Annotated in this window: 52 protein-coding genes; 26 read left to right on the top strand and 26 right to left on the bottom strand. The window is 61.0% G+C overall.

Translation table 11 applies throughout. The annotated features are described in order from the left end of the window. The coding region (locus BJI47_RS03285) for an IS1380 family transposase (protein ID WP_088942103.1) at positions 1-1,186 on the bottom strand (1,186 nt) is incomplete at its 3' end. 142 nt (positions 1,187-1,328) lie between these two features. Between BJI47_RS03285 and BJI47_RS03280 the strand changes: the two genes are divergently transcribed. Both BJI47_RS03280 and BJI47_RS23615 read left to right on the top strand, forming a co-directional pair. Then, the gene (locus tag BJI47_RS03280) at positions 1,329-1,514 is read left to right on the top strand and encodes a hypothetical protein (RefSeq protein WP_088942386.1); all 186 of its coding nucleotides are present in this window, start codon (positions 1,329-1,331) and stop codon (positions 1,512-1,514) included. Between the two features lie 86 nt (positions 1,515-1,600). Continuing rightward, positions 1,601-2,401: a hypothetical protein gene (locus BJI47_RS23615; RefSeq protein WP_125458646.1), complete on the top strand. Its 801-nt coding sequence runs from the start codon at positions 1,601-1,603 to the stop codon at positions 2,399-2,401. Here BJI47_RS23615 and BJI47_RS03275 read toward each other — a convergent pair. Next, a complete protein-coding gene (locus tag BJI47_RS03275; RefSeq protein ID WP_088942385.1) occupies positions 2,378-3,640 on the bottom strand; it encodes an MFS transporter in 1,263 nt (420 codons plus the stop codon). The genes BJI47_RS23615 and BJI47_RS03275 overlap by 24 nt on opposite strands. Beyond that, positions 3,633-4,973, bottom strand: a complete 1,341-nt coding sequence (locus BJI47_RS03270) for an NAD(P)-binding domain-containing protein (RefSeq protein ID WP_088942384.1) — start codon at positions 4,971-4,973, stop codon at positions 3,633-3,635. The genes BJI47_RS03275 and BJI47_RS03270 overlap by 8 nt, the downstream gene beginning before the upstream one ends. 102 nt (positions 4,974-5,075) lie before the next feature. On the opposite strand from BJI47_RS03270, the gene BJI47_RS03265 reads away from it, so the two are divergent. Next, complete coding sequence (locus BJI47_RS03265; RefSeq protein WP_254900345.1) at positions 5,076-5,927, top strand: metalloregulator ArsR/SmtB family transcription factor; 852 nt, start codon at positions 5,076-5,078, stop codon at positions 5,925-5,927. A 17-nt stretch (positions 5,928-5,944) separates the two neighbouring features. On the opposite strand, the gene BJI47_RS03260 is transcribed toward BJI47_RS03265, so the two are convergent. The 10 genes from BJI47_RS03260 to BJI47_RS03215 all read right to left on the bottom strand — a co-directional run bounded on the left by BJI47_RS03260 (position 5,945) and on the right by BJI47_RS03215 (position 14,531). Further along, on the bottom strand, positions 5,945-7,003 hold the full coding sequence (locus tag BJI47_RS03260) for an ArsO family NAD(P)H-dependent flavin-containing monooxygenase (protein WP_088942391.1): 1,059 nt from the start codon (positions 7,001-7,003) through the stop codon (positions 5,945-5,947). 23 nt (positions 7,004-7,026) lie between these two features. Next, positions 7,027-8,451 (bottom strand): FAD-dependent oxidoreductase, encoded by a 1,425-nt coding sequence (locus tag BJI47_RS03255; protein WP_088942382.1) that lies wholly within the window; start codon positions 8,449-8,451, stop codon positions 7,027-7,029. A gap of 80 nt (positions 8,452-8,531) precedes the next feature. Continuing rightward, on the bottom strand, positions 8,532-8,939 hold the full coding sequence (locus tag BJI47_RS03250; RefSeq protein ID WP_088942381.1) for a low molecular weight phosphatase family protein: 408 nt from the start codon (positions 8,937-8,939) through the stop codon (positions 8,532-8,534). Further along, complete coding sequence (locus BJI47_RS03245) at positions 8,936-9,358, bottom strand: arsenate reductase ArsC (protein ID WP_088942380.1); 423 nt, start codon at positions 9,356-9,358, stop codon at positions 8,936-8,938. Before BJI47_RS03245 ends, BJI47_RS03250 begins: the two co-directional genes overlap by 4 nt. Before the next feature lie 51 nt (positions 9,359-9,409). Beyond that, complete coding sequence (locus BJI47_RS03240; RefSeq protein ID WP_088942379.1) at positions 9,410-10,081, bottom strand: arsenate reductase ArsC; 672 nt, start codon at positions 10,079-10,081, stop codon at positions 9,410-9,412. Further along, complete coding sequence (gene arsB / locus BJI47_RS03235) at positions 10,081-11,181, bottom strand: ACR3 family arsenite efflux transporter (RefSeq protein ID WP_088942378.1); 1,101 nt, start codon at positions 11,179-11,181, stop codon at positions 10,081-10,083. Before arsB ends, BJI47_RS03240 begins: the two co-directional genes overlap by 1 nt. After that, positions 11,178-11,567 (bottom strand): helix-turn-helix transcriptional regulator, encoded by a 390-nt coding sequence (locus BJI47_RS03230; RefSeq protein WP_088942377.1) that lies wholly within the window; start codon positions 11,565-11,567, stop codon positions 11,178-11,180. The genes arsB and BJI47_RS03230 overlap by 4 nt, the downstream gene beginning before the upstream one ends. A gap of 98 nt (positions 11,568-11,665) precedes the next feature. Beyond that, positions 11,666-13,156 carry a Fis family transcriptional regulator gene (locus BJI47_RS03225; protein ID WP_139804843.1) on the bottom strand — a complete coding sequence of 497 codons (1,491 nt, stop codon included), beginning with the start codon at positions 13,154-13,156 and terminating at the stop codon, positions 11,666-11,668. Continuing rightward, positions 13,153-13,500, bottom strand: coding sequence for a helix-turn-helix transcriptional regulator (locus BJI47_RS03220; protein WP_088942375.1), 348 nt, complete (start codon positions 13,498-13,500; stop codon positions 13,153-13,155). The genes BJI47_RS03225 and BJI47_RS03220 overlap by 4 nt, the downstream gene beginning before the upstream one ends. Further along, on the bottom strand, positions 13,497-14,531 hold the full coding sequence (locus BJI47_RS03215; RefSeq protein WP_088942390.1) for a site-specific integrase: 1,035 nt from the start codon (positions 14,529-14,531) through the stop codon (positions 13,497-13,499). The genes BJI47_RS03220 and BJI47_RS03215 overlap by 4 nt, the downstream gene beginning before the upstream one ends. A gap of 493 nt (positions 14,532-15,024) precedes the next feature. On the opposite strand from BJI47_RS03215, the gene BJI47_RS03210 reads away from it, so the two are divergent. From BJI47_RS03210 to BJI47_RS03180, 7 genes are all read left to right on the top strand, one after another. Further along, on the top strand, positions 15,025-16,077 hold the full coding sequence (locus tag BJI47_RS03210; protein WP_176224652.1) for a hypothetical protein: 1,053 nt from the start codon (positions 15,025-15,027) through the stop codon (positions 16,075-16,077). 78 nt (positions 16,078-16,155) lie between these two features. Further along, entirely contained in the window at positions 16,156-17,526 is a 1,371-nt protein-coding gene (locus BJI47_RS03205) for a phage portal protein (RefSeq protein ID WP_088942373.1), read from the top strand. Beyond that, the gene (locus BJI47_RS03200) at positions 17,519-17,938 is read left to right on the top strand and encodes a hypothetical protein (RefSeq protein WP_125458643.1); all 420 of its coding nucleotides are present in this window, start codon (positions 17,519-17,521) and stop codon (positions 17,936-17,938) included. Before BJI47_RS03205 ends, BJI47_RS03200 begins: the two co-directional genes overlap by 8 nt. A gap of 137 nt (positions 17,939-18,075) precedes the next feature. After that, positions 18,076-18,954, top strand: a complete 879-nt coding sequence (locus BJI47_RS03195; protein ID WP_088942371.1) for a phage major capsid protein — start codon at positions 18,076-18,078, stop codon at positions 18,952-18,954. Between the two features lie 176 nt (positions 18,955-19,130). Beyond that, positions 19,131-19,466 carry a hypothetical protein gene (locus tag BJI47_RS03190; protein ID WP_088942370.1) on the top strand — a complete coding sequence of 112 codons (336 nt, stop codon included), beginning with the start codon at positions 19,131-19,133 and terminating at the stop codon, positions 19,464-19,466. Then, entirely contained in the window at positions 19,467-19,847 is a 381-nt protein-coding gene (locus BJI47_RS03185; protein WP_088942369.1) for a hypothetical protein, read from the top strand. A gap of 1 nt (position 19,848) precedes the next feature. Next, the gene (locus BJI47_RS03180) at positions 19,849-20,256 is read left to right on the top strand and encodes a hypothetical protein (protein ID WP_088942368.1); all 408 of its coding nucleotides are present in this window, start codon (positions 19,849-19,851) and stop codon (positions 20,254-20,256) included. A 104-nt stretch (positions 20,257-20,360) separates the two neighbouring features. Here BJI47_RS03180 and BJI47_RS03175 read toward each other — a convergent pair whose 3' ends face one another. Continuing rightward, positions 20,361-21,260 carry a hypothetical protein gene (locus BJI47_RS03175; RefSeq protein ID WP_125458642.1) on the bottom strand — a complete coding sequence of 300 codons (900 nt, stop codon included), beginning with the start codon at positions 21,258-21,260 and terminating at the stop codon, positions 20,361-20,363. 106 nt (positions 21,261-21,366) lie between these two features. Between BJI47_RS03175 and BJI47_RS03170 the strand changes: the two genes are divergently transcribed. Further along, positions 21,367-21,804, top strand: a complete 438-nt coding sequence (locus BJI47_RS03170) for a hypothetical protein (protein ID WP_125458641.1) — start codon at positions 21,367-21,369, stop codon at positions 21,802-21,804. A gap of 162 nt (positions 21,805-21,966) precedes the next feature. On the opposite strand, the gene BJI47_RS03165 is transcribed toward BJI47_RS03170, so the two are convergent. Next, complete coding sequence (locus BJI47_RS03165) at positions 21,967-22,530, bottom strand: hypothetical protein (RefSeq protein ID WP_088942365.1); 564 nt, start codon at positions 22,528-22,530, stop codon at positions 21,967-21,969. Positions 22,531-23,158: 628 nt separating this feature from the next. Here BJI47_RS03165 and miaB point away from each other — a divergent pair. Continuing rightward, on the top strand, positions 23,159-24,682 hold the full coding sequence (gene miaB, locus BJI47_RS03160) for a tRNA (N6-isopentenyl adenosine(37)-C2)-methylthiotransferase MiaB (RefSeq protein WP_088942364.1): 1,524 nt from the start codon (positions 23,159-23,161) through the stop codon (positions 24,680-24,682). Continuing rightward, entirely contained in the window at positions 24,679-25,275 is a 597-nt protein-coding gene (locus tag BJI47_RS03155; protein WP_254900344.1) for a hypothetical protein, read from the top strand. Before miaB ends, BJI47_RS03155 begins: the two co-directional genes overlap by 4 nt. Positions 25,276-25,282: 7 nt before the next feature. Here BJI47_RS03155 and BJI47_RS03150 read toward each other — a convergent pair whose 3' ends face one another. Continuing rightward, entirely contained in the window at positions 25,283-26,728 is a 1,446-nt protein-coding gene (locus BJI47_RS03150) for a DUF349 domain-containing protein (RefSeq protein ID WP_088942362.1), read from the bottom strand. A 223-nt stretch (positions 26,729-26,951) separates the two neighbouring features. On the opposite strand from BJI47_RS03150, the gene BJI47_RS03145 reads away from it, so the two are divergent. The 5 genes from BJI47_RS03145 to BJI47_RS03125 all read left to right on the top strand — a co-directional run bounded on the left by BJI47_RS03145 (position 26,952) and on the right by BJI47_RS03125 (position 32,248). Continuing rightward, a complete protein-coding gene (locus BJI47_RS03145) occupies positions 26,952-27,689 on the top strand; it encodes a class III extradiol dioxygenase subunit B-like domain-containing protein (protein WP_088942361.1) in 738 nt (245 codons plus the stop codon). Then, positions 27,686-28,588, top strand: coding sequence for a tRNA (adenosine(37)-N6)-dimethylallyltransferase MiaA (gene miaA, locus BJI47_RS03140; RefSeq protein WP_088942360.1), 903 nt, complete (start codon positions 27,686-27,688; stop codon positions 28,586-28,588). Before BJI47_RS03145 ends, miaA begins: the two co-directional genes overlap by 4 nt. A 26-nt stretch (positions 28,589-28,614) precedes the next feature. Next, positions 28,615-29,484, top strand: a complete 870-nt coding sequence (dapF, locus tag BJI47_RS03135; RefSeq protein WP_088942359.1) for a diaminopimelate epimerase — start codon at positions 28,615-28,617, stop codon at positions 29,482-29,484. A gap of 267 nt (positions 29,485-29,751) precedes the next feature. Next, positions 29,752-31,170, top strand: coding sequence for a GTPase HflX (gene hflX, locus BJI47_RS03130; RefSeq protein ID WP_254900346.1), 1,419 nt, complete (start codon positions 29,752-29,754; stop codon positions 31,168-31,170). 4 nt (positions 31,171-31,174) lie between these two features. Then, on the top strand, positions 31,175-32,248 hold the full coding sequence (locus tag BJI47_RS03125) for a hypothetical protein (RefSeq protein ID WP_088942357.1): 1,074 nt from the start codon (positions 31,175-31,177) through the stop codon (positions 32,246-32,248). Positions 32,249-32,260: 12 nt separating this feature from the next. On the opposite strand, the gene BJI47_RS03120 is transcribed toward BJI47_RS03125, so the two are convergent. The 4 genes from BJI47_RS03120 to BJI47_RS03105 are packed head-to-tail and all read right to left on the bottom strand — an operon-like array spanning position 32,261 to position 36,394. After that, on the bottom strand, positions 32,261-32,518 hold the full coding sequence (locus BJI47_RS03120) for an HPr family phosphocarrier protein (protein WP_088942356.1): 258 nt from the start codon (positions 32,516-32,518) through the stop codon (positions 32,261-32,263). Positions 32,519-32,554: 36 nt separating this feature from the next. Further along, positions 32,555-34,597 carry a fructose-specific PTS transporter subunit EIIC gene (locus tag BJI47_RS03115; RefSeq protein WP_088942355.1) on the bottom strand — a complete coding sequence of 681 codons (2,043 nt, stop codon included), beginning with the start codon at positions 34,595-34,597 and terminating at the stop codon, positions 32,555-32,557. Positions 34,598-34,607: 10 nt separating this feature from the next. Further along, positions 34,608-35,630, bottom strand: coding sequence for a 1-phosphofructokinase family hexose kinase (locus tag BJI47_RS03110; RefSeq protein ID WP_088942354.1), 1,023 nt, complete (start codon positions 35,628-35,630; stop codon positions 34,608-34,610). Further along, positions 35,627-36,394 (bottom strand): DeoR/GlpR family DNA-binding transcription regulator, encoded by a 768-nt coding sequence (locus BJI47_RS03105; protein ID WP_088942353.1) that lies wholly within the window; start codon positions 36,392-36,394, stop codon positions 35,627-35,629. Before BJI47_RS03105 ends, BJI47_RS03110 begins: the two co-directional genes overlap by 4 nt. A gap of 144 nt (positions 36,395-36,538) precedes the next feature. On the opposite strand from BJI47_RS03105, the gene ptsP reads away from it, so the two are divergent. From ptsP to BJI47_RS03090, 3 genes are all read left to right on the top strand, one after another. Then, positions 36,539-38,269: a phosphoenolpyruvate--protein phosphotransferase gene (gene ptsP / locus BJI47_RS03100; RefSeq protein WP_088942352.1), complete on the top strand. Its 1,731-nt coding sequence runs from the start codon at positions 36,539-36,541 to the stop codon at positions 38,267-38,269. A gap of 29 nt (positions 38,270-38,298) precedes the next feature. Next, on the top strand, positions 38,299-39,564 hold the full coding sequence (locus tag BJI47_RS03095) for a uracil-xanthine permease family protein (protein WP_088942351.1): 1,266 nt from the start codon (positions 38,299-38,301) through the stop codon (positions 39,562-39,564). 136 nt (positions 39,565-39,700) lie between these two features. After that, complete coding sequence (locus tag BJI47_RS03090) at positions 39,701-40,843, top strand: acyl-CoA dehydrogenase family protein (RefSeq protein ID WP_088942389.1); 1,143 nt, start codon at positions 39,701-39,703, stop codon at positions 40,841-40,843. A 79-nt stretch (positions 40,844-40,922) separates the two neighbouring features. Here BJI47_RS03090 and lexA read toward each other — a convergent pair whose 3' ends face one another. After that, positions 40,923-41,621, bottom strand: coding sequence for a transcriptional repressor LexA (lexA, locus tag BJI47_RS03085; protein ID WP_088942388.1), 699 nt, complete (start codon positions 41,619-41,621; stop codon positions 40,923-40,925). A 386-nt stretch (positions 41,622-42,007) separates the two neighbouring features. Between lexA and BJI47_RS03080 the strand changes: the two genes are divergently transcribed. Together BJI47_RS03080 and nrdR are read left to right on the top strand one after the other, a co-directional pair. Next, positions 42,008-42,517 (top strand): hypothetical protein, encoded by a 510-nt coding sequence (locus BJI47_RS03080; protein WP_088942350.1) that lies wholly within the window; start codon positions 42,008-42,010, stop codon positions 42,515-42,517. Positions 42,518-42,656: 139 nt separating this feature from the next. Further along, positions 42,657-43,124, top strand: coding sequence for a transcriptional regulator NrdR (gene nrdR, locus BJI47_RS03075; protein WP_088942349.1), 468 nt, complete (start codon positions 42,657-42,659; stop codon positions 43,122-43,124). Positions 43,125-43,164: 40 nt separating this feature from the next. Here the strand turns inward: nrdR and hrpA are convergent, their stop codons facing one another. Then, the gene (gene hrpA / locus BJI47_RS03070; RefSeq protein ID WP_088942387.1) at positions 43,165-47,070 is read right to left on the bottom strand and encodes an ATP-dependent RNA helicase HrpA; all 3,906 of its coding nucleotides are present in this window, start codon (positions 47,068-47,070) and stop codon (positions 43,165-43,167) included. Between the two features lie 93 nt (positions 47,071-47,163). Here hrpA and BJI47_RS03065 point away from each other — a divergent pair, with 93 nt between their 5' ends. Beyond that, the gene (locus BJI47_RS03065; protein ID WP_088942348.1) at positions 47,164-47,826 is read left to right on the top strand and encodes a Pr6Pr family membrane protein; all 663 of its coding nucleotides are present in this window, start codon (positions 47,164-47,166) and stop codon (positions 47,824-47,826) included. 14 nt (positions 47,827-47,840) lie between these two features. Further along, positions 47,841-49,100 (top strand): aspartate aminotransferase family protein, encoded by a 1,260-nt coding sequence (locus BJI47_RS03060; protein WP_088942347.1) that lies wholly within the window; start codon positions 47,841-47,843, stop codon positions 49,098-49,100. Here the strand turns inward: BJI47_RS03060 and BJI47_RS03055 are convergent. Further along, entirely contained in the window at positions 49,084-49,308 is a 225-nt protein-coding gene (locus BJI47_RS03055; RefSeq protein ID WP_088942346.1) for a hypothetical protein, read from the bottom strand. The genes BJI47_RS03060 and BJI47_RS03055 overlap by 17 nt on opposite strands. Positions 49,309-49,718: 410 nt before the next feature. Between BJI47_RS03055 and BJI47_RS24000 the strand changes: the two genes are divergently transcribed. Beyond that, positions 49,719-49,904, top strand: coding sequence for a hypothetical protein (locus BJI47_RS24000; RefSeq protein ID WP_176224651.1), 186 nt, complete (start codon positions 49,719-49,721; stop codon positions 49,902-49,904). Positions 49,905-49,995: 91 nt separating this feature from the next. On the opposite strand, the gene BJI47_RS23995 is transcribed toward BJI47_RS24000, so the two are convergent. The 3 genes from BJI47_RS23995 to BJI47_RS03040 all read right to left on the bottom strand — a co-directional run. Then, on the bottom strand, positions 49,996-50,169 hold the full coding sequence (locus tag BJI47_RS23995; RefSeq protein WP_176224650.1) for a hypothetical protein: 174 nt from the start codon (positions 50,167-50,169) through the stop codon (positions 49,996-49,998). Beyond that, entirely contained in the window at positions 50,160-50,360 is a 201-nt protein-coding gene (locus BJI47_RS03045) for a hypothetical protein (protein ID WP_125458639.1), read from the bottom strand. Before BJI47_RS03045 ends, BJI47_RS23995 begins: the two co-directional genes overlap by 10 nt. 83 nt (positions 50,361-50,443) lie before the next feature. Beyond that, positions 50,444-51,367: IS3 family transposase (locus BJI47_RS03040; RefSeq protein WP_088942194.1), on the bottom strand; the 924-nt coding region annotated here is incomplete at its 5' end.

Below are 51,367 nucleotides of genomic sequence, written 5' to 3'. Positions count from 1 at the left end.
GGTCGAGGGCGAGTTGCACGATAGCCAGCCAGATGCGGTTTTGATCGAAGCCGTGCAACGGGAAGTTGGTGAGACCGGTGTCCTTCGCGACGCGGATCCGGTCCTCGCAGCGCGCACGGCGACGGTGACGAAGTTCGAGATCCTGGACCTTCCCGCCGACGGTGTTGGTGGCGAACGCAGTCAACCGCAGGCCGTCGGCATCGGTGAACCGTAGTTGAGCACCGGGGTGTGGTCGTTCTTTTCTGATGACCACGCGCATCCCCTCCGGCCAGGCGGTGAGGTCCACGATGCCGGTGGCGTCGATGACCCAGGCACCGTCACGGACTTTCTTCTGTGCGTCGACGGCGACCGACCAGGCGTCCTCGGGAGCGTCGGCGAGTGCGGTGACCATCGCATCGGTGAGCCCGAATCCGATCGAATACGAGACCCGTTGGTTGTGGAGCCAGGTGAGGTATTTGTGGCTCGCGCCGGCACCGTCGGTACGAATGAGCACCTTCTTGCCGGGGCGTGTGCTGCTGGTGGAGGGTAACTGTGCCAACGCTTTCCGAGTGACCTCGATATGATCTGCCGCTGTGTTCGATCCGGCGTTACCGGGCCGCAGCAGCGCCGCGACAGGTTCACCGGTCCCGCTGGTGCCGTGGTCGACGAACGCCATCAGGGGATGAAATCCATAGCCTCGTTTGTACGTCGGTGCAGCAGACTCCTTGTCCGAGTGGGCCGCGACGAGGGTGGCATCGAGGTCGATGACGATCGGATTCTTGGCGGTGATGTCGTGATCGGGAGCGTGCTCGCCGGCGTGTTTCCACGCCGCGGTGCGAGCGGATGCTCGGGCGGTGTCGATCGCGGTGAGCACCGAGGCGGTGTCGGTGGTCAATGCCGTGATCAGGCGGGAGACGGTGGGATCGGAGGGAACTCTTCCGAAGACGGCAGCGTGTTCACGCAGGGTGGCGATGTCGGCGAGGCAATCCCCACCGAGGGCCAGCGACACTGCGAGGTCGAGGACGATCTTGCCGGGGTCGAACTGCGCCAACGGTTTCCGCCACGACACGAGCTGCTTCGACAACGCTGCGGTCAATCCCGTCACTTCCGCCGTGCGCAGCAAAGTCACTGCACCGGCGTGCGACACGACACCGGTTCCGGTGGCATCAACGGACAGGGTGGGGTACGACGACGTAGACTTGCTCACCAGAAGGGTGCTCCTTGTTCCAGCGTGTATTCAACCTTAGACAAGTCGAATTATCGCAGGTGGGAGCACCTTTCTTCGTTTTCGACACAGATCAGATCCTCACCTCTGTGAAAGCACGAGGCTAGCCAGAGGTCTTGAGCTGTTGGAGTCCAAGACCCTGACACCAGCGGAGTACGACAAGATCGTGGCGGGATTGAAGAAGGCTACCGACAGCATTCAGATGCTCAGAGGCAAGCCAACAAGCCATACCGCCAAGGCCGACACGACAGATGAAGATGCCGCCAAGATTTACGAGCAGTATCTGGCCGAGCAGCGCGGTACAGAATGAACATAGATCAATATCTAGATAAGTTTCCTCAACACTTGAGACACATATCGGCAATGCGCCGACAGTGGACGAAGAATGACTGTCTTATGTTCGTACTGGTCTATCTTCAAAGTTCAATCAGATTTGATGACGAAGCACCGAGTCTTGCGCAGTTTCATCTTGATCTAGCCGACTACGCTCAATCGCTATGTACCGACAAGGCAATGCGTGATGCATGGATTGCGCCACGTGAATCAGGCAAGTCCACATGGCTGTTTAAATTAATTCCGCTATGGCTAGCAGCGCATGGTCACAGTAAGTTCATCGCGGCATTCAGTGACTCAGCAACTCAGGCAGAGCAACATCTTGCAACATTCAGTGCTGAGCTACAGAGCAATGAGTTATTAAAGCTAGACTATCGAGAACTATGCAAGCCAATGATGCGCGGTACAGCTAGCCGATTCGTGTCACAGAGTCGTAGCCAAATACAGCAAGCAAATGGATTTAGTTTTGTAGCCAGAGGCATTGACGCTAAGACACTTGGTTTGAAGATCGGTAATCAAAGACCAGACTATTTGTTATTGGATGATGTAGAAGGCGATGCGTCTAGCTACTCGGAGAACGACATTGCCAAGCGTAAACATACGATCTTGTCGTCAGTCATGTTCCTAGCGTCTAGAGCTAATGTTGCACTGGTCGGTACGACTACGACACAGGGGAGTCTGATTGACCAGATTCGTACGGTTGGTGAACTCAGAGCTGAGCATGCTCAGGCGTTGGCTAGTTCGGCGGTACACAATGAGCATGACTCAGGCATTGCGACAATTGTCAAACATAAGTCCAATACAACAATGAATGTCAATGCTACCGGTAATGCGACGTATCTAATGAAGACGAATAGCCGATGATTCCGTCTGTTGTGGGGTCTGGTCGATCAGTTTCGGAACGCTGTAGGCCGCCAGGGCGGCGGAAGCCAACGCTGATGCCCCGAGCACGATGTAGGCGCCGGAGTAACTGCCGGTCCATCCTGCGACCAGGGATCCGGCCCACGGTGCTATTGCCATCGTGATCACGATGGGTGCGGACATGATGCCGTTGAGGTGCCCGTATTCGGCGGGTCCCCATCGGTCGGTGATGGCGGTGGCCTGGATGAGAGTGAAGACTCCGCGGGCGAGTCCGGCGCCGACCGCGATGGCGACCAATGCGATCAGGGAGGTGACGACGCCGAGTGCGAGGGTGGTCAGCGCCGTGGCTGCGATGATACCGACTGTTCGTCCGCGGACCCCGGTGAAGCGTTGCAGCGGTAGGTATCCGACTCGCCCGAGGACCTGGCCGAGTCCGCCGAGTCCGAGTGCGGTAGCGGCGACGGCGGGATCTGCGCCGTGCTCGATCAGCAGTGGAACCAGGTTGAACACTCCAGCGAACGCGACGAACGCCGCCAGGCTCAGCGACGCGGTGAGCATGACGAACGGCCGACTTCGAACGACATCGGCCTTGTCCATCGCGGCAGGCGCGTCGGGATGCACCGCAGTGACCTTCGGCCAGCGGCCGCGCAAACCGAACAGGTGGCCCGGCACCGTGACAACGAGCAGAATGCCGGTGAGGGCCACATATGTTCGACGCCAATCACTCTGGTCCGACAACAGTGCGGTCAGCGGTGCGAAGACGGTACTTGCCAGCCCGGCGGCGAGGGTCAAGATCATCAGCGCCCGGACGCGGTCCGTTCCCCACCACCGGGTCAGTGCGGCGAAGGCGGGTGGGTAGAGCACGGCGCCCATCGCCACCCCAGCGGCGGTCCAGCCGAGGTAGAACACGACCAGGCTCTGCGATGTGGCAACGACCACCAGGGCCGGGGCCGCGATCACGGATCCGGCGGTCATCACCCAGCGCGGTCCGTGACGGTCCAGGATCCGTCCGACCGGGATCCCGACCAGCGCTGCGACGAGCTGGCTCAGCGAGAACGCGGCCACGATCACCGACGTGGACCAGCCGGTGTCCGCCGTGATCGCCGGGGAGAGAACAGGGAAGGCGTAGTAGAGGATTCCCCAGCTGGTGATCTCGGTGAGACACAGGACGGTCAGAACCCGGCGTCGCCCAGGATGCGGTGCTTCCTGTTCCGACGCCGGGTCGGTGACCGGTTCAGTCACGAGAGGGTGCGCTGAGGCTGATCAGCTCCGGTGCTGCCGGTGCACCGCAGCATCCGCCGCTGCCGGCTGCGCCGGCGTTGGGGTCGTCGAACAGTCCTGCTCCGCCGCAGACTCCGGTGTCGGGAAGGGTCAGTTCGACTTTCCGTGCGCCGTCGTGATCGCCGGCGAGTTCGGCGGCGATGCTGCGTACTTGCTCGTAGCCGGTCATCGCGAGGAATGTCGGTGCGCGGCCGTAGCTCTTCATCCCCACGAGGTAGAAACCTGGTTCCGGTTGGGTGAGTTCGACTACGCCGTGCGGTGACACCGATCCACAGGAGTGCATGTTCGGATCGACCAGTTCGGCCACGAACCTCGGTGCCTGCAGGGTGGGGTCGAGATCGAGGCGAACCTCGGACAGCCAGGATAGGTCCGGCCGGAACCCGGTCAGTGCCACTACCCGGTCGACACCCTCGATCCGAGCGCCACCATCTCCGACCAACGTGAGTCGGTCGTCTTGCGGTGCAATCGTTTCGGTGCGGAATCCGGACACCACGGTCAGGTAGCCGTCGTCGACGGCCTTCTTCGCTCGTAGGCCCAGTGCGCCGCGGGCGGCGAGTTCGTCGGATTCGCCGCCGCCGAACACCTCGTCGGTGACACCGCGTCGCACCGCCCACGTCAGCGTCGTGCCCGGCTCTTGGGCTGCGAGGTCGGCGAAGGTGATGATCGCGGTCAGCGCCGAATGTCCACTGCCGGCGATGACGATGTGCTTGCCCGCGTACTCGGCCCGGATCTGCTCGTCGGCGAGATCAGGAACGCGGTACGAGATTCGTTGGGCGGCAGTGCGTTCGCCGACGGCCGGGAGGCCTTCACTGCCCAGCGGGTTCGGCGATCCCCAGGTGCCGGATGCGTCGACGACGGCGCGGGCCAGGATGCGTTCCTCGCTGCCGTCGCTGTGGCGGATGTGAACGGAGAGGGGCTCGGTGTCGCGGCCTGCGTCGACGACACGGTCGCGTCCACGTCGCGCGACGCCGACCACCTCGGAATCGACCCGGACGACGTCGCCCAGGACTGCCGCCAATGGTCCGAGGTAGGCCTCGACCCACTCTCGGCCCGTTGCATAGGTCTCGCCGTCGGGCGCGGTCCACCCGGTCGGCTCGAGCAAGCGGGCGGCGGCGGGGTCGACGACCTCGGACCACGGGGAGAACAGGCGGACATGATTCCACTCTGCGACGGCAGCACCTGCGCTGTGTCCGCGTTCGAGAACGAGGACCGCAGAACCGGTTTCGGTCAGATGTGCGGCAGCGGCGAGGCCGATGGGTCCGGCACCTATCACCACGACGGGGTACTCGGTCATCTTCTTACTCCCTTTCATCGATGATCATCAATGCTTATGAGGTGACTGTATCGATACTCGTCGATGCTGACAACCATCGACAGGCATCGATATACTTCGGTGATGACCGTTATCGCCCCGCTCGTCGATGCGCCGATCGATCTCGCCCCGCTCGGGGCGGGTGATGCGGCGACGTATGCCCAGTGGTTCGCCTGCCTGGCTGAGCCGATGCGGGTGCGGATCCTGCATCTGGTCGCCGGATCCGGTGCAGGGATCGCCGTCGGCAAGCTCGCCGACGCGCTCGAGATCGGGCAACCCACGGTCTCGCATCACGTCCGTAAGCTCGCCGACGTCGGCTTCGTGACCCTCGGTAAGAGAGGCACAACGACGATCGTGTCGGTGAACCCGACGTGCTGCACCGGTCTGCCGCATGCCGCCGACGCGGTGATGGGGGTGCTCACCCCTCGTCCATGCTGCCCGGCGGACCTCCCGGCCGATGTCACCGTACGCGCGATGACGGACGCCGACTGGGATGCGGTGCGGCGGATCTATTCCGAGGGAATCGCCACCGGCAACGCGACGTTCGAGACCGAGGTCCCCTCGCAGGACCAACTGGCCGAGAAATGGTTGCTGGGTCATCGCTGGGTCGCCGTCGTCGACGGCCACGTCGCCGGATGGGCGGCGTTGACGGCGGTGTCGGCCCGGGACTGCTACCGCGGGGTGGCCGAGAATTCGGTGTACGTCGGCGAGGAATTTCGAGGCCGTGGGGTGGGAAAGTCGTTGATGCACAGACAGGTCACCGAGGCTGATGCTGACGGCTTGTGGATGTTGCAGACCTCGATCTTCCCCGAGAACCGCGCCAGCATCGCCCTGCATCACGCGTCCGGGTATCGAACGGTTGGTATCCGTGAGCGGATCGCCCAGCTCGATGGGGTGTGGCGCGACACCGTCCTCCTCGAACGCCGCGCCGACTGATGTCCCGACCAGTACATTCACGACAGCGCTGTCACCAGCTCAGAGATCACGGCACGTGCGGTGCGGCCCACCCCGATCAGCGTGGCCGATGCCGCGCCGGTCCAGTCGCCGTAACCGAGAAACACCATCGTCGGCTGATCCTGAACATGATTGTGATGCAACGATATCGGCGAGGTGTCCGTCGACGGAAGATGCAAAGGACGCAGGTGCCGCAGGGCGGGCCGGAAGCCGGTGCACCAGACGATCGCGTCGAGCCTGTCCGTCTGTTCCCCATCGGTCACACCATCCGGCACGACCGCAGTGAACATTCGTCGGCTGTGCAGCACACCCCGATCACGTGCTTCTTTCACGGGCGGGACCATGACGATGTCGCCCAACCCGGCGACCCCGCCGGAATCGTCACCGCCGCTCGCCAGCACACGGGCTCGGTCGCTGGCGACATCGAACAGGACGCGGCCGTCGACATCGTCGGGCAGGAACCTAGGCTCGCGGGTGGTGAACCACAGCGTCTCGGTGACGGTCGAGATCTCCGCGAGGATCTGCGCCGCCGAATTGCCGCCCCCGACCACAGCAACACGCACACCCTCGAATCGCTCGGGGGTGCGGTAGTCGGCGGCATGCAACTGAACGCCGGTGAAGTCCCGCATCCCCGGGTAACTCGGCCAGAACGGGCGGGGCCACGTACCGGTGGCATTGATGATCGCCGCCGCACCGATCGAGCCGGCGTCGGTGTCGACGCGGTACCCGCCATCGGCGCTGCGGTGCACGGAGTCCACTCGGACAGGCCGGCGGACGGGTAGGTCGTACTTGGTCTCGTAGGCGGTGAGGTAGTCCACCACGTGTGAGGCGGGCGGGAAGCCGTCCGGCCACGGCGGCATCGGCCACCCGGGTAGGTGCGAATACTGCGCAGGTGAGAAAAGGTGCAGCGAGGGCCAGTAGTCCTGCCACGACCCACCCGGTGCGGGCTGGTCGTCGAGGATCACGAAGTCGAGTTTCGCGCGGCGCAGGTAGTAGCCGGCGGCGAGCGCGGCCTGGCCGCCGCCGATGACCACCACCTCGGTGGAGGTGGTGGTCACGGTTGTAGCAGTGTCAGGTTGGGTCACACTGTGACAGTGCGGCGCTGAGCGTCGAGCTGATGCTCCCTGACCCAGGCCTGGGTGGCCATTTGCACCGCGTCCCAGGGTGATCCGAGGGGCGGGGTGTAGGACAGGTCGAGTTCGCTGACGGCGTCGACGGTCATCTCGTGGAACAGTGCCGCGGCGTAGGTGTCGACGCGCTTGGAGATCTCGGCACTCCGTCGTCCCACCAGCTGTGCCCCGAGCAGTCGTCCGGTGGCCGTGTCGCCGGTGATACGGATCGAGATCGGGGTCGCACCCGGGTAGTAGGCCTTGTGATCGTCCGGGGTCGAGGTGGTCGACACCGGGATCCACCCGGTGCCGGCGTCGTGGGCTTCGTGCTCACGCAAACCTGTCCGGGCGGCGACCAGGTCGAAGACTTTGACCACCTGGGTGCCGAGGCTCCCCGCGAACACGGCGTCACCGCCGAGAGCGTTCTCCCCGGCGACCCGACCCTGTTTGTGGGCGGTGGTGCCCAGCGGCAGCCACGTCGACCCGAGCAGACGATGATGGGTGACCACGCAGTCCCCGGCTGCGAACACGTTCGGCAGAGACGTGCGCATACCGGCGTCGACGACGATCGCGCCTTTGTCGCCGAGCTGCGCACCGGCATCGGCCGCGAGAGAGACATCCGGGCGGACCCCGACCACGACGAGCACCAGATCGACCGTCCGCGACAGGGATTCTCCTGCCGATGTCGCGGCGGTGACCGTGAGCGCGTGACCGTCTCGGCCGATCGAGGAGACCGTCGTGCCGGTGACGACCTCGACGCCGCCGCGTTCGAGTTCGGCATGCACCAGTGCACCGAGCTCGGGGTCGACGGTCGGGAGGACTTCTGGGAGGGCTTCGATCTGGGTGACGGCGATACCGCGGGTGGTGAGACCTTCGGCCATCTCGAGGCCGATGTATCCGGCGCCGATGATGACTGCGGTCTTCGGGTCGCGGATGGTGATCGAGTCCATGACCTCGAACGTGTCGCCCATCGAATGGAGCAGGTGCACGCCGTCTTTCGGGCCGAGTGCGTCCGGTCCGGTTAGACCGGAAATGGGCGGGCGGGCGCTGACAGCGCCGGTGCCGACGATCAATGCGTCGTAGTCCAGCGAGAAGTCGTTGCCGTCCGGGCCGGTGACAGCGAGCGATTGTCCGGGGACGTCGATGGCAGTGGCGCGGGTGTCGGTGAGTACTCGCATGCCGGTGGCGGCGAGGTCCTCGGCGGTGCGGTGAGCGAGATTTGTCCAGTGTGTGACTTCACCGGAGACGTAATAGGGAATTCCGCAGATCGAGAAGTTGGGGTAGGCGTCGGCGACGACGACGGTGACCTCGGCGGTGGGGTCGAGTTCCCGGGCACGGAGGGCTGCGCTGATTCCGGCGTCGCTGCCGCCGATGGCGACTATCTTGCGTCCAGGCATGACAGGTGCTCCTTCTGAGCAGAGGCGTGCGGGCGTACGAAGGTGGAGCGAGAGCGTGCGGGATGGGAAGAAAGCAGGAGTCAGTGCTGCAGTCGTGCAGCGAGATCGTCGACGCGGGCGGCGATGTCGTCGCGAACGAGTCGCATCCGCTCGATGCCGTCGATCCCGCGCTCCGACGGCTCGTCGGTGTCCCAGTTCTCGAACCTCGGGCCGTCGATCCGGTCGACCGTGGCTTCGCTGCCCAAGGTGATGACGTAGTCCATCCGCGCAAGCAGGTCCGGGTCGATCGGCTTCGGTTGCTCGCCTGCGAGGTCGACACCGACCTCGAGCAACGACTCCGCGGACAGCGCGTTCACCGCACTACCGGGCTTGGTGCCGGCCGAATGCACCTCGACGGTGTCCCCGGCTGCTGTGCGCATCAGTCCGGCGGCCATCTGCGATTTGCCGCCGTTCTTGACACACACGAACAGCACGCTCGGTGTGCTCATCGACGCGACCCTGCACGCGCTGGAACCAGTTCAGCGAGTAGGTCCTCGACTCGGGACTTGATCTCGTCGCGGATCGGACGCACTGCGTCGACGCCTTTACCTGCCGGGTCCGGCAGGGCCCAGTCCCGGTAGCTCACGCCGGGGAACACCGGGCATGCATCGCCGCAGCCCATGGTGATGACCACGTCGGAGGTTTCGACGGCGCCCGGGGTGAGAATCTTCGGGGTCTGAGAGGAGATGTCGATGCCTAGCTCGGCCATGGCCTCGACGGCCGCAGAGTTGATGGACTCCGCGGGCGCGCTACCTGCGGAACGGACCTCGACGTCGTCGCCGCCGAGGTGGGTGAGGAATCCGGCGGCCATCTGCGAGCGTCCCGCGTTGTGGACGCAGACGAACAACACGCTGGGTGTGTCGGACATGAGATTGGAAGCCCTTCTTCAGTCGTTGGTGACGCTGCGGGATTGGCTGCGTCAGGCGGGAACGGGCGTCGTCAGTTCGGTGAGGAGTGTGCCGACGCGGGCGTCGAGGTCGTCACGGATGCGGCGCACCTCCTCGGTGGACTTGCCGTCCGGGTCGTCGAGCTCCCAGTCGAGGTAGCGTTTGCCCGGGTAGATCGCGCAGGCATCCCCGCACCCCATCGAGACCACGACGTCGGCGGCTGCGACGACATCGTCGGTCAGCGGTTTCGGGTAGGCATCGCCCAGGTCGAGGCCCAGTTCTGCCATTGCATCGACGACAACGGGGTTGATCTCGTGTGTCGGTGCGGATCCGGCGGAGCGGACATGGACCCGGCCGGCACCGCGGTGGGTGAGCAGCGCCGCGGCCATCTGCGAACGGCCCGCGTTGTGGACGCAGATGAACAGCACCTCGGGTACTTCCTTGGGCGCATCGCCCTGCGATTGAGCGAGAGCGGTGAGGCGGTCCGCTGCGAAGCGTCCGGCCAGCATCGTCAGGTGCGTGTGAATCTTCGAGGTCCGCCGCAGCGCGGTATAGGACTCGAAGACGTACCGCTCCACCGTCTGCGGGGAGAAGATGCCGGTGTACTTCTCCGACAACCTCTCCGCGGTGCGGGAAAGGACTGCTTGGGGCATGAGCAGTTCGGGTTGTGCGCGGGTGTCGTCATGGGTTGCGCTGTCGGACATCAGGACTCCTTTGTCGCTGCCGTCACGGATGGGCGAGGGGTGAAGCGCTTGCGTAGAGCGAGCGAGACGTAGACCAGGCCGACGAGGACCGGTACTTCGATGAGCGGCCCGACGACACCGGCGAGTGCTTGCCCGGACGTCGCTCCGTAGGTGGCGATGGCCACGGCGATGGCGAGCTCGAAGTTGTTGCCCGCGGCGGTGAACGCGAGCGTCGTGGTGCGTTCGTAGCCAAGACCCATCGCGGCACCGAGGGCGTACCCGCCGCCCCACATCACCGCGAAGTACACCAACAGCGGAAGCGCGATGCGGACCACGTCGAGGGGCTGCGAGGTGATTCGGTCCCCCTGCAGTGCAAAGAGAATGACGATGGTGAACAGCAGACCGTAGAGCGCCCACGGTCCGATCTTCGGGATGAACTTCGCTTCGTACCATTCGCGGCCCTTGGCACGTTCACCGAAGAAACGCGAGGCGAACCCGGCGATCAAGGGGATGCCGAGGAAGATCAGCACCGATTTGGCGATCTGCCAGGGTGAGGCCTCGATCGTCGTTTGCTCGAGGCCGAGCCAGCCCGGTAGGACCGAGAGATAGAACCATCCGAGGACCGCGAACATGAACACCTGGAACACCGAGTTGATCGCCACCAGCACGGCGGCGGCCTCGCGGTCGCCGCAGGCGAGGTCGTTCCAGATGATGACCATCGCGATGCAGCGTGCGAGACCGACGATGATCAGCCCGGTGCGGTATTCGGGCAGGTCCGGGAGGAAGAGCCAGGCGAGGGCGAACATTAGCGCTGGGCCGAGTACCCAGTTGAGAACCAGGGATCCGATGAGGAGGCGTTTGTCGCCGGTGACGGTGTCGAGGCGGTCGTAGCGGACCTTCGCCAGCACCGGATACATCATGATCAGCAAACCGATGGCGATCGGCAGCGAAACACCGTCGATCGAGATCGACGACAGTGCGTCGTTCATGCCCGGAATCATGCGGCCGAGGACAAGACCGACGACCATGGCGACGCCGATCCACACGGGCAGGAATCGATCGAGGGTGGAGAGCTTCCCGACCACAGCCGGGTGATCGGAGGTGTTCGCGGCGGTGCTCATGCGGTCACCAACGCAGCATCGTCAGCGGTAGGGTCGGCGGCCGCTAGGACCGACGACAACTGCTGTAACGCATCAGGAATCACCCAGTAGTACACCCAGGTTCCGCGGCGCTCGCAGTCCAGCAGTCCGGCTTCTCTCAGGACTTTGAGGTGGTGCGAGATCGTGGGCTGTGACAGGTCGAACGAATCGGAGATGTCGCAGACGCATGCCTCGCCGCCGGCATGGCTGGCCACCAGGCTGAGGAGCCGCAACCGAACCGGGTCGCCGAGGGCCTTGAACATGCGGGCCAGGTCTCCGGCCCAATCGGTGGACAGTGGCTCACGGATGAGCGGCGAACAGCACTCACCTGTGGTCGCTACCGCAATGGGCAGGCTTTGTTTCGACATGCGTCTATATTGATGCTTGCCGAATCAATGGTCAAGTGAACACTGAGCAAACTGGTGCCACAGTCGGACGTCCTCGAGACTTCGGCTGACGTGCTGAGCTAGGGCTTGCGACTGATCGACGCGTAACGGGCCCAGTCAGCGCCGGCTCGCTCCGCGTGCTGCATCGCGGTGGTGGCACTGATGCCGAGGGCGTCGGCGAGTACCTGCGGCGGTGCTTGCCGGACGAGTTGCTGCCAGGTGCTGTTGCGGACGGCGCGGCTCGGGATGCCGGCGTAGCGGAGTGCGTCGATGACGGTCTGTCGGTTGAGGTGCTCGCCGGGCATGGTGCCGGGGAACAACCACCTCGAGGTCGCATTGCTGGCGGTATTGGTATTGGGTCGTTTCTCCAGGTGCTGGCGCAGGAGGTGCGAGATCGGTTCGGGCAGCTCGACCCAGGTATCGGTCAGCTTCACGCTGACTGCGCTGCTTGTGGATCGGACGTCGTCGATGGTCAGGGCGACGATGCGTGTGATGGATTGGCCGTAGAGGGTGAGTAGGCATCCGGCGATGCGGTGGACGGCGGGGAGGTCGTCGTGCAGCAACAAGGTACGGATTATGTGCAGTCGCTCGGTCTCGCCGATCAGCTCGTGTGTGCCTGTTGTGTGGCGGGGAACGGCCAGCTTGGGCGTGAGTTTGTTCGAGCGTGCCCAGTAGAGGAATCGTTCCGCGTGTTGGCGGGTGGAGGGGCCGGTTGCGTACCAGGCGTCGATGTCGTGTTGGCTGCAGTCGGCCAGTGCGGTCCCACGCTCGTTCAGCCAGTTGAGGAACGAAATCGCTACTGTCGTAGACTGTTTCGCCCGCAGGAAGGATCCGGTACGCACCGGACCTGCCGCGGCGTACTCGCGTAGTTTCCGGAGGTGGTGCCACCGCCCGAACCGTTCAACGATCTTCCTCGAGTCGTCGTCGACGGTGGTTGCGAGCTTGTCGTGAAGCCATCGTTCGTAGGTGGCGAGCAGTCGGTCCCGCGGAGGCACGACGCCATGCTCGACCATCAACCCTCGGAGGTACTCAACGGTGCGTGTGCGGGGCAGCGCGTCGAGGGCTTCGTGCGTCGGGTCGACCGACCCGTCTCCCAGCGCAGCGAGTAATTCTCGGACCTTGGGATTCGCACGAATCCAGGTGACGCCACTGTTCGCCCTGGGCATGGTGACGATGGCGGTTGCCAGCGGCTCCAACGACTCGAGAACAACCCCATCTGGGCCGGACAGTAGGTCGCGGACGATGTCGTCGAGCAGGCACCGCCAGCAGGTTTTGGCTTTCGCCAGCCAGGTCTCGGTGCCGCATCGGGTGCACGTCAGATCCAACGGTATTTCGCTGCAGCGCAGACACAATGGCATGTGGTCCTCGTCCAGGCCGGGCACCATTCCGATGTGCCCGCACGCCATGCATGTGCCTTCTGCGCGTTTGGCAGCCTGGTAGCAGAAGGTGCAGACCGGGCCGTCGGGCCAGTGCGCGGCTGTGGGGTAGTGGTCCTTGCACCGTGCACAGGCGTGATGTTGGTCGGGGTCGGGTGGTTGGTTGCGCCGGCGGGGTTTGCGAGTGGGGCTCACGAATCGGGATCCGCGATGCGAGCCCGTTCGGGTCGAAGGTCGGGGTTCAGGCTGGTCACGTTCTGCGTAGGGGTGTCGCCGGCGGCTTTGGCTCCGCGGGCGGTGACGGCTTCGGGTGTGATCAGGTCGTTGGGTGTGCAGTCGAAGATATCGCACAGCGCAACAAGCACTTTCATGGACAGGCGTTCGGGTTTGTCGGTGACGAGGCGGTAGATCTGCGCGGCGGAGAGGTCGATGCCGCGCTCGCGAAGCAGCGGTGCCAGCTGGGTGGTCTTCCACATGTCGTGTGCGGCCATCTGCTGGCGGAGCTTCCAGTGGAAGTCGAGTTGGCGTCGGCGGGTCACGTGCCGGCTCCGGGATCGGGCAGTGCGAGTGCTCGCTCGATGCTGTCGTCGAGAACGGTGCGCAGTGTGCGGGTGCGGAAGTCGGACGAAACTGAGGTGTAAAGGGCGGTGGTCGATGCATAGGAGTGGCCGACCTGCTGTTGAACAAACAGTGGGTCGTACCCGTCTTCGATCAGGTGGGTGACGTACGAGTGCCTCAGGCAGTGCAGGGTCAGCTCGTCGGGTAGTCCGAGCGCGCGGCGGTATTCGGCGAAGCGTGCGCCTAGCTTTTCCTTCGACACCCGCGGTGACCGTTCGCTGGGCCACAGCGCGGCGCTGCGGGGTGTGCGGGTGTTCAGGTCGTGGCAGTGTTCGATCCATTGAGTCATCACCCGCACCGACCACGGGAACACGGTCAGGACGCTGCGGCGTTTCGGTGTGCTTCCCTTGTTGGCTTTGCCCCAGCGCACATAGAGGACTCCGTGGCCGGCGAACTCGGTTGCGTGTGGGTTGGTGCCGAAGTCGGTCGTGTCGAGCATGGCGAGTTCTTGGCGGCGCAGTCCCCATGCGTAGGCAGTTTTCATCGCGGTCGCGTCGCGCATCGCGGCGAGCCAGCCCTTGTGGCCGCTGTGACGGGCGATCTGGACCTGGTCGTCGGCGTAGTCGAACAGGTTTTGCAGCTCGGGTTTGGTCAGTGCACGCCGTGCTGGCCGTCCCTCGTAGTCGCCGGAGTGGGTGGCGGTGTTCCATTCAAAACAAACCTGCGCGGGATGGGTACCGAACAGGTTCTCGCACACTGCAGTCCATTGGTAGCGAGGGTCTGCGGCGTAGTCACAGAACAGTCGGAGCGCGTTCTGGTACGAGCGCAGCGTGGACTTCGCGCGGCCCTCGCCGCGGAGGTCGGCGAAGAATTCGTCGACATCCATCGGCCGCCAATGCCAGGGATATTCGTTGGTGAACCGCTGGAAGCGGTGCACGAGTTCGAGCCGGGGCTTGATGGTTCCCTTCCCCAGATTTCGACTGAGCTGTTGATCGCGCCATCCGGCCACCATGGCGGCGAAGACCTGCTCGTCTGGGCGCAGCAGCGGTGAGGTGCCGGCCAGGAACAATTCGGGTGCACCACCGGGGACCTTCCACCGTTCGACCACGCAATCACCTCTCACCGTGAAACTGTGCGCGAATCATGCATCAGATGATCGATCCGTGTCAACGTCGCAGGTCAAGACTGCGACCCGGTCTCGAACTTGCTACCTTCAGAGTCATTTCGATTTGTGCTGGCGGCATGGTTACGTCGCACGTCATGGGTTGAATACGCAGACAGCGCCGAGTTGTTGCATCAGATGAAATTCGTCATTGTTAGCTACCGATAATAGATTTTATGTAAAGCTGACTAAGCCTATGCTAACTAATGATGATCAACGTAGTGGCCTATCAGAGCCACTAGAAGCGAATGAAACATCGCCTAGCCACTCAGTGACCGAACGAGCTATAACATCGCCGCAATCAGATAAGCCGTTGCAGCAATGCATAGCCCAACGACACGATATGAACGACACAGATCAATCATTGTCAAGTTCGGCTGATAACACAAACGAGCGCGATAGTGTAATCGAATTGTTATCTTTGCAAGAGTTAGCAACACAACGATCAGATCACACGTTGACGACTGAGTTGACTTCTGATAATGCGCCTGAAACCGATCTTAAATTTGATAATTCTATAAACCCTATGTCTACTACTCTTACAAATACGAACGATTTTGAAAAAGTCGAGCACACCGAATTAGTTAAATTGGGTCTTGTAGACGAACCCAACCGAGCCGAACATCTATTAGACAAAGAAAAGTATGTGTCTGACACGCTAGAACTAGACGCAGAACTTCAATGGGTGGAACAACAGAACATCGACGTACATTACTATCCTGCAATTGTTGTTGATGACGATGGTAACGAACAATCATGGTGGCCTGAGTCAAAATCTATCCAAGAACTGAACAAGCAGCGTCACACCAACGAGTTCAAGCTGAACATGATGAACAAGCCGGTTGACTTGAGTGGCGCATACTGGAATGCAGACGATATTTCTATCGCTGAACCGGCTGACGGCTACAAGTTCACGATCATCAGCGTTGATCCTGCCGTGACCTCTGCCAAGTCGAGCGACTACACCGGTCTAGCTGTGCTCAGCCTGGGCTACGACGGTCTGGTCTACGTACGGCACGCTGAACAGCTCAGAATCGTCTCTACCGAGCTGCTGGAGCATGTAAACGAGCTGGTCGAGCAGTTCGAGGTGTCTGTAGTCGTGGTGGAAACCAATCAGGGCGGCGACGTCTGGCGTGACAACGTGTTCGACGGCTTGAAGGCCAAGTTTCTAGGCATACGCCAGCAGGAGAAAAAGGAGATTCGCATCAGTCGTTCGTTGGACTACTACCGCAAGCAACAGGTAGTGCATACGCGTCATTTCTCAGCTCTCGAGGCTCAGATGTATAGCTACCCGAAGACCAAAAACGATGATTTATGTGACTCAGTGGCTACGGGCATTCATTGTCTACTGTCGTCATCGGGCGGCATGTCTATCAAGAAACGTAGCTATACATAGGCGCAAGCAGCACAAATGTACTAAATAACGTATTATATAACTAATAACTACTACAGAATGGAGATTGATCAGCACTAAATGTCAGACCTAACCAAAGCAGTATCCGAACTATTATCTAAACGAGACGATTATCTTCTAGCGGAATCATATTACGAGGGCAACACAGACGAGATTCACGCGTCTAGCGCCGTCAAGCGAGCGTTACGCAAGTCCGGTGATACGTTTCGCGTCAACTTCGCCAAGACGCCAGTGACCGCCGTAGCCAACAGGCTTGAAATCACCGGCGTAACAACACTATCCGCATCGGCTAAGCAGCTCGTAGATCGAACCTGGCAGCATAATGATTTAGAGCTAGAACTCACTAAGATCATCAGCAAGACACTGATCTACGGTGACAGCTACGTGTTCGTATGGCCCAACGATGACGAGATAGAGATCTACTACAACAGTCCGTTGAGTACCATCGTGCTGTACGACGTAGAGAATCCACGTAAGCCGAGCTATGCCGCCAAGCTGTGGCCGATAGAGCTAGAAGACGGCAAGCAGCGTCAGCGCGTCAATCTGTACTACGCCGACCGTATCGAGAAGCACATCAGCAGCTCAGAGCGTCTGCCGTTCACGATCAAGCCCAGCGACTTCGAGCCGTTCATCGACGATGACACGGACGAATACGGCATGTTGCCCAACGAGTTCGATCAGATTCCGATCTTTCATCTGTCAACAGGTGACCAGTACGGCAAGCCAGAGCATCTGAGTGCCTACGGGCCACAAGACGCCATTACCAAGCTGTTGATCACCGGCATGGCCGCTGTCGAGTCGTATGGATTCCCTACGCGCTACGTGTTGCAGGGCGAACAGAGCGGTATCTCTATTGACGACGAGGGCACAGCAGACGAACTAGGCGTTGGTGCTGGTGAAGAGTGGATTCTCAGAGGCGTATCGAGCGTGGGACAGTTCAAGGCTGCCGATCCGCTGCCACTGATTGCCAACTACCGTGAGTACGTGCGCGCTCTAGCGTCCGTGACCGAGACACCACTGCACTACTTCGAGAACACGCAGACGAACGTGTCCGGTGAGGCTCTGAGAGCCAGTGAAGCGCCGTTGGTCAAGAAGGTTCGTATGCGTCAGTTGTCTATCGGTACAACATTGCGCAAGCTGTTCATCTTTGTATTGAAACTAAATAATATTGATGAAGACGTTCAGCTTGAATGGCGCGGTATCGAGAGTATTGATACGAGCGAACAGTGGTCTATCAACAAAAAGAAGCTAGAGGCAGGCCTGCCGGTAGAGCAGATTCTATTAGAGCACGGCTACGATACCGAGCTGATCGCGAAGTGGAAAGCCGCGGGTCTGCTAGAAGGCATGGTCAGACAAATATCGAATAACGATTCAGTAGCAGTAACAAAAGTACAAAATACAGAAATAGAAGGAGCAATAGAAAATGAGTGAACAAGAAACAGAAACAGCCGAGATGCAGGAACTACGCCAGAAGCTCAAGGCCGCCAATGACGAGGCCGCCGGCTATCGCATCAAGAACAAGGAATTGACCGAGCAGTTCGAGGCGCAGCAGCAGGGCAGCAGTGCGTTGAAGCAGTCGCTTGTACAGACACAGATCAGCAATCAACTAGCGGCACAGGGTATTACAAACTCAAAGTATGCCAAGATGATCAGCTCAGAAGATATAGAGTTCGATGATCAGGGCAATGCTGTCGGTCTGGCTGAGCGCATTGATCAGCTCAAACGTGACTATCCAGAGTCAGCAGACGCCAAGCGCCGAGCACCAAAGGTTGACGCGTCGGACAAACAGCCATCAGCAAAGCCGTTGAGCAGCGCTCAGAAGCTATTGCAGCAAACGAACTAGAACTAATTCAGTTATAATAGAACAAAAGCTAGATGCTTGAACGAATAAAGCTAGATGCCGAGTTCGTGGTTAGGGACGATTGTCCAAGATTGCTCAATCTATAAATGAAATAACATAGGAGATTAACATCAAACAAAATGGCAAGAGTAAACGCAAACGCATGGGTGCCTGAAGAGTATGGCTCTGAGGTAATCCAGACTGTTGAGCAAAGTTCAGCAGTAGAAGCAACAGGTCGTAGAGTCAACATGACCAGCGACACGCAGAAGACACCTCGACTAGGTGACGTAGACGTTCAGGTCGTACAAAAGGGTGGTCTGTATCCAGAAGATCAGCCAGTACTAGACAACGTGCTGCTGGACTCAGTGAAGTTCGGTGGCCGCGTGATCATCGCAGAAGAAGACTTGGAAGATGCACGCGTAGACGTGATCACCGAGTACCAAAAGGGTTGGGCCACCAACTACGCACGCAAGTTCGATCAGGCGTGTCTAGGCACGACCGGCGTAGCCAATGGCGACAGCGTGCCGTTCGAGTCGGTCTACAAGGCCGTAGGCAACGCAGTGATCAAGACAGCCGGTGTGCTGACCTACGCTCAGCTGTCCGATGTGCTGGCCAAGGCCGAGAACGGTCGCTACTTTGCCGATCCTGACACGATCATCATCGCGCATACATCGTTCAAGGGACAGCTACGCGGTCTCGTTGACGGCAACGGTCGTCCACTGTTCCTAGAGCAGGTGTCGGCATCACAGCCAGCAACACTGTTCGGCTACGAGATTCGTTTCTCGGACGGTGCGAAGACCAGTGCCACGAACACATGGAACCCAACAGGTAATCCGTTGCTGATCGTTGGCAACCGTAAGCATCTGATTGTTGGTGATCGTATTCCGATTCAGTCGCTGATCAGCTATGACGCTGGCTTTGCTACTGACGAGCCACATATCAAGATGCGTACTCGTAAGGCGTTCGCAGTAGGCCGTAAAGAAGCCTTTGGCGTCTTGGAAGTTACAGCGGGAGCGTAAGCAATTCAGTCGGTGGCAGCGTAGAGGCGTTGTCACCGGCTGGTTTCTTCTATGACAAAAATAGAAATAGAACTGGTCATGCCGCGCAAGCGTGTAGATGTGCCTTACGAACGCAAGCATGTTGAGCTGGCAATGCCGAGAAAACATATTCACGTCGTGTTGAAAACTGATGCCGTATGACAACCTATTACATAAATCAGCTACCGGTTGAAGAATTGTTGATCAAGATCGTAGACGAACGTCGTCAGCCGCGTGATCTACGTGCATACGATTCAGACGTAGCCGTGTTCTTTGCTGGTCCAGACGGCATAGTAAGAGCTGGTGGTGGCTACGGCTATATCTCTATGTCATACAAGGGCTATGTCAGCTATGAGTTCGGCAATATTAGTCCGTTCACGGTCGCCGGTGACTACAAGATTCAGTTGAAGTTGAGCCGCGTAGAGGTTGGTGAGCTGGTGCATTACGACCTTACCGACATTGCCACGTTAGAAGTAAGAAAGGGATTGATCTAATTGTTAGCAACAGTAGAAGATGTACAGCGTGTTACCGGCTATACGGTAGATGATGCCTTGATCCGTCAGGCCCAGGCTATTTTCGAGGTAGCGTCAGGCCGTCCCGAGCAGCTAATCAGCCGACCGTCAGATTTGGCCTGGTCTGTCTATGCTGTGTCATGGCAGGCGGCGTATATGGACAACTCAGATGTATTTGCGCAGGCCAACGTAGAGCAGACAAAGCAGGACAAGCTGACGGTGACGTTCGGTGATCGTGTCTACGCTCTGAGTCAGCTCACGGAACATGCTATTAAAAATCTGAGTTGGCTACGTAGTCGTTCGGTCAAATCTATGCCGTGGACGTTCGAAGAGCATAACTTGCCGTTATGGTGGACTTGGTAGTATGCCTAAGTTTCTTGTAAAGAATAAGCTCTATCCATCGTTGATAGATATTTACACTCAGCGCACGATGTACGATCCAGATACCGGCGAAACAGTGAGAGACTGGGATTATTTAGAATATGACACCGCCGAGTGTGTGATTGCTGCGGTCAATCCAGAGGATTCGCTAGAGCAGTTCGGCAAAGAATACGCCAATAAGAAGTTTGTTCGTGTTGAGCTGGCGGTAGGGGAGTGGTCGTTATCTCAGCGCGCCGGTAATCTACGCTCTAAACAGGGTGAATATTACTACCAGTCATGGAACGGTCAACGCTACGAGCAAGACCTGTTCAATGTTAGCGGTCTGAACACTCAGCTAGATTTGAATGGACGTATCGTTGGCTATGAGTTATATCTAGAATTAGCTCAGTAAATACAAAAGTAGAGCCAACCAAATAGGTTAGCTCTACTATGTTGGGTTGCCTAGACCCTCTTGAACGAAGGAGTCAACTAAGTTCATTGTATAGTATACCAAATTCAGTGTCGATTGGCCATGCGTCTGGCGTATTGAACGACGTTGCTAGCCCACGCGTTATAGCTGAATTTTAGCGGTGGTGGTTCGTTCGTGCTGCGTTCGGTAGTCGTTGCTCTAACGCCGTCGCGTTTTTCAAATAGTTCGTCGAATTCTAGGATCGTTGCGCAGGACTGCTTCATGTTGGGATACATCTTTAGGAGCAGTTTGTCGTTTGCTTCATTTGCGGCCTTAAAAGCTTCAACCGCGTATTGAAGCAAGTCCGGTGTCTGATCCGGCAGCGCTGTTAGCTGCTCTCTATACTTTTCTTTCATCTTTTTATCGAGGTCCGTCATTGCTTTTACGTCAATTTTTGGTGTGCTTACCGCGATTGTGTTTCCATCTTTATCCAGCTGCGCCGTTCCATGTATGGACACAGCTTCCATTGAGTGGTGAACCATAGTGTTCCGCAGGTGGTACATGAGTCTGTAGTGTGAGCTTTTCTCATTTAGACGATTAAGTATTTTTCTAACTTCTTTTTCTGTGTCGCTATTTTCTCCGTATAGCTTTTCGAGTTCGGTATATGTATGTTCTTGGTGGTAGTGTAACGCTGAGCAAAATGCTAGAGCAGCGCTACGCATGCGAATTCCCATGCGAACTATGTCATCAGGTTGACTGTGATTTAGTTTTCCGCTTGTCATTTCTTCCATGTCGGCCTTAATTGCCTTGATGAGGTCGCCCATCGTTTTCTTCATATACGTAAATATATTTCTGTTTAGCAGAACATCTATTTCGTGGTATGCGTCCGAGTATATGTCGTATTGATCTTTGGTCAATTCTTTGATGACCTCGAAATCTGCGGCTGTGTCGCGGCTTGAGTCGTTATGGATAATTAGTGCAGAGTAAAACGGCTCTGTGTCAGTCATGGTTACTTTCTGTTGCAAGACGGATAGTTGATCCGCTGATGTTACGGTGAGCATGCTATATCGGAGCAACAGTGGAGGATTTGCAATGGGCGTAAGAACTATAGTCGTGTCTGACTACTCGGGCGATGAGCTGCCGGACGACACTAAGCCGACCAAGATCACCATTCAACCAGCAGGTACAGCCGCCAAGGACGCCACGACACTTGAGCTGTACATGTCTGAGTCCGAGCTGGCTGAGCTGGTAGACAACATTGAAAAGGGGCAGCCGATCATCCCTAGGTCGCAGCCAGCCAGCAGGCCAGCCAGCCGTATCGCGTCTAGCAACGCTCAGACAGTCCCGGCGAAGCAAAAAGAGGCCTGGGCGAAGTTTGCCGAACTAAAGCCTGAGGGCAAGACCAATGCCGAGTTTGCCAGCATGCTTGAGGACTGGCTGAAAGAGAACCCGGTAAAGAAGCTGCGCGGTGGCGGCAGCTACGACAAGATTCAGCCGACTGAGCGCGGCATTGCTGCGCCAGTGATTGAGGCCTACGCCGCCGCTCAGTAGCGAAATCATCTTCACTCACGTCATGGTGTGATTCACGACACGCCGAATCGACGCTGTCTTCTGGTCCATCCCAAGACCGTGACCAGTAAATGACACGAATGTTGCGTGAATGCCGACTGGTAGCACCGGCGGCGTGATGACACGCAGCATGTTCGATCTGTTTTAGCTGCCAGCAAACATGAGAAATACTTTCAAGCGATCGAGTCGTTCGCCTATCGAGTGTTTCCTTTTAAGGATGCCCGTTTCATGTTGTAACGCGAGCTGTAGTCTCTTGAATAAGTCTGATTGTTTTTCCAAACTCTTAAGGGTATCTATTTTCACCTGCCACCAATCGGCGTCTGTCAAGGTTAAATCGCGTGGCTCTTTAGCGGATATTCTAAGAAGATTCGTTAGCAGTCTCGCTTTGTTGTCCTCCATCAACTTCTCTATTGATGTTGAGTTGCATATTTCCGCAACTCGTTTGGAAGCGGAAAGGCGATTCATATTTTTGTTAAGCTCGGGTTTGCGGGTTTTAAAGGTGCTTAATAGGTTCTCCGAATTTACCAGATAGTCGTAGAATATCGCTTCGATGATTTCCGTGGCTTCGATGTATTCGACGACTGTCTTGGTTAAGGTTTCTCGCCGCCACTTGACGAGTTCCCGCTTGTCCAACTGTTTTTGGACGTAGACGACGGTTCCCAAAGAAACAACCAGGGCGAGACCAGAGAAAACCAGGGACCATTCCATCTTCGGAGGGTATCGCTAGCTCTGTAACGCTCCAGTCCTAGACCTTGGCACATAGTAACGATTTGATAACGAATTGAATAGCGACCAGTGCGTACCGCTGTGGTGTTAGTGCGCATTGGTGGCAGGTTCGCGTTGTCTCGTCTCGCGAAGGTTCTGCGACAGGGTAAGTAATTGTCGTTGCTCGCCTCTAGGGTTAGTTGCACCAGGTGATCCCCACGGCAATGAAGAGCACCTGGTGCCACTGCTTGTACCCCTACGGAAGGAGATACGTCATCAACTCTAGTGATCAACCGCCAGGAGACCACAGGCCACCGACAAGAAATCGGGTAATGGAAACCGCAAACGTGTTGGCAGCGGTTGTTCTTGCAGCTCAGATGCCCAATGTGACCACGGGATTGCTCATAGCGGCAGTGTCGTTGTGTGCGGTAGTCGTCAAGCAGCCCTCGTGATGGGTGGACCTCCTTGTCAGATCATCGGCAGGGAGGTCTGCTTGAGGTCTCATCGACAAGTTCGTCTACCAGATTCGTCGAAGGCGTCATGCGCAACAACGTGCCAGGTCAGAGCTTCTGTTTCCCAAATCGGGGCAAAGCGGTCGGAAGTGTGCTGGCTGCTAGTCTGAAGTGTGTCAATGTTGAGTGATGAAGCTACACGGCCTGAGACCAGGAGCTACGAGGTTCGCACGCACGGGTGCCAGATGAACGTGCACGACTCGGAGAGACTGGCAGGTCTGCTCGAAGAGGCGGGCTACGTGCCGGCCGACGCAGGTTCCGATGCCGATCTCGTGGTCTTCAACACTTGCGCTGTCAGAGAGAACGCGGACAACAAACTGTACGGAAATCTTGGCATGCTTCGGCCTGCCAAGACGCGGAATCCGCGTATGCAGATTGCGGTCGGCGGCTGTTTGGCGCAGAAGGACCGCGACACGGTCGTCAAGAAGGCCCCGTGGGTAGACGTAGTGTTCGGCACCCACAACATCGGCTCCCTGCCGGTGTTGCTCGAGCGGGCTCGACACAACAACGAAGCGCAGGTCGAGATTCTCGAATCTCTGGAGGCTTTCCCGTCGACTCTGCCGGCGAAGCGTGAGTCCCCGTACGCGGGATGGGTATCGATTTCGGTGGGTTGTAACAACACCTGCACGTTCTGCATCGTCCCCGCGCTGCGCGGCAAGGAGATCGACCGCTCACCCGCAGATATTCTTGCGGAGGTACAGGCACTCGTCGACCAAGGTGTTCTCGAAGTGACCCTGCTCGGTCAAAACGTCAATGCCTATGGGGCTTCGTTCGCGGACCCGGCACTTCCACGTGACCGTGGCGCGTTCGCCGCACTGTTGAAAGCGTGTGGCGAGATCGAAGGCCTCGAGCGGGTGCGCTTCACCTCGCCGCACCCGGCCGAGTTCACCGATGACGTAATCGAGGCGATGGCCACCACGCCGAACATCTGCCCGACGCTCCACATGCCGTTGCAGTCGGGTTCGGACCGAGTTCTCAAAGCGATGCGACGGTCCTACCGTCAGAGCAAATTTCTCGGAATCATCGACAAGGTCCGCGAAGTGATGCCGCACGCCGCGATCACTACCGACATCATCGTCGGATTCCCCGGTGAAACCGAGGAAGACTTCGAGCAGACTCTCGAGGTCATGCGCCGAGCGAAATTCGCGAATGCGTACACCTTCCAATACTCCAAGCGCCCGGGTACACCGGCGGCTGACATGGAAGATCAAATCCCCAAGGCGATTGTGCAGGAGCGCTACCTACGGCTCATCGCCCTACAAGAGGAGATCGTTCTCGAATCCAACCGCGAGCTCATCGGCACCGAAGTCGAACTACTCGTCGCGACGGGTGAGGGCCGCAAGAATGCCGCCACGCATCGCAAGAGTGGTCGTGCCAGGGACGGGCGACTCGTTCACTTCCGAGCCGAGGACCACCAGATCGCCGCCATCAGACCCGGTGACGTCGTCACCACGACGATCACCGCGGCCGCTCCCTACCATCTCATCGCCGACACCGGCGTTGCCTCGCACCGTCGCACCACTGCCGGTGATGCGTACGAACGCGGAATACTCCCGAAGACGGCCCCCATCGGCGTCGGGTTGGGCTTGCCGGCTATCGGCGTCCCGGCTCCTGCGCCCGTAGTGACAGGATGCAGCGCATGAGCAAGTCGAGGCCCAGCAGCGAAGACGGAAGCGCCCCCGATTACGACACCGCAGAGCGGAAGATCGATTCGGAGATCGACCCGGGAGCGCGGGCGGTGGTGGTCGCCGTACTGGTTCTCGTGCTGCTGGTCACCTTCGTGTTGCCACATGCCGGATCTGCTACCGGACTGGACGTCCTGTCCGGCAGTGACAAGGGACTCGGCGAGTCCATTGCCTTGCCGTCCCGAATCTTCGTCGGGTTCGTTGCAGTGTTCGGCGTGGTTTTCTCGGTCCTCGCCCTCGTCACCAGGGTGTGGGCACTCGCCTGGATAGCGCTCAGCGGCTGCGCCGTAGCGTCGGTTTTCGGAATGCTGTCGATCTGGTCCAGGCAGACACTGCCGACGGACTCTACGGGCGGCGGACCCGGAATCGGTCTGGTCATCGCATGGATCGCGGTGGTCGTGCTGACGTTCCAGTGGCTGAAGGCTGTGTGGAACAAGACCAACGCGCAATTGGCCGCACAGGAACGTCGACGCGTCGCGGCGGCCGAGAACGAGCAGAACTCACGGTGGGGCGGACCCATTCTCGGGCGTCCGACCGACCGCAAGCGCTGACTTCGTCTTACTTCTCGCCGACGGCACCCTCTGCCGCTTCGGCCCACTCGCGCCATTGTTGCGCCTGCTCGAGTGCACGCTTGGCGTCCTTGTCCTTGCCCGCCGCTCGAGCCTTGGTGGCCTGCTCTTCGAACTGAGCGACGCGCTCGCGGAACTGAGCAGCACGGGCCAACGCCTCCGGATCGGTGCGACGCCACTGTGCGTCCACCGCGTCCCGAACCGACTTTTCCAGGGCGCGTAAGCGGCCTTCGAGTTCGGACATCTTTTCTCGCGGAACCTTGCCCAGCGCGTCCCACTTCTCCTGAAGGTCACGCAGAGCCGCGCGCGCCCCATCGAGGTCGCTACTTGGATTTATGTTGCCGTACTTCGCGAGCAGTTCTTCTTTCGCGGTCGCATTCGATTCGAATTCCGCGTCACGCTCGGACGCCGCAGAATTGCGCGCAGCGAAGAACACATCCTGGGCGGCTTTGAAGTCCTTCCACAGTGCATCGTCGGCATCGCGAGGCGCGCGGCCGGCAGCTTTCCAGTCGACGAGCAGATCGCGGAAGGTGGCGGCCGTGGGACCCCAATCGGTCGACGACGCGAGAGCCTGAGCCTGCTCGACGAGTTCTTCCTTGCGAGTTTTCGCGGCACCCCTCTCGCGATCGAGGTCGGCGAAATGAGCGCCTCTACGTCGATTGAAGTTCTCACGGGCTTTCGAGTAGCGCTTCCACAGCGCATCGTCGACCTTGCGGTCCACTCCACGGATCGTCTTCCACTCGTCGAGAATTTCTCGCAGACGGTCGCCGGCATTTTTCCATTGCGTGGATTCGCTACCGACCTGCTCGGCCTCGGTTGCCAACTCTTCCTTGCGGGAAGTGTGGGCGGCGCGCTCGATCTCCTTCTCGTGCTTCGCGACGGCTGCAGCGGCCTCGGAGTGCTCGACGACGATCTCCAGGCGGGCGTGCAAGCCTGCGATGTCACCGATCACTGCGGCCGCGGGAAGCGTTTCGAGCAAAGCCAACGCCGCTGCCTTCGTCTTCTTCGCATCTCCGGAACCCACAGTGAGCCTGGCCTCGAGCAATGCCACCTCGGTGGAAAGGTCGTCGTAGCGCCGTCCGAAGTGTGCGAGACCTTCGGCAGCATCTCCCGCCTGCCACGATCCGATCTGTCGTTCGCCGTCCGCGGTCTTCACCCAGGCAGTGCCGTCGTCGTCCACTCGGCCGAACTTGCTGGGATCGCTCGGCGGCGCGATCGTCGGGACGACCGACGGGACGTGAGAGGACACCGGATGAGGTTTGGCAACCCCGCCGTCGAGCCTTGGTTTGGGTGCTCCCGGTTTCGGGCCGCCAGGCTTGGGCGCTCCCGGCTTCGGGGCACTCGGTGTCGGTGTGGGGGCGGTCGGGGTCGTAGCTCCAGGTGCCTGGGCGGGCCGCTCGGTGGATCCGCTGGTGGTGTCGCCAAGATCGGACATTGTTCCTCATCTCTGCCGCGCGTCACGGCTGCCTCTATCGCGCTGAAAGTCACGGTGGACACATTCCGACTATCCGGTGCCACCGTCGACGCAGTGGGCACCATGGACACTCGATGCCTACCGTGCTCACCATTCAAACAGGTCAGACGCTTCTACGCGTCGCCGTCCGTCATTTCGCCGCCGTGTCGGTGGCGTGTGGATACGAGCGACTAGCGTTGGCGCCGTGTTGTCTGCAGTAGCCATCGTGCCGTCGCCCCCAATCCTGGTTCCCGAGTTGACCGGACGCTCTGTCTCGGAAGCGCTCGCGGTTCGAACCGCGACTATCGAGGCCGGTGTCGTACTGGGTGAGGTCGCGGACCGATGGATTGCGCTGGGTGTGCACGAGAAGGCCCGTACCATTCGTTCGGACTCACGTGGAAGCTTCGCCGCCTACGGCGTCGATGTGAGAGTTGCGTTCTCACCCGGTGGCGTCACGACGGAGATCGATCCGACTATTCCCTTGGCTGCGCTGGTAGCGGGGTGGATTCGCGACCACAGTGCCCCGGATGCGGTTGTCGATGTGCACCTGGTGGGGCGAGACACACCGCGCGAGAGCTGTGTGAGCATCGGCCGCGAACTTCGCAAGTCGATGGATGAAAGTGCGGAGCCGTGGGGATTGCTGGTGGTGGCAGACGGGTCGACGATGCTGACGGCGAAGGCACCCGGATCCTTCGATCCACGCGCGGAAGAGGTACAGAACCAGATCGATGATGCGCTGGCGAACGCCGATGTTGCCGCGCTCGCCGGACTCGATGGACAGTTGTGTGCAGGGGTCGGCGTGGAAGGCACTGCTGCGTGGCGGACCCTTGCGGGGATCGTGGGTGACGGCGAGGTGCGGACGAAGACTCTTTACCGAGGCGCGCCTTTCGGCGTCGGCTATTTCGTCGGTACTTGGGAATCGCTGTTCGGGGAGTCGTTGTGAGGGTGCCGATTGCGGTGATCGGCCCGACCGCGACGGGGAAGTCCGATCTGGGCCTCGATCTGGCCGAGACTTTGGATGGCGAGATCGTGAACATCGACGCCATGCAGCAGTACCGCGGAATGGACATCGGCACTGCAAAATTGCCCGTGGGTGAGCGGCGCGGCATCGCGCACCACTTGCTCGATGTCCTCGATGTGGTCGAGACGGCCACAGTCGCGAGATATCAGGACGCTGCTGCCATGGAGGTGGACGCCATCCTGGCGCGTGGCCGCGTGCCCATCATCGTCGGTGGTTCGATGATGTACGTCCAATCTTTGCTGGACGAGTGGGCGTTCCCGGCCACCGATCCACAGGTCCGGGCGAAATGGGAGCAGATACTGGCGGACGGCGGAACCGATGCGGTGTATCGAGCGCTCCAAGAACGAGACCCGGAAGCCGCCGCATCGATCCTGGCCACGGACGGTCGGCGGCTCGTCCGTGCCTTGGAGGTGGTCGAGATCACCGGCAAGCCTTTCGCCGCGTCCGCACCGAAGATCGGAAAACCGCGCTGGGGGACGACGCTTCTCGGGGTCGACCGCGACACGACCGAACTGGACGAGCGCATCGCTGCCCGGACGGACCTGATGTTCTCTTCCGGCCTGGTGGGGGAGGTCGAACACCTCGTCGGCGTCGGCCTGCGTGAGGGGGTCACGGCTCCGCGCGCAATCGGGTACGCCCAGGTGCTCGAGTATCTCGCGGGGGAGTGCGATCTGGATTTCGCGCGGGAACGGACTTTCATCGGAACCCGCCGTTATGTTCGTCGTCAGCGATCGTGGTTCCGTCGGGATCCGCGCGTCCACTGGCTCGACGGCGCCGATCCCGCCCTGCGCGCGTCGGCGCTGGCCATCGTCGGAGGCTAGAAGGAGCCACCCGTAGACTTCCGGCTATGCATTTCGCCAAGGGCCACGGAACGCAGAACGATTTCCTCGTGCTGCACGATCCGGACGTCGAGATCGAGCTACTTCGTGCACGCGTAGCGGCCCTGTGCGATCGCCGACAGGGCCTCGGAGCAGACGGGGTACTGCGGGTCTCACGCGCAGGGCGTCTTCGCGATGCAGGCGTCCTCGACCGCCTGCCCTCGGGCGTCGGATCAACGGACTGGTTCATGGACTACCGAAACGCCGACGGCAGCATCGCCGAGATGTGCGGCAACGGCGTTCGGGTATTTGCCCACTACCTGCGCGCGAACGGCCTCGAATCGCGCGATTGTTTCGTGGTCGGTTCCCGGGCCGGCGCGAGACCGGTCACGGTGCATGCTTTCGATGACACCACCGCAGACGTCACCGTCGGCATGGGCGAAGTCCACTTGATGGGTGCCAGCAATACGACCCTCGGTGGACGTCGGTACGACGGAATCGGAATCGACGTCGGAAATCCCCATCTGGCGTGCGTGGACCCGACCGCCGACATTACTTCGCTACGTGCGCTCGATCTGGCTACACCCCCGGAGCTGGACGGCAGTTTCTTCACCGCGGGTGCCAACGTCGAAATCCTCACACGACTGCAATCCGGTCGCGTCGATATGCGCGTTTTCGAGCGGGGGGTAGGGGAGACGCGTTCGTGCGGGACCGGCACGGTGGCAGCGGCAGCGGCTGCGTTGTCTTACGAGGGTCTCGATTCCGGTCGAGTGGTGGTAGGTGTGCCAGGCGGCGAAGTGACGGTGTCGATAGACGACGAGGGCGCATCGCTTCGCGGTCCGTCTGTGCTGTTGGCGAACGGCACCATCGATGACCAGTGGTGGCGCGAGCGTGCGTGAATCTCATGTGCATGCGCTGGGGATTTAGTGGATCATTGACGGGGCAGGGCCAACACACATCGAATCGATAGCGATTCCGACTCGAGGAATGACGAAATAACGGATTCAGAACAGCAGGATTCAGTGAAGCAGAACCTTACTGAGCAGAACACGGCTGAGCGCGATACCGCCGAGCCTGCCGCCTCGCAGGACAGTGGATCAGAGCAGAGCTCGTCGTGGACTCGGCAGGAGTCCGATGCCTGGTCGCGTCGACTCGCGCGATCACCGCTGCCCGCCGACGAGTCTTCGCCGTCCGCTGGTGACATGCAGCTCGAAGAACGTACTGCCTTGCGTCGTGTGGCAGGTTTGTCCACCGAGCTCGAGGACATCACCGAGGTCGAGTACAGGCAGTTGCGGCTCGAACGAGTCGTCTTGGTTGGCGTGTGGACCAGCGGCACGGCAGCGCAAGCGGAGTCCAGTATGGCGGAGCTGGCTGCGTTGGCCGAAACTGCAGGATCGGAAGTACTGGAAGCGCTCGTGCAGCGACGCGACAAGCCTGATGCGGCGACCTACATCGGTTCCGGTAAGGCCAAAGAGGTCCGCGATGTCGTCGTGGCGACAGGCGCCGATACCGTGGTGTGTGACGGTGAACTGACCCCGGCTCAGCTCAATGCACTGGAGAAGGTCGTCAAGGTCAAGGTCATCGACCGGACGGCGTTGATCCTCGATATCTTCGCTCAACACGCAACCTCGCGCGAGGGCAAGGCGCAGGTGGCGTTCGCACAGATGGAGTACATGCTCCCTCGGCTTCGCGGCTGGGGCGAGTCCATGTCTCGCCAGGCGGGTGGCCGGGCGGGAAGCAACGGCGGGGTAGGACTTCGTGGCCCCGGTGAGACGAAGATCGAAACTGACCGGCGACGCATTCGTGAGCGTATGGCCAAGCTTCGCCGCGAGATCAAGGGTATGAAGCAAGCTCGCGACACCAAGCGTGAGCGTCGCCTCGAGAGCACTGTGCCGTCCATCGCGATCGTTGGGTACACGAACGCAGGTAAGTCGAGTGTGCTCAATGCACTTACCGGTTCGGGCGTGCTGGTACAGAACGCACTGTTCGCCACCCTCGACCCGACCTCCCGTAGGTCGACTCTCGAAGACGGCCGCGCGATCGTGCTCACCGACACTGTTGGATTCGTGCGACATCTGCCGACCCAACTGGTGGAAGCCTTCCGTTCGACTTTGGAAGAGGTGACGGACGCCGATCTGTTGCTGCACGTCGTCGACGGTTCCGATCCGCTTCCCGCCGACCAGATCACCGCAGTTCGCGAGGTGATCATGGACGTCGTCAAGGAACGCGAGTCCAAGATGCCGCCGGAACTGATCGTGGTCAACAAGATCGATGCTGCAGATCCGGTGCAGTTGGTCCAGCTTCGTGGGTTGTTCCCGGGAGCGCGCTTCGTCTCTGCCCGGACGGGTGAGGGAATCGAAGAGCTGCGTGATCATCTCGGTGAAGTCCTAGCGTGGCCGGAAGCGCAGGTCGAGGTACTGGTGCCGTATACGCGCGGTGATCTCGTCGCTCGGATCCACACCGAAGGTCGGATCACGCACTCCTCGCACGAGGCCGATGGCACACGCGTGGAGGCTCGGGTGCCTACATCGCTTGCCTCGGTGCTCGCCGAGTTCGCCGTCGGCGCTGCAGTAGCTCCTGCCTGAGTCGATGCGATCGATTGTGATTGTGGGGGCGCTCTCGTGTGCGCTTCTCGGGGCCGCACCTGCAAGTGCGGCCCCTGAGGTTCGCAGCGCGCAGTTCGAAACATATTGCAGCCCTATAGATCCGGGCCTCGAAGAGCTCTCCGGTCTGACCTCGATGGACGGTGTGCTCTATGCGATCGGTGACAGCGGTACCGATCATCGGCTGGCTGTCCTCGATGAGCAATGTGCAGTCGCCCGTTGGCTCGAAGTTCCCGTCGATCCCTATGATGTCGAAGATCTTGCCTCCCACGGTGGACGCCTGTGGCTTTCCGACACCGGGGACAACCGTGCGCGCCGCGATACCGTCGCGATCACTGGCATGGATCCCTCGACCGGTGCGGGTGAACTGCACCGTCTGACGTATCCGGACGGACCGCACGACGCGGAGACGCTGCTGATCGAGCCGTCGGGAAGACCGGTCATAGTGACAAAAGAGCTTTCCGGAGTCAGCGGGATCTACGTCCCTGTCGGCGACACGTCAGTCGACCAGTTGCCTTCACCCGGTCCGACGCCCCTGCGGAAGGTTGGCGAGTTGGCCTTCGAGCGGACGGCAACTCCCGGTGGTCCGCCCTTTGTCGCTGGTTCGATTTTGGCCACCGGCGGGGCGATCAGTGCTGACGGCACCGTTGTCGCGGTCCGAACATACAATGATCTCTACCTGTTCGACGTCCACGACGGCGATATCGTGAAGGCCCTCGGCAACGATCCTGTCGTTGTCGCCGCGCCCCAGCAGCCCCAGGGTGAGGCGCTCGCTTTCGATTCCGATGGAAACCTTCTTGTCGCGTCGGAGGCTGTCGCGTCGGAGGCTGTCGCGTCGGGGGCAGTCTCGTCGGATGCAGCGAACGGTCCGCTACCGCCTATCCAGATGCTCCGTGGTGCAGCCGATCTCGTGGTCGCCGAACGTACCGATACACAACTCGCGACGGCCAGCGCCGAGTCCGAATCGAAAAGCCGATGGGTACTCGGTGCGATGGCCGTCGCGGGTGTTCTCGTTTCGTTGTCGGTCGCCTACGGTGTCAGGACCGCACGCCGCCGGTGACGCGGAGGGACGTCAAGCGTCCAGATCGGCGGCGACCAGCGCCACGATCTTGTCGAGTGTTGCCTGATCCTCGCTCTCGACGACGACCTCGGTCCCCTTGGTGGCGCCGAGTGTCATGATCATCAGCGCGGATCCGGCATCGACCGGCTCCTGATCTTCCACCGCGAGGGTGACCTCGACTCCTGCTTCGGCGACGGCGTCGGCGATGAGGGCTGCGGGGCGCGCGTGCAGGCCGATGGACGATCCGACGGCGACTGTGGTGCTGGGCATGATGTGCTCCTTGGTTGTATGTAGCAGGGTGGGCGATCAGGCTGTGACGAGATCGGGGTCGAGTTCTGCTTCGGTTGGCGAGTTCTTGCCCTTGACGAACTGCTTCGCTGCGATGACCAGCACTGCCGAGACGATCGTGCCTGCCGCCAGGGCGAGAAGGAACCACAGGATTCCGCCGACGGCGAAGAATACGAAGATTCCACCGTGTGGCGCACTGAGCGTCACGTCCATTGCCATGACCAATGCGCCGGTGACCGCTCCACCTGCCATCATCGACGGGATGACGCGCAGCGGGTCTGCTGCGGCAAACGGAATGGCGCCCTCGGAGATGAATGCAGCACCGAGGAACCATGCAGCCTTACCGTTTTCGCGTTCTGCCTCGGTGAAGATCTTGGGGCGGACAGCCGACGCCAGGGCAAGAGCAAGAGGGGGAACCATTCCTGCCGCCATCACTGCGGCCATGATGCGAAGCGACGCTGTGTCGGTGACGGACAGACCTGCGGTGGCGAACGCGTAAGCGGCTTTGTTGACCGGTCCGCCTAGGTCGAAGCACATCATGAGTCCGAGGATGATGCCGAGGATGATGATCGAGCTGCCGGTCAGACCGTTGAGCCAGTTGGTCAGTCCGCTCGTGATGGCGGCCAGCGGCTTGCCGAGCACGAGGAACATGATGGCGCCGACGATCAACGTGGCAAACAGCGGAATGATGACGACGGGCATGAGTCCGCGGAGAACCGTCGGGATCTTCCACCTGCTGATCCACAGTGCGACGAAGCCTGCGATCAGACCGCCGACGAGACCACCGATGAAGCCCGCACCGACGAGCACGGCGACAGCACCTGCCGTGAAGCCCGGCGCGAGGCCGGGTCTGTCGGCGATGGCATACGAGATGTAGCCGGCGAGTGCAGGTACCAGAAAGCTGAACGACAACGCGCCGATCTGGAACAGCACTGCGCCGAGGTAAGCGGTCAGCCCACCGGTGGGGAGTGAGGTGAGGGAGTTGTTGACGACGATGTCCTCGGCGACGTCCTTGATCTCGTATCCACCCAGCAGGAAGCCGAGTGCGATCAGCAGTCCACCCGCCGCGACGAACGGAATCATGTAGCTGACGCCGGTCAAGAGGATCTGCCGGATGCGCGTGCCCCAGCCCAGTTCTCCGGCGCCTGTGCTGGCCGATCCTGCTGCTGCGGCGGTTCCGGAAACACGTGCGGAATCGGGATTTTCGGCGGCGCGCAATGCCTCGGTCACCATGACATCGGGTTCGTTGATCGCGCGCTTGACACCCGAGGATACGACGGGCTTGCCCGCGAATCGTTCTTTGCCCTTGACGCCGACATCGGTGGCGAAGATGACGGCCTCGGCGCCCTCGATCAGAACCGGATCGAGGGGAGTGCTACCGCTCGATCCCTGCGTCTCCACATGCACGGTGACTCCAGCGCGCTCACCGGCGGCGACGAGAGAGTCAGCAGCCATGTAAGTGTGGGCAATTCCGGTGGGGCATGCCGTCACCGCCACGATGTGCTTGGAAGTAGGAGTGGCCGCTGGCGTCGAGGCTTCTGGAGCGGAAGTTGCCGCAGCCTTCGCGGGGGTCTTTGCAGGGGCCTTTGCCGCCGGGTTGATGACGCCGTCTACCAGCGCGACGATGTCGGCCGGCGTAGGGGCGTCCCGAAGTGAGGTGACGAACTCTGGCTTGACCAGGGCGCGAGCCAGACTGGAGAGCAGCTTCATATGCGCTGAGCCGGCACCCGCGGGGGCGGCGATCAGGAACACCAGGTCTGCAGGACCGTCGGGCGCTCCGAAGTCGACCTTGGGATCGAGCCGTGCGAAACCGAGGGATGCCGAGGTGACTGCCTCTGCCCGGCAGTGTGGGATGGCGATCCCGCCGGGTAGGCCGGTAGCGGACTGAGCCTCGCGAGCCAGGGCGGCTTCGCGGAGCGGGGCCGCATCCGTGGCACGACCGGCTGCGGCAAGTAACTCCGAGAGTCGTTCGATGACAGCATCTTTGGAGGCACCGAGATCGGCATCGAGGAGGATGAGCTCCTCCGCGATGATCGCGGGATCGCTTGTTGGTGTAGACATGACTTCGCTCCTAGGAGGGTATCGACGAGCGGGTGGGGGATGACGTCGGGGGGATAGTCGAGCTGCTCGGCGGTGAATCGAACGCCCGTACCGTGACCGATTCGGGGCGAGCTTGCTCGGGTGTCGGCAACGTCGTGCCGGGCAGAGCGGTAGCCGCTGTGCCGTAGGCAACGGCTCGGCGGAGCTTGTCCGCACCCGAGCAGCGTTCGATATCGGCCAGGATGTAGCCGGCGAGCGAGGAATCGCCCGCCCCCACGGTACTGAGGGCGTCGATCCGAGGTGGTGTCGCGAACCATGCGCCCTCGGCGGAAACGAGTACCGCTCCGGCGCTGCCGAGCGTCGCGAGCACCGCGCCGACTCCCCGTTCGAGGAGCACTCGGCAGGCGGCGACCGTGGCCGTCGGATTGCCCGCCGCCGCAGCGCGTTCCAACTCTTCGGCATTCGCTCCGGTGAGTTGAGCCAGCTCCTCGGAGTTCGGCTTCACCAGGTCCGGAGCCGAACTGGGAAACGAAGCAGCGAGCGCGAGGAGCGGCGCGTCGGACGTATCGACGGCTACTTTCGACGGTGTATCGCGTAGCGCCTGCACGATGCTCGCGTACCAGTCTGTGGGGATGCCGGGCGGGAGCGATCCAGATAGAACGACCCATGCGGCGTCCTGGCCCAGATCGAGAACGGCATCGAACAATTGCTGCCGGGTGCTTACGGTCAGAGTTGCTCCGGGTTCGTTGATCTTCGTCGTTGTCCCACCAGGTTCGCTGATGGTGATGTTGGTTCGTGCCTGTCCGCTCGTCGGTACAGCGCAGTAGCGGACGCCTTTCGTCTCCAACGCAGCGAGGAGCGGATCCGTCGACGCTGCAGGTAGAACGGCCATTGCCTGAACTCCGGACGAGGTCAGGACCCGGGCCACGTTGACGCCCTTTCCGCCTGGATCGCTGACCGATGCCCGCGCTCGATACACCCCGCCGCGGACGAGCTCGGAGTCGAGCACGACTGTCCGGTCGATGCTCGGATTGGCTGTCAGTGTGACGATCATGCGATCACGACCTCGATTCCGTTGTCGGTCAAACTCTTCAGATCCGTTTCGTCGATCTCGTCGTCGGTTATCAGAACGTCGATGCTGTCCAGGCGGCCGAAGCTGACGAGGTGTTCGCGGCCGATCTTGGATGAATCCGACAGCACGACGACATGGTTGGCAGTGCGCACCATCGCTCGTTTCACAGCGGCCTCGTCACTGTCGGGCGTGGACAATCCGTGCCCGACACTCAGTGCGTTGGTCCCGATGAATGCCACATCCACTCGAAGCCATTCCAACGCCGACAACGCTTCCTCACCCACGGCAGCCTGCGTCGTACCGCGGACTCGACCGCCGAGGATGCGGAGACTTACCCCCGACAGTGGTGCGACACGAGCAGCTATGGGAATCGAATTGGTGATGAGTGTCAGCTCGCGCTCGTTGTTGAGGAGGGCAGCGAGCCGGCCGGTAGTGGTTCCTGCATCGAACACGGCGCTACCGCCGTTGGTAGGGAGGTAGGCGAGAGCCGCAGTCGCTATTGCATCCTTCTGCTCGGCCCTCGTGTACTCACGCTCGCCGACGCCCGGTTCGGCGGCAGTCAAGGCCGACGCCGGAACTGCTCCACCGTGGACTCTGCGGACAACACCGAGGCGGTCGAGGACGGCAAGGTCGCGTCGAACGGTCTCGGTCGTCACGCCGTACGTGGTCGACAGGTCTGCAACGGAGACTCGACCGCGGTTGCTGATCACCTCGGCGATTGCCTGCTGGCGCTCTTCTGCGTACACCTGCGCCTCCCTCCGAACTATTGTTGGTTTATGTTGTTTTACGCCCGTATGTGTTGACATGTCAAGAGAAAAGAGTAATCTCGATCACATAAGAGGCAGTTCGACGAGTTGCACCACACTTGTTCCAGAAACCGAGGAGGACGCATGACGGGATCGCTTCGAGCCGATACGCAAGAAGGTGTCACGGCCGCAGGAGACGCCCTGACGTTGTCGGGCTCGTCGGTTCTGCATGGAACGCCGGTAGTCCCGGGTGTCGGGTACGGCCCGGTCATCCGCCCGGGAAAACGTCCGGACGTCCCGGTCGACACGACTGTTGTCGACGAGGCAGGACGAGGAACCGAACTCGAACGTTTCAGGTCGAGCGCGGCGAATGTTTCAGCGAGACTGCTTGCCCGTGCGGAACTGGCCACCGGAGCGGCGTCGGAAGTGCTCTCGGCAAATGCGGCCATGGCCCAGGACCGAGGCTGGATCGGTGCGGCCGAGAAACTTATCGGGAAGGGCGCCCTCGCAACCTCGGCAACCGTCGCCGCGACAGAGCAGTTCATCGCCATGTTCACCAAGCTCGGTGGACTGATGGCCGAGCGCGTAACCGACCTGCGTGACATCCGCGACCGGGTTATCGCCGACATGCTGGGGATCCCCGAGCCTGGGGTTCCGACTCCCGAGACGCCCTCTGTCCTCTTTGCCGACGACTTGGCGCCCGCCGACACGGCGGGACTCGATGCACGTCTGGTTCTCGCACTGGCCACATCACTGGGTGGCCCGACCAGTCACACCGCGATCATTGCGCGTCAGCTCGGTATCCCGTGCGTCGTGGCGGTCACGGGGCTCGACGACGTAGTCGAAGGTGCTCCCGCTCTGGTGAACGGAATCACCGGCGACATCGTGCTGGAGCCCGATGCGATTCTCGCAAAAACTTCGGTGGACTCGGCTCGAGCCGAATTGGATCGGGTGTCCCAGTGGTCAGGACCGGGAGTCACAGCCGACGGCCACCGAGTCGACATCCTTGCCAACGTTCAGGACGGCGCGGGAGCTCGCGCAGCGAGGAAGACTGCCGCCGGCGGGATCGGACTCTTTCGTACCGAACTGTGCTTCCTGGATCGAGACTCGGAACCGACCGTCGACGAGCAGGCCGAAATCTACGGTCAAGTTCTCGATGCGTTCGCCGGGCACAAGGTTGTCGTTCGTACGCTCGACGCCGGATCGGACAAGCCCCTGCGTTTTGCCAATCATCCGGACGAGGCCAACCCCGCACTTGGTATTCGGGGCATCCGAATCGCCGAGCAGGACAGAGGAATTCTTCATCGTCAGCTCGACGGGATCGCTGCCGCTGCCGCAGCCTCCAATTCGAGTCCTTGGGTGATGGCACCCATGATTGCTACCGCGGCCGAAGCAGCCGCGTTCGCCGCCGACGTCCGCGAAAGGGGTTTGACTCCGGGCGTCATGATCGAGGTCCCGGCCGCGGCGCTGCTCGCCGAGCACATTCTCGAGCATGTGGAGTTTCTGTCGATCGGAACGAACGATCTGGCGCAGTACACCATGGCCGCCGATCGGATGTCCTCCCAACTCGCCTCACTCACCGATCCGTGGCAGCCGGCGGTCATTGCGCTGGTCGCCCACACCGCGAAGGCCGGTACGGCAGCAGGCAAGCCGGTGGGAGTGTGCGGAGAGGCCGCCGCCGACCCACTGCTGGCGTGCGTCCTGGTGGGCCTGGGTGTCACGTCACTGTCCGCTGCGTCGGCTGCAGTCCCACACGTAGGGGCAAAATTGTCCACGGTCACGCTGGAGCAGTGCCGTCGCGCGGCCGCGGCCGCGTCGAAGACCGACAGTGCCACGGCGGCACGTGAGGCCGCGGCGTCGATCCTGAACGAGTGACAGTGCGGCAGGCCATAAGATTCGAACCCGTGAGAAGACAATTCGGATGGACCTTGCACGGAAACGGCAGGAACGTCGAGGCAGGGGCGGTCGTGGCGCCAGACCAGCGCCTGTCGTGGCCGCGGACCGTGGGTATCGGTATGCAGCACGTCATCGCCATGTTCGGCGCCACGTTGCTCGTTCCCACGGTGACCGGATTTCCCGTCACCACGACCCTGTTGTTCTCGGGCATCGGTACCGCGCTGTTCCTCGTGATCACCCGGGGACGCATCCCCAGCTATCTCGGGTCCTCGTTCGCTTTCATCGCCCCACTCAGTGCGGCACAGGCGAGCGGCCCCGCCGCGCAACTCGGCGCCGTCATGTCCGTGGGCGTCGTGCTGACCCTCGTCGGCTTGGTCGTCAAGTTCGCGGGCGGACGGCTCATCGAAGCGGTGATGCCCCCGGTCGTCACAGGTGCGGTCGTGCTTCTCATCGGACTCAACCTTGCTCCCGCAGCGACGTCGTCGTTCGAGGCGCAGCCGCTCGTGGCTGCCGTGACTCTCGCGGCAATCCTGCTGGTGACCGTCGCCGGCCCGGGACTGCTCGGACGCCTCGGAATTCTTGTCGGTGTCATCATCGGATGGGTTTTCGCTGCTGTGTCAGGGCAGATCTCGGACGTCAAACTCGACGCGATGAGGGCTGCGGCATGGATCGGTGTTCCGGAATTCCGCGGACCGACATTCGAATTGTCCGTCGTCCTCATCGCGCTACCCGTCGTCATCGTTCTCGTGGCCGAGAACGTCGGGCACGTCAAAGCAGTATCGGCAATGACCGGTAAGCAGCTCGACGACCTCGCCGGAGATGCACTCATCGCAGATGGCTTGGCGACGACGCTGGCAGGCGCTGCGGGTGGCTCGGGCACGACCACCTACGCCGAGAACATCGGTGTGATGGCGGCGACGCGCGTGTATTCGACCGCGGCGTACTGGGTGGCCGCGGTGACGGCAGTCGTGCTCGCATTCTCGCCCAAGTTCGGCGCACTGGTGTTCACGGTTCCTGACGGAGTCATCGGTGGCGCGACGCTCGTCCTGTACGGACTGATCGGGTTGCTGGGTGTGCGGATCTGGTCGGATAGCAAGGTCGATTTCACCGATCCCGTCAACCTCGTTGTCGTTGCTGCTGCCATCGTTGCCGGTATCGGCGATCTGACGCTGAAGGTCGGGTCGGTGGAGCTCGGCGGTATCGCCTGGGGATCGGTCGGCATCTTGGTCGGATATCCCGTTCTGCGTGCCCTTTCTCGCACACAGCATCGATAGCGGAAACGTATTCGGTCACCGATTCCGCGCAGCTCGGTCATCGACCGTGCGACCAGCTCGGTCGTAGGCTCGAGTGACGTCAGTTCACCGGCGGCGAACAATTGTGCAGCCGGTTGGCAACTCGAAGGAGACCGAAGTGGAACGCACGATATTCGATTCCGAGCACGACATGTTTCGCGAGTCGTACCGCAAGTTCCTCGACCAGCATGTTGCGCCGAACCACGCCAAGTGGGAAGAGCAGAATCTCGTCGATCGTTGGGTGTGGGTAGAAGCGGGAAAGCAGGGATTCCTCGGCACCGACGTGCCAGAGGAGTACGGCGGTGGCGGTGTCAAGGACTTCCGCTACAACGCCATCGTCACCGAAGAAACCACCCGTGGCGGCTACAGCGGAATCGGATTCACGCTGCACAATGACGTCGTTGCGCCATATCTCATCAATCTGACGAACGAAGAACAGAAGCAGCGTTGGCTACCTGGATTCAGTTCCGGTGAGTTGATCACCGCGATCGCGATGACCGAGCCCGGTACCGGTAGCGATCTGCAGGGGATCAAGACCAAGGCCGTTCGTGATGGTGACGAATGGATCCTCAACGGGTCGAAGACGTTCATCACCAACGGAATCAATGCCGACCTCGTCATCGTCGTAGCCTGCACCGACCCCGACAAGGGTGCGCAGGGATTCAGCTTGCTCGTAGTCGAGCGCGATATGCCTGGTTTCGAACGTGGACGCAATCTCGACAAGATCGGGATGAAGGCGCAGGACACGGCTGAACTGAGCTTCACCGACGTCCGTGTGCCCGCCGCGAACCTTCTCGGTGAGGAGGGGATGGGTTTCATCTACCTGATGCAGAACCTGCCTCAGGAACGACTGTCCATTGCGGTCGTCGCAGCAGCCGCCATGGAGTCGGCGCTCGACATGACAATTCAGTACTGCCGTGATCGCAAGGCATTCGGTAAGTCCATCGGCAAATTCCAGAACACACGATTCGTGCTGGCGGAGTTGGCAACCGAGACGACGGCCTCACGAATCATGGTCGACAAATTCATCGAACTGCTCAACGACGGTAAGCTGACAGTGCAGGAAGCCGCTATGGCCAAGTGGTGGACCACCGAGAACCAGGTGCGTCTCATCGACCGATGCCTGCAACTGCACGGCGGATACGGATACATGAGGGAATACCCGATTGCCAAGGCATACATGGACTCTCGGGTGCAGACGATCTACGGCGGAACGACCGAGATCATGAAGGAAATCATCGGGCGAGGACTGAATCTCTAGTATTCATCTGCCGACCGATACAGCGAAGGGCCGCAACCACGACGTTGGGTTGCGGCCCTTCGCTGAACGAACTCGCCGATCAGAGCTTGCGCATGACCGTGACAACCTTGCCGAGGATGGCTGCGTCATTGCCCGGGATCGGCTCGAACAAGGGGTTGTGCGGCATCAGCCATACCTCACCCTTGGTGCGCTTGAACGTTTTCACCGTGGCTTCGCCGTCGATCATGGCCGCGACGATATCGCCGTTGTCGGCGACACTCTGCTGTCGGACCACCACCCAGTCGCCATCGCAAATTGCGGCTTCGATCATGGACTCGCCGACGACTCTCAGCAGGAACAGGGAACCCTGGCCGACCAGTTCGCGGGGGAGGGGGAATACGTCTTCGACCGCCTGCTCGGCAAGAATCGGACCGCCGGCGGCGATTCGTCCCAGTACCGGCACGAACGTCGGAGTCGGCAGTTGATCCTCGGCCGGCGCCGAGCCGTCGGCGACGGCTGCCGCGTGGTCTGCCTGAACCTCGTCGAGCCCGCGGACATCCACTGCGCGTGGGCGGTTCGGGTCACGTCGGAGGAACCCTTTGCGCTCCAGCGTTCGAAGTTGATGAGCGACCGACGAGGTCGACGTCAACCCGACCGCATCCCCGATCTCCCGGATACTCGGCGGGTAACCACGCTCTGTCACCGAGGCTCTGATGACCTCGAGAACCTTGCGTTGACGTTCGGTCAGGCCCGCATTGATGTCGGTGCCTTCACCTTCGAAAGCCTTCGCCGTAGGCACTGAGGGCGCCTTGGTGGGTGTGGCGACCTTGGCGGTTCCGGCGAGCTTGGCAGCCGGCGCGGTGGCTTTTCCGCGCGTCTTCGCGCTCACTGCCGTAGCCTTCGTCTTCCCGCTCGTCCTGCCCGTGGACTTCGGTGACCCTGACGAGGTCTCTTCTCTCATTCGTGCATCCTCCTGCATCGCCTTCCCCTGCCGGGCCTTTTCGTGTGCTCGAGCGGCCCGAACGCGTGGTGTGGATGTGACGTGTGGTTTCTGACACGAATCTAGCCCGAATTCCCTGTTCGATCAAACATCTGTTCGATCCGTGTCGCGACTTCTGCTGACATTGTCCGACTCGCGTGATAGAACTTCGAACAAGCGTTCATCGAACGCCTGATCGAACAAAGGTGAATATCGCGACTTTCGCGAGCATCGTCACGGTCGATCTGTACACCGCAGTGGAGGTTCCGATGAGCATCACGACAGAGCGCCCCGGTGCTCTAACCAGTCTCGCAGCAGCAGGTCGGGGTACAGACGGTCGCGGTACCCTCGATCGCACAGCACGCTCGGCGTCGTCTGTCCGTACTTCTCGCCCGCGCACGTCGTGCGCGTCACTCGATCGTCGCCGCTACCTTCAGACTGTCGCGCCACAGGGCGGCGGCAACCGTCTCATCGATCAGAGCTCCGCCGATCGAAGCTTCGACGACGACACGCCACGTCAGACAATTTCGTGGACCGCGACTGTCGCGGGGGTGCTGATCACGGCCATTGTTCTTCTGGGCTTGATTGGGCTTGCGAATCTACGTGCCGGATCTTTCGACGGCGGCTCAGCGGGTGGTGTCACGGTCGTGGAGCAAGGTGGACTCGTCGGTTCTGCGGGGCAGGATCTCATCACGGTCACCGACTCGGGCCAGTGATGCAGCGATGCCTGAAGTACTCCTCGGTGATCGAGCCAGGTACGCGGCACTGAGTCCGATAGCACTCCGAGTATCCTCGGTACCTGCACCTCTTGCGCTACATACGAGATGGTGTGACGGCTACGACGGAGGCTCTTACATGCATTGCCCGTTCTGCAAGAACCCCGACTCCCGCGTGGTCGACTCTCGCGAGGCCGACGAAGGTCAGGCGATCCGTCGTCGTCGCTCATGCCCGGAGTGCGGACGCCGCTTCACCACGGTGGAGACCGCTGTCCTGGCTGTAGTGAAGCGCAGCGGAGTCACCGAGCCTTTCAGTCGCGAGAAAGTAGTGCGAGGCGTTCGTCGTGCCTGCCAAGGCCGCGATGTCGACAACGACGCTCTGAATTTGTTGGCCCAGCAGGTCGAGGATGCAGTTCGGGCTTCCGGATCGGCCGAGATCCCTAGCAACGAGGTTGGACTGGCCATTCTCGGTCCGCTACGCGATCTCGACGAGGTTGCGTATTTGCGGTTCGCGTCGGTGTACAAGTCCTTCAGTTCGGCAGAGGACTTCGAGAAAGAAATTCAGGACCTTCGCGAGCATCGAGAGCCAGCTGTCACTGTCGACTGAAGAACGCGTGGTCGCCTGAGGAACGCGTGCGCTCGGGGCCTCACTGTTGGCCAATGGCCTGGATTGCTTTTGTGATCCTTTTTTCCGATATCGGGTACGCGGTTCGAACTCCTTGCGCGAAAAGTTGGATTCGCAACTCCTCGATCATCCAGAAGATCTCCTGCACGGGCTTGCTTTGCTGTCTGGCTTCAGGAAGCGACTTCAGCAGTCGGTCGTATGCCTCGTAGACTCGGTCGAGTGCATTCATGCCGGTTTCGTCCCGGTTCGCACTGCTGGGTAGTGAGCCGAGTCGCCGAGTAGCGGCCGTGAGGTACCGGGGAATTTCAGCGAGCTTCGCAGAGCCGAATTCGAATACGAAGCCATTGAAAACCAGACCGGCTAGTTGTTCGCGAACGTCGTCGGCGGCGTCGCCGCCCGCTCGTTCGAGTGCGGCTCGAAGCTCCACGGCCGCAGTCAGAATCGGTCGAACCAGTGCAAGGACCCGAGAGGTGCGTTCGGTTACCTCGGCATTCACCGACTTGACCAGAGCTTCGAATTCTTCCGGCGAGCGGACAGGACCGCCGTGCGCACTCATCGACTCGTCGATTGCTGTCGTGCGGCAGTCCTCGAGTAATGCTTCGATGCTGCCGTACGGATTCTGTCCGAGCGCGATTCTTTCTTTCGTCGGGATTCCGGCGATGAGTGCCTTGGTGCCGCGTGGTGCACGCTCGCTCAACAGAGCTCTGGTTCCGTTGCGCATTGCGGCACGTTGCTGGGCCGGTGTGCTCAGTACCCGGACCGCGACGCCACCGTTTTCCGGTACGAGTGCGGGATATCCGGTGACTCGTTGCCCGCCTACAGAACGCGAGACGGTCTGCTCCAGAGTTCCCAGAGTCGAGGACGTCCATGCCAGCGTTGCTGCCCGCTCGGCTTGGCCGACGGCACTGGCGACTTCGCGGTTCACTCGCGGTGACAGGGTTTGTCGGAGGGCAGTGAGGTCCTTGTTCGATCCGAGTACGTCACCGTTGATATCCACTGCGACAAACGTCATCCGGAGATGGTCGGGGAGCTCCGAAACTTGAAAGTCTGCCGGATCGATTCGGCATGAACCCAACCGTGAGAGCTCACGGGCCAGCGCAGTGAGAACGGGTTCTGATCTCGGCTTCATCGCCGTCAGTGCGGCGGCGGCAAAGTCGGGAGCGGGTACCACGTGGCGTCGTAAAGTTTTGGGCAGCAGTTTGATCAGTGTGCTGATGAGTTCCGCTCGCAAGCCTGGGACCAGCCAGTCGAAGCCGACCGGTTGAACCTGCGCGAGCAGGGCGATCGGGATGCGGGCGCTGACCCCGTCAGCGGCGGAACCGGGCTCGAACTGATAGGTCAGCGGAAACTGGACCTCGCCTTGGCGCCACGCATCGGGATACTCCCCACCCAGTACGGATGCAGCGTCGGGATTGACGACGGTCGATGCTGTGAAATCGAGGAGATCCGGCGTCGTGCGCCTCGTCTTCTTCCACCACGTGTCGAAGTGGCGAGCGGAAACGGCTTCCGCACCGATTCTGGAGTCGTAGAACTCGAAGAGTGCATCGTCGTCGACCACGATGTCGCGTCGGCGGGCCCGATTCTCGAGCTCGCCGACGTCATCGAGCAGTGCGCGGTTCTTGTGAAAGAACGGATGCTGCGTGGTCCACTCGCCCTGCACCAGTGCATGTCTGATGAACAGCTCGCGGGAGCCTTCTGCATCGATGCTGTGGTATCCGACCGGTCGGCCGGTCACGAGGGGAAGCCCGTACAGGGTGACGCGCTCGTATGCCATGGCCGATTGGCGTTTCGTGGACCAATGTGGCTCGGAGTATGTGCGCTTCACCAGATGCGGGGCGAGTCTCTCGGCCCATTCGGGTTCGATTCGGGCCGCCATCCGGCCCCACAGACGTCCGGTCTCGACCAGTTCGGCCGCCATCACCCAGCGCGGAGGCTTCTTGAACAGCCCGGAGCCGGGGAATATCGCAAAGTGGGTTCCGCGGGCACCCAGGAACTCGCGTTTGTCACCTTCTTTGACTCCGATATGCGAAAGGAGGCCGGCCAGGAGCGCTTGATGCAACGAATCGTGCGAGCTCGGCGCGTCGGGCACAGTCCAGCCGAGACCCCTGGTGATCTGACGTAGTTGACCGTGCAGATCCTGCCATTCGCGCACACGGAGGTAGTGCAGGAATTCGTTTCGGCACATCCTTCGAAACTGGTTCGACGACAAGTCGTTTCGCTGGTCGCGAAGGTATTCCCACAGTGCTGTGTACGACAGAAAGTCCGAGTTCGGAGCCGTGAATCTCGCATGCTGCTCATCGGCTGCCTGCTGGTGTTCGGCCGGACGTTCGCGAACGTCCTGGATGGACATCGCCGAGACGACGACGAGAGCGTCGGCGAGCGCGCCCGTCTTGTTCGCTTCCACGAGCATGCGGGCCATGCGTGGATCGACTGGAAGCTGAGCCAGCTCGCGCCCGATCGGCGTGAGCTCGGACTCGCCGGTGTTCGAGGACGGCTTCAAGGCCCCCAACTCTTCGAGCAAACCGATACCGTCCCGGATGCTGCGCGGATCGGGCGGCTCGACAAAGGGGAATGCGTCGATCTTGCCCAGGCCGAGGGAAGTCATCTGCAGGATCACCGACGCGAGGTTGGTACGGAGGATCTCCGGTTCGGTGAACGGGGGCCGTGCATCGAAGTCGTCTTCGGAGTACAAGCGGATGCATATTCCGTCGGCCACACGGCCACATCTACCTGCCCGCTGACGGGCCGATGCCTGCGAAATCGGCTCGATAGGGAGTCGCTGGACTTTGGTGCGCAGCGAGTAGCGCGAGATGCGTGCGGTGCCGGGATCGACGACGTATCTGATTCCAGGCACCGTCAGTGACGTCTCGGCGACGTTCGTCGAGAGAACGACGCGGCGGCCGGTGTGTGAGGAGAAGACTCGGTGCTGCTCGTCGGCGGACAAGCGCGCATACAGGGGGACGACCTCGGTGTTGCGCAGTTGCCGATCACGCAATGCATCGGCAGTATCGCGTATTTCGCGTTCACCGGAGAGGAAGACGAGAATGTCGCCTTCGCCTTCGGCCATGAGCTCGTCGACGGCATCGCATGTTGCGTCGACGGGATCTCGGTCGACTGTCGTCTCGCCTGCGTCGACAGTCAGAGGGCGGTAGCGCATCTCCACGGGGAATGTGCGTCCGGACACTTCGATGATGGGGGCTGGGACACCGTCCCGGGCGAAATGCTGGGCGAATCGTTCCGGATCGATCGTTGCGGAGGTGATGATCACCTTCAGATCGGGGCGGCGGGGGAGTAGCTGAGCGAGGTAGCCGAGGATGAAGTCGATATTCAGACTTCGTTCGTGAGCCTCGTCGATGATGAGCGTGTCGTACTGCCGGAGCATCCGATCCCGTTGAATCTCGGCCAACAGAATTCCATCGGTCATCAGCTTGACCAGCGTCGAGTCCGAGGATTGATCGGTGAATCTGACCTTGTAACCGACTGATTGTCCGAGGGTCTCGCCCACCTCCTCGGCGATGCGCTCGGCAACCGTTCTGGCAGCGAGTCGACGGGGTTGGGTATGGCCGATGGATCCTCGAATCCCACGGCCCAGTTCGAGACAAATCTTGGGAATCTGTGTCGTTTTTCCCGATCCCGTCTCGCCGGCGACGATGACTACCTGATGTTGCTCGATAGCGGCGGCGATGTCGTCCTTGCGGCGGCTGACCGGAAGCGCCTCGGGATACTCGATCTTCGGAACCGCGGCCCGCCGATTCGCGGTCAGAAGCTCGGCGCGAACGATCTCGGGTTCGATCGCTGCCAGGGCGTCGTCGGTGCGGGCACGTTCGAGCTTGCGCCGGAGGCGGTGGGCGTCGCGCACGGAGACCGACGAAAGTCGGGCGGTCAGGGTGCGTCTGAGACTCGAAGACGGGGATGTTGATGTGGACATGCTGCCCACCAGGGTATCTGCCCGGTGGCGCGAGAGCCGGACTGCCCGACCCAAACGCAGTGAAATCGCTGCCTGTCCGTGTCAAGATCAACTATGAGGACCTCGCGGCATGCGCCCGCAGCACTCGGCACACACGTGCTCGTGAGGTCGTTCCGGCTTCTGTTCGCTGCGCTCACGTTCGCCGCACTCTCGTGGATCGTCGCAAAAGGGTTGGACAGTAGCTCGTTCTCACTCACCAACTACTTCAGCTACTTCACCGTGCTCAGCAACGTCCTGACTGTTCTCGTGCTTGCCGTGGGCGGGTTTGCGGACCCGCAGGGGAAGCGCTGGCAGTTGTTCCGCGGGGGTGTGACGTTGTACATGGTCATCACCGGGATCATCTATGCAGTACTGCTTGCCGGGATCGACGTCGGCGTCGCTGATCCGTGGACCAACAATGTGGTTCATCGAATCATGCCGGTGGTGATTCTGATCGACTGGATCGTGTCGCCGCCGCGCAAGAAGATCACCGAGGCGCAGTCGCTGATCTGGCTCGTCTTTCCCTTCGTCTATGGGATCTACACTCTGGTCCGCGGGCCGATCGTCGACTGGTATCCCTATCCGTTCCTCGATCCGCGCAGCCAGGGATACGTCGCGTTGGTGATCGGTCTGCTCGTACTCACCGTCGCATTCGTCCTGATGGCACTAGCGGTGAACGCAGTCGGCAGGCTCGGCAGCCGATGGCGGTACGGGGCACAATCGGACGCAGCTCGTTGACTAAGCTGGGAGCCATGTCTTCTGTGGCCGATACTTCCCCTGAGTCCACCCCCTCTGCGCTTTGGCATGGTTTCGCCGATATGGGTGCAGTGACCAGAACAGGCCCCTTCGTCGTCTCACGTGGCGAGGGCGCTCACATCTGGGACCGGGACGGCAACAAGTATCTCGATGCAACTGCCGGGTTGTGGTTCACGAACGTCGGTCACGGACGGACCGAGATCGCCGACGCCGTCGCCGCCCAGCTCGGATCGCTGGCGCACTACTCCAACTTCGGAGATTTCGTTCCGGAGACGACGCTGGCACTCGCGGAGCGGCTCGGGAAGATCGCGCCCGTTGTGGGTAGCAAGGTGTTCTTCACCTCGGGTGGTTCCGACTCGATCGACACAGCGGCGAAATTGGCCAGGCGTTACTGGCACGAGATGGGCAAGCCTGGGAAGACGCTCATTGTGGGACGTGAAAAGGCTTACCACGGAATGCATGTCGCTGGTACTGCGCTGGCAGGCATTGCGGTGAATCGAGAGAACTACGGCGAGCTGATGCCGGATGCGCGCACTGTCGCTTGGGACGATGCGAAGAGCTTGCTGGCGCTCATCGAGGAAGTCGGTGCCGACAAGATCGCCGCCTTCTTCTGCGAGCCCATCATCGGTGCCGGTGGGGTCTATCTTCCGCCGAAGGGGTACCTGCAGGAGGTACGCCAAATTTGTCGTGACAACGACGTTCTGTTCGTCGCGGACGAGGTAGTAACCGGCTTCGGCCGGATCGGCGGCTCGTGGTTCGCGTCGACTCGTTTCGACCTACAGCCCGACCTGATGACCACTGCGAAGGGACTCACCTCGGGGTACGTCCCGATGGGAGCGGTGTTCGTCGCGCCGCACATCGCCGAGCCGTTCTACTCCGGCGGGGTCTGGTGGCGGCACGGCTATACCTACGGTGGACACGCGGGGGCCGCAGCCGCGGCGATGGCAACACTGGACATCATGGAGCGCGAAAACCTGCTGCAAGAGTCCGCCCGTCTCGAGACGTCGCTGCACACCTATCTGGCGCCACTCGCCGAACATCCTCGCGTGCAGGAGGTTCGCAGCGGACTCGGTGCAGTAGCCGCAGTGCAGTTGGTCGATCCGGCCGAGGCGCTGCCCTTCGTCGCGACGCTCCGCAAACACGGTGTCTCCGGGCGCGCAGCAGGGCAGGGTGCGATGCAGATCTCGCCGTCGTTCGTGATGACGGACAACGAGGTAGAAGAGCTCGCCGGCCGAATCCTCAGCGCGCTCGGCTGAACCGGTCCTTCAGGCGCTGCACTCGGGTTCGCCCGGGTGCAGCGTTGAGCACTGGGGTTTCAGCTGCCTGGGCAAACCTCTTGTGCAATTGATCGCGGACCTCGTCGGGGGCGTACGCCTGCCGCTTGCGTTCCGACTTCACGACGAGGGCGCCTGTCGCGGCAATACCGACGACGCCTGCCATCCCGAGGATCTTCCACAGCTTCATCGCTTCACCGTACTGTGATCGCGGACGGTGGAGCGATCGCTGAGTTCGGCGACGAGGTCTTCGACGAGGATCTTGATTTTGTCGCGAATCGGACGGACGGCGTCGATGCCCTTGCCTGCGGGGTCGGGCAGCGCCCAGTCACGGTAACGCTGTCAGTTTCAGAAGTGGGCTTCACGTTTTCCTGGTTCCGCTCCTGCTGGCAGCGACAATGTCGTGGTACCGGCGGCGCTCACCGAGACGCTCCAGTGCCACACGCTGGCGCAAGTAGGCCACTGCAGCCGACGAGTCGACGCGCGTATCCAGATTTATCAGACCACCGGTGCCAACAAGCGCTCGATCTACGTTCATTTCGGGCCGAAGGAAGAGTTGTTCGATCTTGTGGTGGCGCGGACGCTGGCGGAAATGCCGGGATGGATCAGTTTCCGTTCGAGCCTGATGATGTGCCGGGGTATTCGGGTGCTTTGTTCGACTATCTGATGGCCACACCGGCGATCCTGCGGTTGGTGGCGTGGGCGAAGGCCAGGCTTCGCGCCCACCGCGCGATACTGACCACCGCCGCCAAGTCACTGGTAGAAGCTGTACAGCCCAGACCATGACCCTTTCCAGGCTTCCAGTCCACTGGAAGGTGGACTATTGCGCAGGCACTTCTTAGTCGTCCGATCGTTGCCCAGCAAGTCTCATCGACTCTTACAGGTCACTGTCGATGAATTCGAGCAACTCTGCAAGTAACCGATCTGCTTGCTCTTCGACCTCGTCGAGGGCCGAGATGATACCGCCGAGAATACGATGCGACTGTTTACGAGCCGCGATTCCGCGCTCGTAATAGTCGGCATCGAGTAGCCCTGTGGTCGTCAGGGCCACCGCAGCGACGGTGTCGGGGGCTCGTTGGGATCGGTAGCCAACGTGCTGTCTCCATCGCCGAGCAATGAGTCAAGAACGAAGTCGGCCGCGGTTTGCGGTTCGTCACCCTCGATTACTGGCTCCTCCACAACGACGTCGTCATCATCTTGCTCGTCCTGCTGGTCTTGGATGGGCTTATCGTTGTTGGTCACCGCAAACTCCTCTGTTCCTTTGCTTGGGCCGACTTCGGCATTGTCGAAGATGCCTGAGGTTCCCCCCGAAAAGTGGACAGTGGTCACGCGGCCATGATGGGCGCGATCAGTGACTGTTCGTACGTGGTGGGGCTGAGCATCCCGATCGTGGAGTGCCTACGGCGAGTGTTGTAGAAGTTCATCCAGTTGTCAACTGCAGCAACCAATTCAGTGGCATGAACGAAGGTGTGCCGGTAGTAGTACTCGTGCTTGAACGTCGACCACAGACTTTCGGCGCCGGCGTTGTCCCAGCATTGACCGGTTTCACCCATCGAACGCCGCAACCCGTACCGTTCACACGCCTGCTTCATGATGTCAGCAGTGTACTGAGATCCCCTGTCCGAGTGCATGATTGTTCCCGCGACATCGCCGCCACGTTCGGCGACCGCCATCTCCAACGCTTCGACAACCAGCTCGGTGCGCATGTGATCGGCCACGGCCCATCCGAGAACCTTCTTCGAGTGCTCGTCCTTGATCGCGCACAGGTACATATCCCCCTCCCCGCAGGTCAGATACGTTATGTCCGAAGTCCACACCGCATCGAGTTCACCCTGATCGAAACGGCGCTGGACCAGATCATCAGGGAACGAGGCGAACGGATCGACCACGGTGGTGCGGACCTTGAACGTGCGCGGACTGATGCCGACGACACCGAGCGATCGCATGATCTTGGCGACAGTTTTCTCGGTGATCACCTCGCCTCGGTCGTGGAGTTCGGCGGTGATGCGCGGTGCCCCGTACACGCCTTTCGACTCCTGGTGGATCGCGAGGATCTTGATCTCCAGATCGGCTCTACGCTGCTCTCGCTCTGCCAATCGGGTTGTCACACTGCGTCCTTGGTTCTTGTAGAAGCCGGAGGTCGACACCTCGAGCAGGCGCGCCATCCGGTGAACTGCGGAGTTCGCGTACTCCGCGGCCATCAACGTGTAGAGCTCTACTTTTGTTGATTGGCTGCGAAGTACGCGGAC

It is taken from the genome of Rhodococcus sp. 1168, from assembly GCF_002091955.1.
In the GTDB taxonomy this organism is placed as follows: Bacteria; Actinomycetota; Actinomycetes; order Mycobacteriales; family Mycobacteriaceae; genus Rhodococcoides.
This window is presented reverse-complemented; position numbering and strand designations above follow the sequence as displayed.

Excerpts from the sequence above, each read along its gene's own strand:
- BJI47_RS23615 (WP_125458646.1), top strand. The coding sequence starts at position 1,601 with ATGTTCGTACTGGTCTATCTTCAAAGTTCAATCAGATTTGATGACGAA.
- BJI47_RS03270 (WP_088942384.1), bottom strand. The coding sequence starts at position 4,973 with ATGACCGAGTACCCCGTCGTGGTGATAGGTGCCGGACCCATCGGCCTC.
- BJI47_RS03265 (WP_254900345.1), top strand. The coding sequence starts at position 5,076 with ATGACCGTTATCGCCCCGCTCGTCGATGCGCCGATCGATCTCGCCCCG.
- BJI47_RS03255 (WP_088942382.1), bottom strand. The coding sequence starts at position 8,451 with ATGCCTGGACGCAAGATAGTCGCCATCGGCGGCAGCGACGCCGGAATC.
- BJI47_RS03250 (WP_088942381.1), bottom strand. The coding sequence starts at position 8,939 with ATGAGCACACCGAGCGTGCTGTTCGTGTGTGTCAAGAACGGCGGCAAA.
- BJI47_RS03245 (WP_088942380.1), bottom strand. The coding sequence starts at position 9,358 with ATGTCCGACACACCCAGCGTGTTGTTCGTCTGCGTCCACAACGCGGGA.
- BJI47_RS03240 (WP_088942379.1), bottom strand. The coding sequence starts at position 10,081 with ATGTCCGACAGCGCAACCCATGACGACACCCGCGCACAACCCGAACTG.
- arsB (WP_088942378.1), bottom strand. The coding sequence starts at position 11,181 with ATGAGCACCGCCGCGAACACCTCCGATCACCCGGCTGTGGTCGGGAAG.
- BJI47_RS03230 (WP_088942377.1), bottom strand. The coding sequence starts at position 11,567 with ATGTCGAAACAAAGCCTGCCCATTGCGGTAGCGACCACAGGTGAGTGC.
- BJI47_RS03215 (WP_088942390.1), bottom strand. The coding sequence starts at position 14,531 with ATGGTGGCCGGATGGCGCGATCAACAGCTCAGTCGAAATCTGGGGAAG.
- BJI47_RS03210 (WP_176224652.1), top strand. The coding sequence starts at position 15,025 with ATGAACGACACAGATCAATCATTGTCAAGTTCGGCTGATAACACAAAC.
- BJI47_RS03205 (WP_088942373.1), top strand. The coding sequence starts at position 16,156 with ATGTCAGACCTAACCAAAGCAGTATCCGAACTATTATCTAAACGAGAC.
- BJI47_RS03200 (WP_125458643.1), top strand. The coding sequence starts at position 17,519 with ATGAGTGAACAAGAAACAGAAACAGCCGAGATGCAGGAACTACGCCAG.
- BJI47_RS03195 (WP_088942371.1), top strand. The coding sequence starts at position 18,076 with ATGGCAAGAGTAAACGCAAACGCATGGGTGCCTGAAGAGTATGGCTCT.
- BJI47_RS03190 (WP_088942370.1), top strand. The coding sequence starts at position 19,131 with ATGACAACCTATTACATAAATCAGCTACCGGTTGAAGAATTGTTGATC.
- BJI47_RS03180 (WP_088942368.1), top strand. The coding sequence starts at position 19,849 with ATGCCTAAGTTTCTTGTAAAGAATAAGCTCTATCCATCGTTGATAGAT.
- BJI47_RS03175 (WP_125458642.1), bottom strand. The coding sequence starts at position 21,260 with ATGACTGACACAGAGCCGTTTTACTCTGCACTAATTATCCATAACGAC.
- BJI47_RS03165 (WP_088942365.1), bottom strand. The coding sequence starts at position 22,530 with ATGGAATGGTCCCTGGTTTTCTCTGGTCTCGCCCTGGTTGTTTCTTTG.
- miaB (WP_088942364.1), top strand. The coding sequence starts at position 23,159 with ATGTTGAGTGATGAAGCTACACGGCCTGAGACCAGGAGCTACGAGGTT.
- BJI47_RS03155 (WP_254900344.1), top strand. The coding sequence starts at position 24,679 with ATGAGCAAGTCGAGGCCCAGCAGCGAAGACGGAAGCGCCCCCGATTAC.
- BJI47_RS03150 (WP_088942362.1), bottom strand. The coding sequence starts at position 26,728 with ATGTCCGATCTTGGCGACACCACCAGCGGATCCACCGAGCGGCCCGCC.
- dapF (WP_088942359.1), top strand. The coding sequence starts at position 28,615 with ATGCATTTCGCCAAGGGCCACGGAACGCAGAACGATTTCCTCGTGCTG.
- BJI47_RS03125 (WP_088942357.1), top strand. The coding sequence starts at position 31,175 with ATGCGATCGATTGTGATTGTGGGGGCGCTCTCGTGTGCGCTTCTCGGG.
- BJI47_RS03120 (WP_088942356.1), bottom strand. The coding sequence starts at position 32,518 with ATGCCCAGCACCACAGTCGCCGTCGGATCGTCCATCGGCCTGCACGCG.
- BJI47_RS03115 (WP_088942355.1), bottom strand. The coding sequence starts at position 34,597 with ATGTCTACACCAACAAGCGATCCCGCGATCATCGCGGAGGAGCTCATC.
- BJI47_RS03110 (WP_088942354.1), bottom strand. The coding sequence starts at position 35,630 with ATGATCGTCACACTGACAGCCAATCCGAGCATCGACCGGACAGTCGTG.
- ptsP (WP_088942352.1), top strand. The coding sequence starts at position 36,539 with ATGACGGGATCGCTTCGAGCCGATACGCAAGAAGGTGTCACGGCCGCA.
- nrdR (WP_088942349.1), top strand. The coding sequence starts at position 42,657 with ATGCATTGCCCGTTCTGCAAGAACCCCGACTCCCGCGTGGTCGACTCT.
- hrpA (WP_088942387.1), bottom strand. The coding sequence starts at position 47,070 with ATGTCCACATCAACATCCCCGTCTTCGAGTCTCAGACGCACCCTGACC.
- BJI47_RS03065 (WP_088942348.1), top strand. The coding sequence starts at position 47,164 with ATGAGGACCTCGCGGCATGCGCCCGCAGCACTCGGCACACACGTGCTC.
- BJI47_RS03060 (WP_088942347.1), top strand. The coding sequence starts at position 47,841 with ATGTCTTCTGTGGCCGATACTTCCCCTGAGTCCACCCCCTCTGCGCTT.
- BJI47_RS03055 (WP_088942346.1), bottom strand. The coding sequence starts at position 49,308 with ATGAAGCTGTGGAAGATCCTCGGGATGGCAGGCGTCGTCGGTATTGCC.
- BJI47_RS24000 (WP_176224651.1), top strand. The coding sequence starts at position 49,719 with ATGGATCAGTTTCCGTTCGAGCCTGATGATGTGCCGGGGTATTCGGGT.